54 protein-coding genes (2 of these 54 running past the window's edge) are annotated in these 56957 nt (G+C 69.6%); 31 read left to right on the top strand and 23 right to left on the bottom strand.

Annotated features, from left to right (window positions below; translation table 11 throughout):
• The 3 genes from ABS78_RS08005 to radC all read left to right on the top strand — a co-directional run.
• A protein-coding gene (locus ABS78_RS08005; RefSeq protein ID WP_293376840.1) for an ABC transporter ATP-binding protein crosses the window boundary here: on the top strand, positions 1-133 show its 3' end. The gene continues 746 nt to the left of window position 1, outside the view; the window shows 133 of its 879 coding nt (coding positions 747-879); its start codon lies off the left edge, out of view; it ends in the stop codon at positions 131-133.
• Position 134: 1 nt separating this feature from the next.
• The gene (locus ABS78_RS08000; protein ID WP_293376839.1) at positions 135-3713 is read left to right on the top strand and encodes a M1 family aminopeptidase; all 3579 of its coding nucleotides are present in this window, start codon (positions 135-137) and stop codon (positions 3711-3713) included.
• A 182-nt stretch (positions 3714-3895) separates the two neighbouring features.
• Entirely contained in the window at positions 3896-4657 is a 762-nt protein-coding gene (gene radC / locus ABS78_RS07995) for a DNA repair protein RadC (RefSeq protein WP_293376838.1), read from the top strand.
• Between the two features lie 13 nt (positions 4658-4670).
• On the opposite strand, the gene ABS78_RS07990 is transcribed toward radC, so the two are convergent.
• Positions 4671-5819 (bottom strand): saccharopine dehydrogenase NADP-binding domain-containing protein, encoded by a 1149-nt coding sequence (locus tag ABS78_RS07990; RefSeq protein WP_293376836.1) that lies wholly within the window; start codon positions 5817-5819, stop codon positions 4671-4673.
• A gap of 74 nt (positions 5820-5893) precedes the next feature.
• On the opposite strand from ABS78_RS07990, the gene ABS78_RS07985 reads away from it, so the two are divergent.
• The 3 genes from ABS78_RS07985 to ABS78_RS07975 all read left to right on the top strand — a co-directional run bounded on the left by ABS78_RS07985 (position 5894) and on the right by ABS78_RS07975 (position 9264).
• The gene (locus ABS78_RS07985; protein WP_293376834.1) at positions 5894-6961 is read left to right on the top strand and encodes a beta-N-acetylglucosaminidase domain-containing protein; all 1068 of its coding nucleotides are present in this window, start codon (positions 5894-5896) and stop codon (positions 6959-6961) included.
• On the top strand, positions 6961-7920 hold the full coding sequence (locus ABS78_RS07980; protein WP_293376832.1) for an aspartyl protease family protein: 960 nt from the start codon (positions 6961-6963) through the stop codon (positions 7918-7920). The genes ABS78_RS07985 and ABS78_RS07980 overlap by 1 nt, the downstream gene beginning before the upstream one ends.
• A 120-nt stretch (positions 7921-8040) precedes the next feature.
• Positions 8041-9264 (top strand): MFS transporter, encoded by a 1224-nt coding sequence (locus ABS78_RS07975; protein WP_293376830.1) that lies wholly within the window; start codon positions 8041-8043, stop codon positions 9262-9264.
• Between the two features lie 14 nt (positions 9265-9278).
• On the opposite strand, the gene ABS78_RS07970 is transcribed toward ABS78_RS07975, so the two are convergent.
• Positions 9279-11636: a heavy metal translocating P-type ATPase gene (locus tag ABS78_RS07970; protein WP_293376828.1), complete on the bottom strand. Its 2358-nt coding sequence runs from the start codon at positions 11634-11636 to the stop codon at positions 9279-9281.
• 117 nt (positions 11637-11753) lie between these two features.
• Here ABS78_RS07970 and ABS78_RS07965 point away from each other — a divergent pair, with 117 nt between their 5' ends.
• From ABS78_RS07965 to ABS78_RS07955, 3 genes are read left to right on the top strand one after another with little or no spacing between them, the layout of a single operon-like run.
• Complete coding sequence (locus tag ABS78_RS07965; protein ID WP_293376826.1) at positions 11754-12029, top strand: metal-sensitive transcriptional regulator; 276 nt, start codon at positions 11754-11756, stop codon at positions 12027-12029.
• On the top strand, positions 12026-13795 hold the full coding sequence (locus ABS78_RS07960; RefSeq protein WP_293376824.1) for a copper resistance system multicopper oxidase: 1770 nt from the start codon (positions 12026-12028) through the stop codon (positions 13793-13795). Before ABS78_RS07965 ends, ABS78_RS07960 begins: the two co-directional genes overlap by 4 nt.
• A complete protein-coding gene (locus ABS78_RS07955) occupies positions 13792-14790 on the top strand; it encodes a copper resistance protein B (protein ID WP_293376822.1) in 999 nt (332 codons plus the stop codon). The genes ABS78_RS07960 and ABS78_RS07955 overlap by 4 nt, the downstream gene beginning before the upstream one ends.
• A 23-nt stretch (positions 14791-14813) precedes the next feature.
• On the opposite strand, the gene ABS78_RS07950 is transcribed toward ABS78_RS07955, so the two are convergent.
• From ABS78_RS07950 to ABS78_RS07935, 4 genes are all read right to left on the bottom strand, one after another.
• Positions 14814-15575 (bottom strand): DUF3618 domain-containing protein, encoded by a 762-nt coding sequence (locus ABS78_RS07950; RefSeq protein ID WP_293376821.1) that lies wholly within the window; start codon positions 15573-15575, stop codon positions 14814-14816.
• Positions 15572-15982: a phage holin family protein gene (locus ABS78_RS07945; protein WP_293376819.1), complete on the bottom strand. Its 411-nt coding sequence runs from the start codon at positions 15980-15982 to the stop codon at positions 15572-15574. Before ABS78_RS07945 ends, ABS78_RS07950 begins: the two co-directional genes overlap by 4 nt.
• The gene (locus ABS78_RS07940) at positions 15983-16636 is read right to left on the bottom strand and encodes a hypothetical protein (protein WP_293376817.1); all 654 of its coding nucleotides are present in this window, start codon (positions 16634-16636) and stop codon (positions 15983-15985) included.
• A 184-nt stretch (positions 16637-16820) separates the two neighbouring features.
• Positions 16821-17081, bottom strand: coding sequence for a hypothetical protein (locus ABS78_RS07935; RefSeq protein ID WP_293376815.1), 261 nt, complete (start codon positions 17079-17081; stop codon positions 16821-16823).
• Between the two features lie 254 nt (positions 17082-17335).
• Between ABS78_RS07935 and ABS78_RS07930 the strand changes: the two genes are divergently transcribed.
• Together ABS78_RS07930 and ABS78_RS07925 are read left to right on the top strand one after the other, a co-directional pair.
• Positions 17336-17710, top strand: coding sequence for a hypothetical protein (locus ABS78_RS07930; protein WP_293376813.1), 375 nt, complete (start codon positions 17336-17338; stop codon positions 17708-17710).
• A 107-nt stretch (positions 17711-17817) separates the two neighbouring features.
• Complete coding sequence (locus ABS78_RS07925; protein ID WP_293376811.1) at positions 17818-19275, top strand: HWE histidine kinase domain-containing protein; 1458 nt, start codon at positions 17818-17820, stop codon at positions 19273-19275.
• Here ABS78_RS07925 and ABS78_RS07920 read toward each other — a convergent pair.
• Entirely contained in the window at positions 19268-19885 is a 618-nt protein-coding gene (locus ABS78_RS07920; RefSeq protein WP_293376809.1) for a PEPxxWA-CTERM sorting domain-containing protein, read from the bottom strand. The two genes, ABS78_RS07925 and ABS78_RS07920, sit on opposite strands and share 8 nt — an antisense overlap.
• Before the next feature lie 224 nt (positions 19886-20109).
• On the opposite strand from ABS78_RS07920, the gene ABS78_RS07915 reads away from it, so the two are divergent.
• Positions 20110-21246, top strand: coding sequence for a helix-turn-helix transcriptional regulator (locus ABS78_RS07915; protein ID WP_293376807.1), 1137 nt, complete (start codon positions 20110-20112; stop codon positions 21244-21246).
• Between the two features lie 484 nt (positions 21247-21730).
• Complete coding sequence (locus ABS78_RS07910) at positions 21731-22219, top strand: response regulator (RefSeq protein WP_363082877.1); 489 nt, start codon at positions 21731-21733, stop codon at positions 22217-22219.
• Here the strand turns inward: ABS78_RS07910 and ABS78_RS07905 are convergent, their stop codons facing one another.
• Complete coding sequence (locus ABS78_RS07905) at positions 22220-23548, bottom strand: dicarboxylate/amino acid:cation symporter (protein WP_293376803.1); 1329 nt, start codon at positions 23546-23548, stop codon at positions 22220-22222.
• 260 nt (positions 23549-23808) lie between these two features.
• On the opposite strand from ABS78_RS07905, the gene ABS78_RS07900 reads away from it, so the two are divergent.
• Complete coding sequence (locus ABS78_RS07900; RefSeq protein WP_293376801.1) at positions 23809-25056, top strand: serine hydrolase domain-containing protein; 1248 nt, start codon at positions 23809-23811, stop codon at positions 25054-25056.
• A 34-nt stretch (positions 25057-25090) separates the two neighbouring features.
• Here the strand turns inward: ABS78_RS07900 and ABS78_RS07895 are convergent, their stop codons facing one another.
• Positions 25091-25708 (bottom strand): GDYXXLXY domain-containing protein, encoded by a 618-nt coding sequence (locus ABS78_RS07895; protein ID WP_293376799.1) that lies wholly within the window; start codon positions 25706-25708, stop codon positions 25091-25093.
• Positions 25705-26766 (bottom strand): DUF2157 domain-containing protein, encoded by a 1062-nt coding sequence (locus ABS78_RS07890; RefSeq protein WP_293376797.1) that lies wholly within the window; start codon positions 26764-26766, stop codon positions 25705-25707. Before ABS78_RS07890 ends, ABS78_RS07895 begins: the two co-directional genes overlap by 4 nt.
• Before the next feature lie 174 nt (positions 26767-26940).
• Here ABS78_RS07890 and ABS78_RS07885 point away from each other — a divergent pair, with 174 nt between their 5' ends.
• Entirely contained in the window at positions 26941-27804 is an 864-nt protein-coding gene (locus ABS78_RS07885; protein ID WP_293376795.1) for an intradiol ring-cleavage dioxygenase, read from the top strand.
• On the opposite strand, the gene ABS78_RS07880 is transcribed toward ABS78_RS07885, so the two are convergent.
• From ABS78_RS07880 to ABS78_RS07870, 3 genes are all read right to left on the bottom strand, one after another.
• Entirely contained in the window at positions 27801-28139 is a 339-nt protein-coding gene (locus ABS78_RS07880) for a hypothetical protein (RefSeq protein ID WP_293376793.1), read from the bottom strand. The two genes, ABS78_RS07885 and ABS78_RS07880, sit on opposite strands and share 4 nt — an antisense overlap.
• Entirely contained in the window at positions 28139-28510 is a 372-nt protein-coding gene (locus ABS78_RS07875; RefSeq protein WP_293376791.1) for a hypothetical protein, read from the bottom strand. Before ABS78_RS07875 ends, ABS78_RS07880 begins: the two co-directional genes overlap by 1 nt.
• Positions 28511-28767: 257 nt before the next feature.
• Positions 28768-29661, bottom strand: a complete 894-nt coding sequence (locus ABS78_RS07870; RefSeq protein WP_293376789.1) for an SPOR domain-containing protein — start codon at positions 29659-29661, stop codon at positions 28768-28770.
• Between the two features lie 328 nt (positions 29662-29989).
• Here ABS78_RS07870 and ABS78_RS07865 point away from each other — a divergent pair, with 328 nt between their 5' ends.
• Positions 29990-31081: a hypothetical protein gene (locus ABS78_RS07865; protein WP_293376787.1), complete on the top strand. Its 1092-nt coding sequence runs from the start codon at positions 29990-29992 to the stop codon at positions 31079-31081.
• 34 nt (positions 31082-31115) lie between these two features.
• Here ABS78_RS07865 and ABS78_RS07860 read toward each other — a convergent pair whose 3' ends face one another.
• The 8 genes from ABS78_RS07860 to ABS78_RS07825 form a co-directional block, all read right to left on the bottom strand.
• A complete protein-coding gene (locus ABS78_RS07860) occupies positions 31116-32465 on the bottom strand; it encodes an HWE histidine kinase domain-containing protein (RefSeq protein WP_293376785.1) in 1350 nt (449 codons plus the stop codon).
• A gap of 306 nt (positions 32466-32771) precedes the next feature.
• The gene (locus ABS78_RS07855; RefSeq protein WP_293376783.1) at positions 32772-36257 is read right to left on the bottom strand and encodes a PAS domain S-box protein; all 3486 of its coding nucleotides are present in this window, start codon (positions 36255-36257) and stop codon (positions 32772-32774) included.
• Positions 36258-36395: 138 nt separating this feature from the next.
• Positions 36396-38012, bottom strand: a complete 1617-nt coding sequence (locus ABS78_RS07850) for a GMC family oxidoreductase (RefSeq protein WP_293376781.1) — start codon at positions 38010-38012, stop codon at positions 36396-36398.
• 52 nt (positions 38013-38064) lie between these two features.
• Positions 38065-38814, bottom strand: a complete 750-nt coding sequence (locus ABS78_RS07845) for a hypothetical protein (RefSeq protein WP_293376779.1) — start codon at positions 38812-38814, stop codon at positions 38065-38067.
• 115 nt (positions 38815-38929) lie between these two features.
• Positions 38930-39766, bottom strand: a complete 837-nt coding sequence (locus tag ABS78_RS23905; RefSeq protein WP_363082872.1) for a metalloregulator ArsR/SmtB family transcription factor — start codon at positions 39764-39766, stop codon at positions 38930-38932.
• 97 nt (positions 39767-39863) lie between these two features.
• Positions 39864-40454 carry a gamma carbonic anhydrase family protein gene (locus ABS78_RS07835; RefSeq protein ID WP_293376777.1) on the bottom strand — a complete coding sequence of 197 codons (591 nt, stop codon included), beginning with the start codon at positions 40452-40454 and terminating at the stop codon, positions 39864-39866.
• 77 nt (positions 40455-40531) lie between these two features.
• On the bottom strand, positions 40532-41143 hold the full coding sequence (locus ABS78_RS07830) for a 2-hydroxychromene-2-carboxylate isomerase (RefSeq protein ID WP_293376775.1): 612 nt from the start codon (positions 41141-41143) through the stop codon (positions 40532-40534).
• 10 nt (positions 41144-41153) lie between these two features.
• Positions 41154-41921, bottom strand: a complete 768-nt coding sequence (locus ABS78_RS07825; RefSeq protein WP_293376773.1) for an SDR family oxidoreductase — start codon at positions 41919-41921, stop codon at positions 41154-41156.
• 89 nt (positions 41922-42010) lie between these two features.
• Here ABS78_RS07825 and ABS78_RS07820 point away from each other — a divergent pair, with 89 nt between their 5' ends.
• Positions 42011-42457, top strand: coding sequence for a helix-turn-helix domain-containing protein (locus ABS78_RS07820; RefSeq protein ID WP_293376771.1), 447 nt, complete (start codon positions 42011-42013; stop codon positions 42455-42457).
• Positions 42458-42536: 79 nt separating this feature from the next.
• On the opposite strand, the gene ABS78_RS07815 is transcribed toward ABS78_RS07820, so the two are convergent.
• Entirely contained in the window at positions 42537-43160 is a 624-nt protein-coding gene (locus tag ABS78_RS07815; RefSeq protein WP_293376769.1) for a glutathione S-transferase family protein, read from the bottom strand.
• A 111-nt stretch (positions 43161-43271) separates the two neighbouring features.
• Between ABS78_RS07815 and ABS78_RS07810 the strand changes: the two genes are divergently transcribed.
• The 9 genes from ABS78_RS07810 to ABS78_RS07770 all read left to right on the top strand — a co-directional run bounded on the left by ABS78_RS07810 (position 43272) and on the right by ABS78_RS07770 (position 53893).
• Complete coding sequence (locus ABS78_RS07810) at positions 43272-44639, top strand: MFS transporter (protein WP_293376767.1); 1368 nt, start codon at positions 43272-43274, stop codon at positions 44637-44639.
• A 73-nt stretch (positions 44640-44712) separates the two neighbouring features.
• Positions 44713-46146, top strand: a complete 1434-nt coding sequence (locus ABS78_RS07805) for a class I adenylate-forming enzyme family protein (protein ID WP_293376765.1) — start codon at positions 44713-44715, stop codon at positions 46144-46146.
• A complete protein-coding gene (locus ABS78_RS07800; protein WP_293376763.1) occupies positions 46146-47564 on the top strand; it encodes a class I adenylate-forming enzyme family protein in 1419 nt (472 codons plus the stop codon). The genes ABS78_RS07805 and ABS78_RS07800 overlap by 1 nt, the downstream gene beginning before the upstream one ends.
• 110 nt (positions 47565-47674) lie before the next feature.
• On the top strand, positions 47675-49156 hold the full coding sequence (locus ABS78_RS07795; RefSeq protein ID WP_293376761.1) for an MFS transporter: 1482 nt from the start codon (positions 47675-47677) through the stop codon (positions 49154-49156).
• Positions 49157-49257: 101 nt separating this feature from the next.
• Positions 49258-49905 (top strand): PEP-CTERM sorting domain-containing protein, encoded by a 648-nt coding sequence (locus ABS78_RS07790; protein WP_293376759.1) that lies wholly within the window; start codon positions 49258-49260, stop codon positions 49903-49905.
• 102 nt (positions 49906-50007) lie between these two features.
• Positions 50008-50637, top strand: coding sequence for a PEPxxWA-CTERM sorting domain-containing protein (locus ABS78_RS07785; RefSeq protein WP_293376757.1), 630 nt, complete (start codon positions 50008-50010; stop codon positions 50635-50637).
• 55 nt (positions 50638-50692) lie between these two features.
• Positions 50693-52021, top strand: a complete 1329-nt coding sequence (gene purB, locus ABS78_RS07780) for an adenylosuccinate lyase (RefSeq protein ID WP_293376755.1) — start codon at positions 50693-50695, stop codon at positions 52019-52021.
• The gene (locus ABS78_RS07775; RefSeq protein WP_293376858.1) at positions 52018-52383 is read left to right on the top strand and encodes an MmcQ/YjbR family DNA-binding protein; all 366 of its coding nucleotides are present in this window, start codon (positions 52018-52020) and stop codon (positions 52381-52383) included. The genes purB and ABS78_RS07775 overlap by 4 nt, the downstream gene beginning before the upstream one ends.
• A gap of 91 nt (positions 52384-52474) precedes the next feature.
• On the top strand, positions 52475-53893 hold the full coding sequence (locus ABS78_RS07770; protein ID WP_293376753.1) for a coniferyl aldehyde dehydrogenase: 1419 nt from the start codon (positions 52475-52477) through the stop codon (positions 53891-53893).
• A gap of 63 nt (positions 53894-53956) precedes the next feature.
• Here the strand turns inward: ABS78_RS07770 and ABS78_RS07765 are convergent, their stop codons facing one another.
• Positions 53957-54280 carry a DUF1476 domain-containing protein gene (locus tag ABS78_RS07765; RefSeq protein ID WP_293376751.1) on the bottom strand — a complete coding sequence of 108 codons (324 nt, stop codon included), beginning with the start codon at positions 54278-54280 and terminating at the stop codon, positions 53957-53959.
• A gap of 273 nt (positions 54281-54553) precedes the next feature.
• Here ABS78_RS07765 and purC point away from each other — a divergent pair, with 273 nt between their 5' ends.
• The 5 genes from purC to ABS78_RS07740 form a co-directional block, all read left to right on the top strand.
• Positions 54554-55309 carry a phosphoribosylaminoimidazolesuccinocarboxamide synthase gene (purC, locus tag ABS78_RS07760; RefSeq protein WP_293376749.1) on the top strand — a complete coding sequence of 252 codons (756 nt, stop codon included), beginning with the start codon at positions 54554-54556 and terminating at the stop codon, positions 55307-55309.
• Positions 55309-55548 (top strand): phosphoribosylformylglycinamidine synthase subunit PurS, encoded by a 240-nt coding sequence (purS, locus tag ABS78_RS07755; RefSeq protein WP_293376747.1) that lies wholly within the window; start codon positions 55309-55311, stop codon positions 55546-55548. The genes purC and purS overlap by 1 nt, the downstream gene beginning before the upstream one ends.
• Positions 55545-55964, top strand: coding sequence for a hypothetical protein (locus ABS78_RS07750; protein ID WP_293376745.1), 420 nt, complete (start codon positions 55545-55547; stop codon positions 55962-55964). The genes purS and ABS78_RS07750 overlap by 4 nt, the downstream gene beginning before the upstream one ends.
• 48 nt (positions 55965-56012) lie before the next feature.
• Entirely contained in the window at positions 56013-56675 is a 663-nt protein-coding gene (gene purQ / locus ABS78_RS07745; protein ID WP_293376743.1) for a phosphoribosylformylglycinamidine synthase subunit PurQ, read from the top strand.
• A gap of 103 nt (positions 56676-56778) precedes the next feature.
• A protein-coding gene (locus ABS78_RS07740) for a flagellin (RefSeq protein WP_293376741.1) crosses the window boundary here: on the top strand, positions 56779-56957 show its 5' portion. The gene runs 655 nt beyond the window's last position; 179 of the gene's 834 nt are visible here — the first part of the coding sequence; its start codon is at positions 56779-56781; its stop codon lies off the right edge, out of view.

Here is a 56957-nt window from a genome sequence, read left to right as displayed (position 1 = left end):
TCGCCTGGCCGGCGGCCGCACCGTGATCCACGTCCTGGCCGACACCGCGCCCGATCCGGGCTTCCAGACGACCGCGCCGAGCCTGGAGGACGTCTACTTCTCCACCCTCGACGCCTCGCGCCGGGCCGCCTGACGTGTTCGGCAAGGTCGCCGCGTTCGAGCTGCGCTACCAACTTCGCCAGCCGATCTTCTGGATCACCGGCGCCGTCTTCTTCCTGCTGGTCTTCGCCGCCATTGCGGTGGACGTCGTTCAGATCGGCTCGGGCGGCAACGTCCACAAGAACGCGCCGCGGGCCATCGGCGAGATCATGCTCATCATGACCGTCTTCTTCATGTTCGCCTCTACGGCGTTCGTGGCGAACGTGGTCGTGCGCGACGACGAGACGGGATTCGGGCCGATCATCCGCTCCACCCGCATCAGCAGGTTCGACTATCTCTACGGCCGCTTCACCGGCGCCTTCGCTGCAGTGGCGCTCGCCTTCCTGTTCGTCCCGCTGGCGATCGCCGTGGGCTCGGTCATGCCCTGGGTCGATCCCGAGACGATGGGCCCCAACCGGCTGAGCTACTACCTCGTCCCCTACATCTGGCTGGCGCTGCCGGGCCTGTTCCTGGTCTCGGCGATCTTCTTCGCCCTGGCCACGGCGACGCGCTCGATGATGGCGACCTATCTGGGCGTCGCGGCCTTTCTCGTCCTCTATCTCGTCGCCAACGCCCTCCTGGGCGACGCGGAACGGCTTCAGTTCGCCGCCTATGTGGAACCCTTCGGGCTCGCGGCCTGGGAGCTTTCCACGCGCTATTTCACGGCCGCCGAGGCCAACAGCCGCCTGCCGCCGCTCGAAGGCCCGCTGCTCTGGAACCGCCTGATCTGGACACCGGTCGCGCTGGCGATCCTGGCGGTCGCCTACTTCGCCTACGGCTTCGCGCCGAAGGGCCGCCGCGGCAAGGCCAAGGGCGCCGACGCAGCAATCACGCCGCCGCCCACGCCGCGCCCTCTGGCCCGTCCCCGCGCCGACGCAGCCGCCGCCTGGGCGCAACTGGCCCAGCGCACGCGCTTCGAGATGGCCCAGGTCTTCAAGAGCCCGGCCTTCCTGGTGCTGATCCTGCTCGGCCTGTTCAATTCGGTCGGAGGCCTGATCCTGGGCGCCGAGTTGCAGGGCGCGGCCCTCTACCCCGTCACCCGCTGGGTGATCACCACGCTCCAGGGCGCCTTCCCCCTCGTGGTGATCGTGATCGCCATCTACTACGCCGGCGAACTCGTCTGGCGCGACCGCGACCGCAAGACCCACGAGATCATCGACGCCACCCCGGCGCCCGACTGGACCTTCATCGTCCCCAAGACCCTGGCTCTGGCCCTGGTGCTGCTGGCCACCCTGCTGGTCAGCGCCCTTGCCGGCGTTCTGGTCCAGCTCTCCAAGGGCTACCTCGACATCCAGCCCGAAAAATACCTGTTCTGGTATCTTCTTCCGACCACGGTGGACTGGGTCCTGGTGGCCGTGCTCGCCATCTTCTTCCAGGCGATCTCACCCCACAAGTTCGTGGGCTGGGGCCTGATGGCGCTCTATCTCATCGCCACCCAGACCCTGTTCCAGATGGGGTTCGAGCACCGGCTCTACCTGTATGGCGCGACACCGCCAGAGCCGCTGTCCGACATGAACGGCCAGGGCGACTACGCCGGCTTCGCGGCCTGGTTCCGGGCCTACTGGACGGCCTTCGCCGCGATCCTGCTGGTGCTGGCCTACGGCCTGTGGCGTCGCGGGACCGAGGTCCGCCTGGCGCCCCGGCTCAGGCGTCTGCCCCGCCGGCTGGTGAGCCCGGCGGGCGTGATCGGCGGCGTGGCGCTGGGCGCCTTCGCCGGCCTGGGCGCCTACATCTATACGAACACCAACGTCTGGAACGCGTACCGCACCACCCAGGACCAGGAGCGTTGGCTGGCCGACTACGAGAAGCAGTTCCTGCCGTTCGAGACGCTGGTCCAGCCGTCGGTGACCGACGTCTTCCTCGAGGTCGACCTCCACCCCCGCGCGCCGCGCGTCCAGGTCCAGGGGGTCTATCAGATCGTCAACGACCAGAGCGTCCCGATCCGCGACCTTCACGTGCGGCTGGATCGCGACACCAAGGCGCTCCAGATGACCGTCAACGGCGCGACGTCGGTCCGTACGTTCGACCGCTTCAACTACCGCATCTTCACCTTCGACCGCCCGCTCATGCCCGGCGAGCGCACCGCGCTGTCGTTCGAGACGGTGATGAGCCAGCGTGGGTTCAAGAACAGCGGCAACACCACCCGCATCGTCGACAACGGGACCTTCGTGAACAACTTCGAGTTCGGTCCCGTGGTGGGGATGGACCGGAGCCGGCTCCTCCAGGACCGCACCAAGCGCCGCAAGTACGGCCTGCCGGCCGAGCTGCGGCCGCCGAAGCTCGAGGATCTGGGCGCCCGCGCGCGCAACTACTTGGCCAACGCCGACTGGGTGAACGCCGACATCCGCATCACGACCGACGCCGACCAGACCCCCGTGGCGCCAGGTTACCGCATCTCGGACACCACCCGCGACGGGCGCCGGACGATCCGCTACCGGACCGACGCGCCGGTGCTCAACTTCTTCTCCGTCCAGTCGGCCCGCTACGCCATCGCGGTCGAGAACCACAACGGGGTCGAGCTGGCGATCTACTACGATCCCCAGCATCCCTGGAACGTCCAGCGGATGATCGCCGCGCTGAAGACCGGGCTGGACTACTTCCAGGCCAACTTCAGCCCCTATCAGTTCCGCCAGGCGCGCATTCTGGAATTCCCGGCCTACGAGACCTTCGCCCAGGCCTTCGCGAACACCATGCCCTATTCCGAAGCCATCGGCTTCGTCACCGACAACACCAAGCCCGACAAGATCGACTACGTCACCTACGTCACGGCCCACGAACTGGCGCACCAGTGGTGGGCGCACCAAGTGATCGGCGCCGACATGCAGGGCGGCACCGTCCTCTCCGAGACGCTGGCGCAATACTCGGCCCTGATCGTGATGGAGAAGACCTACGGCCCCGACGCCATCCGCAAGTTCCTGAAGTACGAACTGGACAGCTACCTGCGCAGCCGCAGCGGCGAACTGGTCGAGGAGCTGCCCCTGGCCCGCGTCGAGAACCAGCCCTACATCCACTACCGCAAGGGCTCGCTGGTCATGTACCTGCTGCGCGACCGCATCGGCGAGGACAAGGTCAACGCCGCGCTCCGCCGCCTGATCGCGCAATACGCCTTCAAGGGCGCGCCCTATCCGCGCTCCCAGGACCTGATCGACGCCCTGCGCGCCGAGGCCGGGGCCGATCGTGCGGCCCAGCAGCTCATCACCGATCTTTTCGAGAAGATCACCCTCTACGACCTCAAGACCAAGACCGCGGCTGTCCGTCAGCGGGCGGACGGCAGATGGGACGTCGTACTGACCCTGGAGGTCGGCAAGGCCTACGCCGACGGTCAGGGCGCCGAGACGCCCGCGCCGGTGGGCCAGGGTGAACTGTTCGACGTGGGCGTGTTCGACGCCGAACCCGGGAAGCCCGGCTTCAAGGCCGCCAACGTGCTGGCGTTCCGCCGGGTCCCGCTGGAGGCCGGCGTCCAGAGCCTGACCCTCACCGTCGACAAGGCGCCGACGTTCGCGGGGATCGACCCCTACAACAAGCAGATCGACCGCAATTCCGACGACAACGCGATCCGGGTGAGCGGCGGTTGAGACCACGCGCCTCGACGGCGGCTCAACCCGGCGCGACGATCAGCATCAGCACCGTGACGATCGCCACGCCGAAGACGCCCAGCAAGGTTCCGACCCGCATACCCCACCTCCATGGTGAAGCTGCCAGACGCAGGCCCGCTCGCCCTCCCCCGTTTGGGGGCCTTGCAAGATTCGAACAATTCATGAACATTGACATCATGCCGCCGCCGCACACCGCCGTGGAAGACGCCGCGCCCCAGCCCGACCTGTGGCGGGCGGCGTCGCAGCCCGCCCCGCCGCACCATCTCGGCCACCGCGACCGGCTGCGCGAACGGGCGGGCGCCGGCGGGCTCGCCGCACTGCCCGACTACGAGGTGCTGGAGCTGATTCTGTTCCGGTCCATCCGCCGCGGCGACATGAAGCCCCTGGCCAAACAGCTCCTGGCCCGCTTCGGCTCGTTGGGCGCGGTCCTGGGCGCCACGGCCGAGGACCTGCGCACCGTGAAGGGCGTCGGCCCCGAGGTCGCGCTCGACCTCAAGCTGCTGCACGAAGCCGGGCTGCGCACGGCCCGGGAACAGGTGAAGCGCCGGCCGGTGATCTCCTCCTGGACCGCGCTGCTGGCCTACGTGAAGACCGCCCTGGCGCATGAGCCGCGCGAGCAGTTCCGCGTGCTGTTCCTCGACAAGAAGAACCAGCTCATCGCCGACGAGACCATGAACCACGGCACGGTCGACCATGCGCCCGTCTACCCGCGCGAAGTGGTGCGCCGGGCGCTGGAGCTGTCGGCCAGCAACCTGATCCTGGTGCATAACCACCCGTCGGGCGATCCGACGCCGTCCCCCGCCGACGTGGATATGACGCGTCAGATCGTCGACGCCGCGCGGCCGCTGAGGATCACCATCCACGACCACCTCGTCGCCGGCCGCGACGGCGTGGCCAGCTTCAAGGCGCTGGGCCTGATGTGAAGGCGGGAAGGGCCTACTCCACCTCGAAGCTGAGGCCCGCGTTGGCCGTCAATCGGTCCACCAGCCGCCCCTGAAGCGCGGCCGCCGGCGTCCAGATCCCGCCCGGCACGTCGGGCGCCCGGACGAGCGCGATGGCCGCCTCGGCCAGCATCTTGGAGGTGGAGCCGTAGCCGGGGTCCTTGTCGCCCTTCACCGAGACGCGCACCTGCCGGCCGTCGGCGGCGATCCCGATGAACAGCACGTCGTAGAAACCCGCCTCGCGCTCTTCCTTCGTCGGCCCCTCGCCCGGCTTCGGCCCACCGCCCGGCAGGCTGCCCAGGTCGGTGAACGCCGGCGCGCCGGGGCCGCCCACCGCCATCTCGTCGTAGACGAAGTCCTGGCCCCAGGGATGGCCCATCAGCAGGTTTGAACGATGGACGTTCTTGACGTTGATCATCGCCATCATGAACGGCGCCACCGGCCCGACGTCGGGGTCGTCGCCGGGCGCATTGCCGGGCGGCTGGGGCGGCCCCTCGAAGCCCGGCGTCAGGCCGAAGGGGCTCATGATGACGGCGAGCTGCGCCGGGTCCTTCTGGATCGCCGCCATGGTGGCCGCGCCGCTGGCCGCCGTGCCGCCCGACAGGCCGCCGTTGATGGCGCGCACCCGACCCTTCACCCGCGGGACCGGCCCGCCCAGCCTGGCCTTCGCCGTCTCCTGGCAGAACCAGACGCCGGCCTCGAACGGGATCGAAACGAAGCCGCAGGAATGGAGAATGCGCGCGCCCGCCTTCTGCGCCTCGGCATGGTGGGCGTCGATCATCCGCCGCATCCAGTTCGGCTCGCCCGACAGGTCCAGATAGTCGGTCCCCGCCGCTGCGCACGCCGCGACGAGGTCGGAGCCATAGAGCTGATAGGGCCCCACCGTGGTGATGATCGCCCTGGCCCGCGCCACCATGGCCTTCAGATCTGCCGGATCGGCCGCATCGGCCACGACCAGCGGCGTCTCGGCCAGCGCTCCGATTTCGTCCCGCACCGCCGCCAGCTTCGACGCCGAACGACCGGCCATCGCCCATTTGACCTCGCCGCCCACGCCGTAGCGTCGCGCCAGATGCTCGGCCACGAGACGGCCGGTGTAGCCGGTGGCGCCATAGACGATGATGTCGAACTCGGCGTTGGGGTTCATGGGGTTCCTCCCGTTGTGGCTGGGACCTTACGAATTTACGGCGTTATCGCAACCGCTCGGGTATGCAGAACGGCATGACACCGGAACTGGGCATCATCGAGGGCTTCTTCGGCCGACCCTACGCCTGGGACGAGCGAACGGACATGGTCCGCGCCCTGGGCCCCGCCGGCTACGGCTTCTACCTCTACGCGCCCAAGGCCGACGGCCATCTGCGCCGCCGCTGGCGCGAGCCCTACCCCGACGCCGAGATGGCGGCGCTGGCGGATTTCGCCCAGGTCTGTCGGGACGAAGGCGTCCGCTTCGGCGTGGGCCTCAGCCCCTACGAACTGTTCCTCGACTTCGACGGCCCCTCCCGCGAGGCCCTGTCGGTCAAGCTGGCGCAACTGGAGAGCCTGGGGCTCGACGACCTTGGCGTCTTCTTCGACGACATGAAGGGCGACCTGCCCGACCTCGCCCGGCGCCAGGTGGATATCGTGGACTGGATCGCCGGGCGCACCGCCGCCGAGCGGCTGATCGTCTGCCCCAGTTACTATACCGACGACCCGGTGCTGGACCGCGTGTTCGGCCAGCGGCCCGAGGGCTATCTGGAGGATCTGGGCGCGGGGCTGGATCCCGCCATCCACCTGATGTGGACGGGCGAGGAGGTGTGCGCCAAGGAATTCTCTCCCGGCCATCTCGCGCGCGTGGCCGATCAGATGCGACGCAAGCCGTTCCTGTGGGACAACTATCCGGTCAATGACGGCCCGCGGATGAGCCGTCACCTGCATCTCCGCGCCTTCACCGGGCGCCCCGCGGCCATGGGCGCCGAGATCGCCGCGCACGGGATCAACACGGCGTCCCAGGCGGTGCTCTCGCGCATCCCGGCCCTGACCCTGGCCGAGAGCTATGCGAACGGCCCCGGCTACGAGTACCTGGCAGCGTTCCGGCGCGCCGCGCAAACGGTGCTGGGCGCCGACCTCGCCGACGCGGTGGAGCGCGCGCTGCTGCTCCTGGAGGACACCGGGCTGGACGGGCTGGACGCGGAACGCGTCGGCCGCCTGCGCGCGCGCTTCGGCGCCTTCGACCATCCCGCCGCGCGCGAGATCCTGGCCTGGCTGGACGGCGCCTTCGCCATCGGCGCCGAGGAGCTTCAGACGCAATAGTGACCTCGCGCCGCGCGTTCCTGTCCCGCGCACTGCTGGTCGCCGCAGCCGGCGGCGGGCTGTTCCTGGTCCGCGACCGGCTGCCCTGGCCGCCACAGGAGGTGCGGTTCGCCAACGGCCGCGCCACCCCCTGGCTGCCGGTGCGCGACGGCTCGGGCCTGATCGAGATCGAGGCCGTGATCCGGGGACGCGCGCTCTCGGCCGTCATCGACTCCGGCGCGGAGTTCACCGCCATCGACCGTCAGACCGCCGAGGCGCTGGGCCTGCCGCGTCCGGTCGCCGCGCCGCTGATCGTCTATGGCGTGAGCGGCGGCCCCACGATGGCCCACACCGTCCGTCTGGACCTGGAACTGCCGGGCCTCACCGCGCCCGGCCTGCGGGCCGCGGCCCTGGACCTGGCTCAGGTGGCGCAACTGGCCGGGCGCGAATTCCGCCTGCTGATCGGACGCGATCTCCTGCGCCGGGTGGTGCTGGAGGCCGACCTGCCGGCCCGGCGGACGCGGCTGGTGGCCCCCGAGGCGTTCCGGGTCCCGTACGACGCCCACAGCCTGCCGGTCACCTGGCGGCGCGGCGCGCCCCTGGCGTCCGTCCGGATCGGCGACGCCGGATCGGTGGAGGCGCTGATCGACACCGGATCTTCGAACGTGCTGGCGGTGTCGGAAGACGCAGCGCTCCGCCTGGGGCTTCTCCGCGCCGACGCCCAGGTGCGCGAGGGCCGCTCGGTCAGCCTCGGCGGTCTCGGCCTCAACCGGGTGGTCACGGTCGCCCGGATCGGCGTCGGGCCGCTGGCGTTGCGCGACGTGGACGTGTTCATCTTCCGGCCGGGGGCCGGCGCGCCAGCGCCCGACGGGTTGCTGGGCGCGGGCCTGTTCCGCCGCCACCGGATGGCGCTGGATCTTCCCGGCGACCGTCTGCACCTCTCGCCGCCCGGCGTGATCCTGGCTCCCACGCCTGGGTAGGAACCCTGCGCACGCCGCCCGTCACGCGCGGAGAAGGCGACGGCCACGACCCCAGCCGGAGACCCTTCACGGGGGCTTTTGGACCTCGCGAGGGCGGACGGAGCCCTGTATGCCGACAGGGTGAGCGAGCCCTCAACCACAACTCCAGGCGCCAGTCCGTCGCCGGCCGCGGTGCCGGTGCTGCTGTTGCTCGTCTTCCTGAGCCTCGTGGGCTGGGGCGTGGTGATCCCCCTGCTCCCCTTCTTCGCAACCGCGTTCCAGGCCGAGGCCTGGCAGGTGACCCTGATGTTCTCGGCCTATTCCGCCGGCCAGTTCATGGGCGAACTCTACTGGGGCCGGCTGTCCGACCGGATCGGGCGCAAGCCCGTGCTGCTGATCACGGTCGTGGCGTCGGGCCTGGGCTATCTGGCGTTGGCGTTCTCGCCGGCGATCTGGGTGGCGATCGCCGTCCGGCTGGCGTCCGGCTTCTTCGCCGGCAACATCTCGGTGATCCAGGGCTACATCGTCGATGTCACCCCGCCCGATAAGCTGGCGGGACGCCTGGGCCTGATCGGATCGGTGTTCGGTGTGGGCTTCGTCGTCGGACCAGCCATCGGGGGGATGATGGCGGACCCGAGCCAGGGCGCCGCGGGATTCCGGCCTCCCCTTATCCTCGCGTCAGCCCTCTGTGCGCTCGCGGTCGCAGGGCTCCTCGGCTTCGTGCGGGAAAGCCGCACGGGCGGGCGCGACACAGCCCGGGGACGCAATCCCCTGGCTGCGCTGGGGGAGGCCCTCCGTCACCCCATCCTGGCCCGCGCGTTCGGGGTCACCGCCCTGGGCTTCTTCGCATCGTCCGCCATGTGGTCGGTGCTGGGCCTCTGGGCCCTGGCGAGATTCGGGTGGGGCCCGCGCGACATGGGCCTCGTCATGGCCGCCACGGGCGTCGCGTCCGCCAGCGCACAGGGCCTGCTGTCGGGCATCGCCGTACGTCGCCTGGGCCTTGGTCCGACCATCGTGACCGGGCTGGTCTCGGCCTCGCTCTGCCTGTTCGTCATGGCGGCCGCGCCCTGGGGCTGGATGGCCGTGCTGTTCCTGACCGCCTCGGTCGTCGGCCATGCCGTCTGGCAGCCGGCGGCGACCACCATCGTCTCCCGAGCCACCGCCCTGGACCGTCAGGGCGCCATGCTTGGCGCGGCCGGCGCCGCGGGGGCCTTGTCGCGGGTCGCCGGACCGGTGGCGGGCGGGATCCTGTTTTCGGCCATAGGCCCCTGGGCGCCGATCGCTTTCGCCGGGCTCTTCATGCTGCCCGCCGCCTGGCTGGGATGGCGGGCGGTGGAAGCCCTGCGGCGCGAAGCCGGCGGCTGACCACCCCGGATCGGCTACAGACGCAACACCCGGAGCCTCAGCGCATTGCCCACGACGCTGACCGAAGAGAGCGCCATGGCGGCGGCGGCCACGGCGGGCGACAGCAGCAGGCCGAACACCGGGTACAGAACGCCCGCCGCCAGCGGCACGCCCGCGGCGTTGTAGACGAAGGCGAAGGTCAGGTTCTGGCGGATGTTGCGCATGGTCGCGCGCGACAGCGTGCGGGCCTTCAAGAGGCCTTGGAGATCGCCGTTCAACAGGGTGACGCCCGCACTTTCGATGGCCACGTCGGCGCCCGCCCCCATGGCCACGCCCACCTCGGCGGCGGCCAGAGCCGGGGCGTCGTTGACGCCATCGCCCGCCATGCCCACCCGCCGGCCCTCGGCGCGCAGGCGCTGGACCACCGCGGCCTTGTCCTGGGGCAGTACGTCGGCCTCGACCTCGTCGATCCCCAGGCGGCGGGCGACGGCCTCGGCCGTGGCCCGGTTGTCGCCCGTCATCATCACCACGCGCACGCCATCGGCGCGCAGAGCCCGGAGCGCCGCTTCCGTCGTCGCCTTCACCGGATCGGAGATGGCCAGCGCCGCGGCGGGTCGACCGTCGAGCGCCATGAGCACGACCGTAGCGCCCTCGCGCCGAAGCGTGTCGGCCCAGGAGGCCAGGGCGGAGTCGAGAACCGTCGCCTCCACGCCGCGCTCGACCAAGAAGCGCCGCGACCCGAGAAGCACCGTCCGGCCCTCCACCCGGCCTTGGACGCCCCTGCCGACCGGGGAATCGAAGGCCTCCGGCTCGGCCAGCACCACACCCCGCTCGGACGCCGCGCGCAGGACGGCCGTGGCGATGGGGTGCTCGCTGCCCCGCTCCAGACTGGCGGCCAGACGCAGGGCCTCGGCCGGCTCCAGGCCGTTCACGGCGCGGATGTCGGACAGGACCGGCCGCCCCTCGGTCAGGGTGCCGGTCTTGTCGACCACGAGCGTGTCGAGCGCGCCGAAGCGCTCCAGCGCCTCGGCGTCGCGGATCAGCACGCCGGCCTGGGCGCCACGACCCACGCCCACCATCACCGAGATCGGCGTCGCCAGGCCCAGGGCGCAGGGACAGGCGATGATCATCACCGACACGGCCGCCACCAGGGCGTAAGCCAGCCTCGGGTCGGGTCCCAGGACGGCCCAGGCGGCGAAGGCGGCGACGGCGATCAGCAGCACCACCGGCACGAACCAGCCCGCGACCCGGTCGGCCAGTCGCTGAATCGGCGCGCGGCTGCGCTGCGCCTGGGCCACCATCTGGACGATCTGCGACAGCAGGGTCTCGGCGCCCACCTTCTCGGCGCGCATGATGAACGAGCCGGTCGTGTTCAGCGCGCCCCCGACCACCTTGTCGCCCGGCCCCTTGTCCACCGGCATGGATTCACCCGTGACCATCGACTCGTCGATCGCCACCCGGCCGTCCAGGATCACGCCGTCGACGGGAACCTTCTCGCCGGGACGGACCCGGAGGCGGTCCCCCACGCGCACTTCGTCGAGGGTCGTCTCCTCGTCGCCGCCGTCGTCGCGGACACGCCGGGCCGTCCGCGGCGCGAGGTCCATCAGGGCGCGGATCGCCCCCGAGGTCTGTTCGCGCGCCCGCAGCTCCAGGATCTGGCCCAGGAGAACCAGGACGGTGATCACCGCCGCCGCCTCGAAATAGACCGCCACCGCCCCGTCGTGCTGCCGGAAGTCGGCCGGGAAGACCTGCGGCGCCAGCGTCGCCACGACGCTGTACAGCCACGCGACCCCTACCCCCATGCCGATCAGGGTGAACATGTTGAGATTGCGCGTGACGAGCGACCGCCAGCCTCGCTCCAGGAACGGCCATCCGGCCCAGAGCACCACCGGGGTCGCCAGCGCGAGCTGGACCCAGTTCGACGTCGCAGGGGCCAGAAGATGCAGGCCCAGCAGATGGCCGCCCATTTCCAGAATGAAGACCGGGAGCGTCAGGGCGAGGCCGATCCAGAATCGACGGGTGAAATCCACCAGTTCGGGATTGGGGCCGGCGTCGGCCGTCGCCACTTCGGTCTCCAGCGCCATGCCGCAGATCGGACAGCTTCCCGGGCCGACCTGGCGCACTTCGGGATGCATGGGACAGGTGTAGATTGCGCCGGGCCGGGCTTCCGCCCCCGTCGGCGCGGGCGGGCCGTCGGCGTAACGGGCCGGGTCCGCTTCGAACTTCGCTCGACAGCCGGCGCTGCAGAAGAAGACATCCCGTCCCTCGTGACGGGTCCGGTGCGGCGTCGTGGCCGGATCGACCGTCATGCCGCAGACCGGATCGAGGACCTTCCCACCACCGCAGCACGCGCCGTCGCCCGCCTCGGCCTGATGATGATCCGGATGCGACATGAGGCCTCCTGGGCGCACCGATCGAGCCCGCGCCTTCGAGTCCCAAATATACCCCCCATGGGCATGTTGCAATTACCCTATGGGGGTATATGTTCCGATGCCACATGGGAGGCGCCGTTGAAGCGTGAGAACAAGCCCCGCCTGCTCAACAGGCTGAACCGTATCGAGGGCCAGGTCCGGGGCGTCGTCCGCATGGTCGAGGACGACCGCTACTGCATCGACGTGCTGACCCAGATCCAGGCGGTGCGCGCCGCCCTGGCCAAGGTCGAGACGGAAATGCTGCGCGACCACCTGGGCCACTGCGTCGAGGGCGCCATCGTCTCGGGCGACAAGGACGAGCAGCGCCGCAAGGCCGCCGAGCTGATCCAGCTCCTGGAGCGCACGGCCCGATGAGCGCCTCCGACGGGCGACCGGATCGCCGCCGCATGCTGACCGGCGCGGCCGCCCTGGCCGCGGCCGGCCTCCTTCCCGCGTGGGCCCGCAGCCAGACCCCGGGGCTCGCGTCCGGCCACGGGTCAGGCCACGGGCCGCAACACACTCCGACGTCCCCGCCGGAGCTCGCCTCGGGCGGGACGCTTTCCGGCGAGCGGATCGAGCTTTCCATCGGCCATGTGCCGATCCGCATCGGCGGGCGCACCGGCCACGGAATCGGGGTCAACGGGACCATCCCCGCCCCCCTCATCCGTCTGCGCGAGGGGCAGACCGTCCAACTCGCCGTACACAACGGCCTGTCGGACGAGGACACCTCGATCCACTGGCACGGCCTGCTCGTGCCGTTCCACATGGACGGCGTGCCAGGCGTCAGCTTCCCGGGGATCCGGCCGGGCGAGACCTTCGTCTACGAGTTTCCGATCCGGCACGCCGGCACCTACTGGTACCACTCCCACTCGGGTCTTCAGGAGCTGCTGGGGCACTATGGGCCGCTGGTCATCGACCCGGCGAGCCCCGAACCCGCGCCCTACGACCGCGAGCATGTGCTGGTGCTCTCGGACTACAGCTTCATGCACCCGCACCGGATGATGATGAAGCTCAAGCAGAAGGCGGGCTACTTCAACCGGCGCAAGCAGACGGTGGCGGGGCTGCTGGCCGGCAAGGACCAGCGGATGGCCGACCGCGTCGCCTGGGCCGGGATGCGGATGGATCCCACCGACATCTCCGACGTCACCGGGGCCAGCTACACCTTCCTCGTGAACGGCCACGGCCCGCAAGAGAACTGGACCGGACTGTTCCAGCCGGGTGAGCGGGTGCGGCTGCGCATCATCAACGCCGCGGCCATGACTATCTTCAACATCCGCATCCCCGGCCTGGCCATGAGCGTCGTCCAGGCCGACGGTCTGGACGTGCGGCCGGTGGAGGTGGACGAACTCCAGATCGCCAACGCCGAGACCTACGACGTCACCGTCACCCCCAGGGAAGACCGGGCCTACACGTTCGTGGCCGAGGCGATCGACCGCTCGGGGATGGCGCGCGCCACCCTGGCGCCCCGGCCCGGCATGACCGCCGAGGTCCCGCCCCTCCGCGACCGCCCCCTGCTGGGCATGAAGGACATGGGCATGTCCGGTCATGCTGGCCACGGGGGCGGTCATGGCGCCGATCACAGCATGTCGATGCTCGATCCCAACAACGCGCCGCAGGTGAAGACAGGGCCGGGCGTGCAGATGATCTCGCCCATGCCCGTCGACCGGACGGGCGAGCGTGGCACGGGCCTGGCCGACGTTCCGGGGCGGGTGCTGGTCTACACCGACCTGGTCGCGCTGGAGCCCAATCCGGATACACGACCGCCGTCGCGGACCCTGGAGTTGCACCTGACCGGCAACATGGAGCGGTTCATGTGGGCGTTCGACGGCGAGGCGTTCCACGAGGTCACGCGGCCGATCCCCTTCCGCCGCGACGAGCGTGTGCGCGTCACGCTGGTCAACGACAGCATGATGAACCACCCCATCCATCTGCACGGCCACTTCATGGAACTGGTGAACGGCCATGCCGGCCGCCATCCCCGCAAGCACACGATCAACGTCCAGCCGGGCGGAAAGGCGAGCTTCGACCTGACCGCGGACGCGCCGGGCGACTGGGCGTTCCACTGTCACATGCTGCTGCACATGCACGCCGGCATGTTCAAGGTCGTGACGGTTCGTCCGCTGGACGGAGAGCCGTCGTGAGGCGCCTGTCGCTCGTGATCGCCGGCCTGGCCGCGCCAGCCCTTGTGCAATCCGCGTTCGCATCCCCGGCGCTCGCTCAGCCTGCGGACCCGCACGCCCACCACCGACCCGCGCCGCAGACGCCCGCAGCGACGGCGCCTCCCGCGGTCGATCCGCACGCGCATCACCAGCCGGCGGCGCCAGGGGCGGTCGCCGATCCTCACGCCGCCCACGGGCCCGCCGCGCCCGACCCGCACGCCGGCCACGGCGCCCCCGCGGCGTCTCAGGGAACGCCGCCCCCCGTCCCGGCCGACCATGCCGCCGACCGCATCTTTCCTGCCGACCGGATGGCGGCGGCGCGGGAGCTTCTTCGGCATGAACATGGCGGCATGCGCTGGACCACCGTCAGGGTGGAGACGGCCGAATTGCGCCCAACGTCCGGCGCCGACGGCTATGCCTGGGAGGGCGAGGTGTCCTGGGGCGGCGACGTCGATCGGCTCGTCGTCAAGACCGAGGGCGAAGGCGACGCGGGCCATCTCGAAAGCGCCGAGGTCCACGCCCTGTGGCGGCGCGCCATCGGCCCCTACTTCAACCTGCAGACCGGCGTCCGCCAGGACGTCCGGCCCCGACCGCAGCGGACCTACGCCGCGGTGGGGATCGAAGGCGTCGCGCCCTACTGGTTCGAGGTGAGCGCAACGGCTTTCCTCTCGAACAAGGGCAACGTCTCCGCGCGAATCGAGGCCGCCTACGACCTGCGGCTGACACAGAAGCTCATCCTGGAGCCTCTCGCCGAAGCCAGTCTGGCCGCCAGCTCGGACCGGTCGATGGGCCTGGGCTCGGGTCTCTCCGAGATCGAAGCCGGGCTCCGCCTACGCTACGACATCCAGCCGGAACTCTCGCCTTACGTGGGCGTCCATTGGGCGCGGAAGTTCGGCCGGACCGCCGACTTCGCCCGGGCCGCCGGCGAACATGTGCAAGACACCCGCGCTGTTGTGGGCCTGAAGGCCTGGTTCTGACCGCCCGAGAGTCTGCGAGACGTTCAGGGCGCGTCGCCCGTCGCGCCCGCCTGGCGGCGCAGTTCGTCCTTCACCTGGGCATATGTGCGTTCGGCCACGTGACGGACGCCGTCCAGCGACTCCTTGGCCCGTTCGGCGGCCTTGGCGCGGGCGGGGCCGATATAGCGCCGCTCGGCCTCGGTGGCGGGTAGCGAGGCGCCGATCGCCGCACCCACGGCCACGCCGATGGCGCCGATGACCAATGGCTCATGATCGAGCGTTTCGTCGAAACGGGTCTTCGCCGCCCGGCCGTACGCGTCCGCCTTGGCCTGTGCGGCGTGGACGTAGTCGGCCGCCTTGTGGCGCGCCGCAGAGACCCCCTCTTCCGCCTGAGACTGGGCATCGGCCAGACGGGCCTTGGCCTTCTCCGCCGCCTTCGACAGCTTCGCCTTCGCCATTTCGGCTCCCGCCTTCGCCCGCGCCGCGACGCCGTCGTCCTCGCCGACGTCATAGCCCTCGTGGGTGGCGTAGCGCACATCGAGCCCGTCCGCGCGACGCGCCCGACGCCCGCTCTCGAGCGCGAGCCAGGCCACGCCCAGTCCGATCAGCGCGATCGGAATCGGGTTCTCACGCAGGTGGTCCGCCGCCGTGCTCAACATCTTCTCTCCGGTCTGGCCCATCATCGTCGTCGCCTCGTCCAACAGGTCCCTGGGTTGCATCTTCTCCTTGAGCGCCTCGGCGGTCTGGCTCAGCCGCCCGCGGGCGTCTTCCACCTCGCGCTCGAGTTCGGCGGATGTGCGGGTCATGGCTGCGAATCCTTCCTGAGCCCGGACGTCATCAGGCCGGCGGTCTTCCCGAACTGTCGCGCGCTGCGATCGGGCGACAGGTTACGGGGCGAGATCGCCCGCATCCCCGACCGCACCAGGAGATAGCCGACGGCTGCAACACCGAGCCCCACGGACAGGGCGGCCCAGATGGGATCCATCACCTTCGACAGCGCCAACACCAGCGCCTGCAGCAGGATCAGGAGCGCGGCGACCAGAAGCAGCCCGCCCGCGGCGATGTCGGTCACGGCCCGACCGGCGCTCCGCACCTTCTCGGCAACCTCGGTTCTGATCAGTTGGGCCTCCTTCCGCAGCAGGCCCGAAACGTCGTCGATGAGCTGGGTGAAGAGATCCACGATACCCGCGCGCGGCGGTTGACCCCCGTCCATCTAGCGGCTCCCGGATGAAGATGCCGCCGGGTCCGCGGTGGACACCGAGCCCGCCGCAGACTCAGGGGCGGGTTCAGGGATCGGCCCGGATGCCGCCACATCCGCCGGCGCGGCGAGATCGGCCTCGCTCGAAGGAACCAGCGTAGGATCGCAGGGGCTTTCGGCCAGATGCATGGGTTCGACCGTGATTTCGTCGTCGTCCACAAAACGCCGTGTTTCGCCACGGCGCTCAGACGCCCGGGCGAAGCGACCCACGGCCAATCCCACCAGAACGGCGCCGCCTATGAACGCCATCGGATTGCGGCGGCCGAAGTCGCGCACCGCATTCAACAGGTCGCCGGGATCCTTATCGGCCAGCGAACGCGAGAAGGTCTCCAGGCCGTCGGCCGCCTTCATGACCAGCCGCGAGGCCGGGCTGTGGTCGGATTGGCCCAGATCGTCGCCCGCGCGGCGCACGGCGTTGGCGAAGTCACCCAGAGTCCGGCCCGCCGCGCGGGTCCCGCGGTGGGCCTCGGTGCGCATCCGATCCTGCGCCGCGTTGGCGAAGCTCCTGGCCTCGTGCTTCAGCGTGGCGCCCGCCTGATCGATCAGGTCACGGGCCTCCCCGCCGCGTGAGGCGCCGGGTTGATGGGTCGTGGTTCCGAAGTCGCTCATCTTCCTCTCCGCGTCCGGGTTGGACGCGCAGCGCGAGCGGCAGACCCTCACGCCGGCGTCCGGACTTAAACGCCGAAGAGCGCGGAAGGTCGCGTCGGGCCGACGAGGAATCTCGATTTTTTCGGGAGTTGCGTCGGGCGCCCGACACCCACGGAGACGCCTTGAAGCCTCCGGATCGCCGCCGCTAACGCCGTCGACGGTTGAACATGGCCGCGCCGATGGCGAGGCCGATCGCCAACCCCAGGGCGCCCATCGCCAGGGCCTCCCGGTCCATCGCCGCCTGAAGGCTGCGGCGGGCCGAGCGCGAGATTCGACGGACCCGGCTCAGCGGATTTTCGTCGTAGCCTTCATAGATCTCGTAGTGGCCGGCCAGGCGTTCCGGCTTCACGTGCCGGCCCCAGGCGTCGTCGCCGAGCTTGCGGGTGGTGTCGTCGAACAGTCCCATCGGTCGCATCCTATCCCCTTGGACCCGCCCGCGTCTCTCCTGGCGTGTCGGCTCCATCACCGGTCCCTTTGATGGCGATCACAAGGCGCCGGCCAACCGACACTCTACAGCAGATTTATGATGCGTCTCTTTACCGCTCCAGTCTTCGGGCGGGGGATTTTTCAGGGACACCCCCGCCACGACCGGCTGACAGGGGCGTTCAGGCGCGGTTCATGGGCCCTCGCGCCAACTCACCGGACAGTGAGGAGATCTGCATGCGCAAAGTCATGACCTCGGCCCTGGCCGCCGTCGTCGCCGCGGGCGCCGTGCTGGCGACCGCAGGCCCCGCAAACGCCGACCGCCGCTATCATCACCGCCACCACGATCGCGGAAACGACGAGGTGGCCGCCGCGATCATCGGCGGCGTCGCCGGCCTCGCCCTCGGCGCGGCCCTGGCCGGCAACGGACGCAGGGATCGCGGTTACGACTACAACGGCTATGCCTACGACCCTCGCTACGATCGCTATTCGGGCGGCTACTACCGCGGCTACGATCGGGCGCCGCGCTACAGGACGTGCGTGGTCCGCGACCGCGTGTACGATCCGTATATCGGCCGCCGCGTGACGGTTGAGCGTCGCTACGCGTGCTGAGTCGCAGGCCGGCGCGGGTCGCGCAGGCGACCCCGGCGGTCGTCCCGCTCGCCAGCGTCTGAGCCCCGGGTTATGCATCCGGCGCATCTTATGCGGCGCAGGAGCGGATGAAGCCTTCCGATACGTCGGGCCTCGAAGCCGAGAACGCTCGCCTTAGGGCGCGCGTGGCGGAGCTCGAAGCGGCGATGGGCCGGCCGCCGGCGGATCGCAGCAGCCTCTATCGCCTGACCGACGCTGCGCCATGGGGCGTTCTGGTGACCGATCTGGAGGGACGAATCCAATATGCGAACCCGGCGCTGAAGCGCTGGCTGCATATGGCCGGCCCCGCGACCGGCGCTCACTTCGAGACCGCCCTTCACCGACCGCTGGCGACGCAGTTGCTGCCGGCCCTGGCCGAGGCCCGGGCCGGTCATCAGACGTTCCTGGAGGCCAAGGTCGCCGACGTTGCGGGCGACCTCCGCCACGTGCGGCTCCAGGTGACGCCGCGAGCCGCCGGCGCGATGGGGATCACGGGCTTCGTCGTCACCGTCTACGACGTCACGGAATGGACGCGCGCCCTCGAGGCCGTGCAGGAGAAGGAGGCGTGGTTCGACCGGGTGAACGCGGTCGCGCCCAGCGCCTATCATGTCTTCGACTTCGTCACGGGCCGGGCGTTCTGGGTCTCGGGGCGGATCGACGCCGTCTACGACATCTCCCCCGAAGACATGATGGCCCTACGCCCGGCTGAGGTCCGCGACCTCATCCACCCCGACGACCGCCACCGGATCGACACCCACATGAAGGCGCTGGGCGCGCTGCCCGACGGCACGGTGGCGGAATTCGAGATCCGGGCGCGGCGCCGGGACGGGACCTATCGCTGGCTCCTGGTCCGGGCTGTCGCGTTCGAGCGCGACGCCGGCGGACGGATCGTCAAGGCGCTGAGTTCCGCCAGCGACATCGACGAACGCCGGCGCGCGGACGAACGTCAGGCCCTGCTGATCAACGAACTGAACCATCGCGTGAAGAACACTCTGGCCGCGGTCCAGTCCATCGCCCGGCAGAGCCTGCGCCGCGATCGCGACCCGCAGGAGATGGGCGAGATCTTCACCGCCCGACTGATCTCTCTTTCGGCCGCCCACAACGTGCTGACGCGCGAGAGCTGGGAGGGGGCCGGCCTGCGCGAGATCATCGAGGTGGCGATGGCGCCCTTCGATGCGTCACGGATCGCCGTGAAGGGGCCGGATGTCCGGCTGGGCGCACGCGCGGCGCTCGCCATGGCGATGGCCCTCCACGAACTGGCCACCAACGCCGCGAAGTACGGAGCCCTGTCCAACGAAGCCGGCCATGTGTCCCTGACATGGCGCGCCCGTCGCGAGACGGGCCAGGCTCTCCTGGAGCTGGAATGGCGCGAGACGGGCGGACCCGTCGTCACGCCCCCGACCCGGCAGGGATTCGGGTCACGCCTGCTGACCCAGGGGGTGCGCGGCGACCTGAACGGCGTGGCCGACCTCAGCTTCGAGCCCGGTGGCCTCGTCTGCCGGATCACGGCGCCGCTGGAGGCGACGCCGCCGCTCCATCTCAGCTGACGGCCGGGATGCGTCGGCGCGACCGGATCGCCGACCCGGCCGCGCCGAAGCCCAGGATCATCATCGCCCATATCGAGGGTTCGGGAACGCCGCCGGCCGCCGGCGGCGCGTCGAAGGTCGCCACGCCCGGCGCGGTGACGCGCGAGTCGAGTTGACCCGACGCCAGCAGAACATTCCGTGCATCATATATGGCGTAGTTGAAGAAGTTCCGCGGCGCGCCGCCGTCCATAACCCCATAGACCTTCAGGCTGGCGAGATCGGCAGCGTGCGCGAAGGTGATGGTCAGCGTCTCGCCCGCACCATGTGTGGCCGAATGATATACGTACGCTCCGACGTAGCCCCCGGGGATCACACCGTCGATCGCGCCGGGCGGAAAGCCGCCATAGCCCGTGCTGATCGCCGTGGCGACGCCGCCGTTGGCGGCGGCCGCGACGTTGACCAGCGTTCCCCACTCGTAGGCCTCGACTTCGGCGATCTGCAGCCAGTCTGGGATCGCGCTCGAGATCTCCACGCGGGTTGCATTCACCACCGAGACCGCCAGCGCCGGGGCCGCGGTGAACACGGCTGCCGCGCCGGCCAGGGCGCCCAGGAATTTTTGAGAGGTCTTCATCGGATAGCTCCAGCGAACGTTTTCGCCGAAACCATCCCCCAGCCCCCCATCCGCCGCATCTTCCATTCGGATGACACCTGAAGGGCGACCGCCGACCGCCCCTTCGCGCCCCAGGGGAAATCGCATCATCCAAATGGATGATGCTGGATGATCCGCGTTCGGCGAGATTAGGATTCCGCGGGCGCGCGCGGCCGGCGTGACGGCCGCACAGGAACGGATCGGACGTGAGCCTCGACCCCGAAGAAGCGCTGATCCAGGACATCTACGCCACCGCCTGCGATCCCACCCTGTGGGTCCACGTGATGGAGCGCCTGTCGGACGCCGTCGGCGGCCTGCGCGGATGCCTCACTCGCATCGACATGACCAGCGGCGCGGGCGTCGACGCCATCCTTTTCCGCTCCGACCCGGTCTGGGTCGACGCCTACGCCCAGCACTTCGGCGACTGCAACGTCTTCAGGTCGGCCGAGGATCCGCCCGCCCGCGGCCGCAACTGGCAGACCACGGTCCTGACGGACGAGGCGTGCCTGACGCGCGAGGCCTATCACGCCTCGGAGTACTACAACGACTTCATGCGCCCTCAGGACGTGGATCGGGCCCTGTTCATCCGCCTCGGCCTCTCGGGTACGGTGGCCAGCACCATAAACATCGGTCGCCGCACCGGAGAGGTCTTCGACGCAGCGGACCTCGAGTTCGCCGCACGCCTCCAGCCGCACATGATCCGCGCCTATGAGATCGGGCGCCGGGTCGCCGCCGGAGTCGACGTGGCGCGCAGCCTCTCGACCCGGCTCGAACACTCCCCCCACGCGCTGTTTCTCGTGGATGGCGACTGTGTCCTGCAATTCGCCAACCTCGCCGCCGAACGCCTGTTGCGGCGCGACTGCGGCCTGACGGTCGTCAACCGCCGGCTGACCCCTCGTCGGCCCGATTCGGCCCGGCGCTTTCAACGTCTGGTCGGCCTCGCGGCCCATCGCGGCGCCGGACGCACCGGGGGAACCATGAGTCTGGAACGGTCTGGGGCCGGATCCGCCATGGCGCTACGGACGGCTCCGCTCCCGCTGGACCAGGGCCCGATCTACCGCGCCTCGGCGCCGGTTCTCGTGAGCGTGACCGATCTGGAGGTCGACGTCGCTGCGCCGACCGCGGAAATGCGCGACCTTTTCGGCCTCACACCGGCCGAAGTGCGGCTGGCGGCGGCCATGTTCGAAGGCCAGACATTGAACGAGGCCGCCCAGGCCTTCGGCGTCAGCGTCAACACCGTCCGCTACCAGCTGGCCCGGATCTTCGACAAGACCGGGGTCTCGCACCAGGCCGAACTGGTGAAACTCATGATGAGATTGAGCGAAGGCGCCATCGGGGACTGAAGCCGCCCACAGTCCTGCCGCAACGGCTTGACACCGAAGTATACAGTAAATACTAAACACGCATAAACTGAATATCGAGACCTCGTCACCCGGACCGACGGACAGCGGCCGCCCCAGCCGTGAAACGTCCGGCCCGCAAACACTCCCTCCCCCCGGACCGTGGGGGTCCGGGTGGCGAGCCCTTGGCCCCGACGGGAGGTCCCATGATGCGCCAACGCTACGCCATCCGCTGGTCTCGCATGCCCGAAACCCTCGCGCTGCTGGCCTCGGCCGCCGCCCTGGTCTGCGTGGCCGCCGGCGTCGTTTGAAACGGCCCCAAAGAATATCTGGGATTTAACTTTCATAAAATACAACCATGACGGCGGATTCAGTCTTCGCTCGGCCGCCGCGACATGACGACTGCCATCGCCCAAGTCGAGCCGACAGAAACCGCCACGGTTAATACGGATTCAGCACGTCCGTCAGTCTTACCTTAAACCGCAAGGTGCAGCTTCCGGGAGCAAGTTGGGCGCGTACTGTCACGCCGCCCCTTCGGAGCCGAACCGTGCGAAACAGCCCGGCGGACGTCGGCAGGCCGCTCAAGGTCCTGCACGTCGACGATGATCCGATGAACCTGCGCGTTGTGCAGGAAATCCTGGGCGCCTTCGGCCACCAGGCGGTGATGGCGTGCTCGGGAGCCGAGGCGCTGGAGCGGCTCTCGGTCGAATCCTTCGACATCATGCTGCTCGACATCCACATGCCCGGCATGACCGGGATCGAGGTGATCGAGCGCCTTCGCGCCCTGCCCGGTCCCGAGGGCAAGACCCCGGTGATCGCGCTGACGGCCGACATCTATTCGCGTCGGCCCGCAGAATATGTGGCTCTGGGTTTCAACGACTTCGTCTCGAAGCCCATCCTGGTGGCGGGCCTGATGGCCAGTATCCGGCGATGCGTGTCGCCGACGTCCGCGGCGGCCCTCAGCCGCGCGAGCTGATCAGTCGGCGTCGGCCTCCACGGGCGGCGCCGCCACAGGCGCGGGCCTTCCAGCCAGCACCTCTGCCAGACGCTCTCGATCGAGTTGGCCTTCCCAGCGCGAGACCACCAGCGTCGCCACCGCATTGCCGATGAAGTTGGTCAACGCCCGGCATTCGCTCATGAACCGGTCCACGCCCAGGATGAGCGCCATGCCGGCCACCGGCACGCTCGGAACGACCTGAAGCGTGGCGGCCAGCGTAATGAACCCCGCGCCCGTGACGCCCGCCGCTCCCTTCGAACTCAGCATCGCCACGGCCAGCAGCAGAAGCTGTTCCTGGAGCGACAGGTCGATTCCCACGGCCTGTGCGATGAACAACGCCGCCAACGTCATGTAGATGTTGGTGCCGTCCAGGTTGAACGAATAGCCGGTCGGCACCACCAGGCCCACCACAGGCTTGGCCGCGCCGGCCCGCTCCATCTTCTCCATCAGCGAGGGCAGCGCCGCCTCGGAAGAACTGGTGCCCAGGACCAGCAGCAACTCCTCCTTGAGGTAGCGGATCAGCTTCAGGATCGAAAAGCCGTTGGCCGCCGCGATCGCCCCCAGCACCACCAGCACGAAGATCAGCGACGTGGCATAGAAGGTCCCGACGAGGGCGGCGAGGCTCAGGATGCTCTCGATGCCATACTTGCCGACCGTGAAGGCGAAGGCCCCGAAAGCGCCCACGGGCGCGGCGCGCATGAAGATCGCCACCAGGCGGAAGAAGGCCTCGCCCACCGAATTCAGGACGTCCAGGGCCGGCTGGCCACGGTCGCCGATCATCGCCAGGGCCAGCCCGAACGGGATCGAGAAGAACAGGACCTGAAGAATGTTGCCGTCCACGAAAGCGCCGGCGACCGTGGACGGGATGATGTCCATCAGAAAGCCCACGATCGTCATGTCGTGGGATTTGCTCGCGTAGCCCGCCACCACGGCCGGATCGAGACTGGCCGGATCGATGTTCATGCCCGCGCCAGGCCGGACCACATTGGCCACCACCAGCCCCACCAGCAGTGCGAAACTGGACACCACGATGAAATATGCGAAGGCCTTGCCCGCCACGCCGCCGACCTTGCTCAGGTCCCGCATGCCGGCGATCCCGGTGACGACGGTCAGGAAGATCACCGGGGCGATGATCATCTTCACCAGCTTGATGAAAGCGTCGCCCAGCGGCTTCAGCGCCTCGCCCGTAGCGGGCCAGACGTGCCCGATCAGGGCGCCCAGGGTGATCGCGACGAGCACCTGGACATAGAGCTGCGTCCACCACGGCCGCCGGCCGACCGGCGCGTCCACCTGCCTGATGCCTGCCAATCGACTCTCCCCTCGCCGCAGCGACCGTATCAACGCCGTGGCTGCGGCTCCACTGCGCCGACAGCCTTTTCGCCGTCCGTCGCGGAACGACCCGTCTCGTTCCCGCGACAGGCAGCTTGCGCACGATGGTCCCCGGCGTTGACGGAAACGGCCGGCGTCCTGAAACATGCCCGCAAAACAGGCTGGCGAGTTTTCCGGCGCCGAGCCGCCATCTCGGACGAGAGCCTGCGCGCCGGGCCAAGGCTTTGGGGAGAGACGCCATGCGGATGCTTGATCGACGGGGATTGCTTCTGGGCGCTGTGGGCGGCGTCGGTCTGGCCGCTGCGCCGGCCTGGGCGAAGATCGGCCTGCAACCTCCGGCCTCGGCGGGCTTTTCGGCGAGCGGCGTGGCCGCCCTCAACACCGAGATGCGCGCCCTGGTCGACCAGCAGAAGCTGGCGGGCGTCGTCACTCTGCTCGCGCGCCGGGGTAAGGTGGTGAACCTGGACGCGTACGGACGCCTGGACGCTGGCGCGGACGCCCCGGTCGCAGCCGACTCGATCTTCCGCATCGCCTCCATGACCAAGCCCGTGACCGGCGTCGCCATGATGCAGCTCTGGGAGCAAGGCCGGTGGAAACTGGATGACCCCGTGGCCCGGCACATACCGGAATTCGCGGGCCTGAGGGTGAAGACGGCCGGCGGCGACCTCGTGGATCAGACCTCGCCCATGACCATGGCCCAGCTCATGAGCCATACGGCGGGCTTCGGCGTCAGCGCGGCCTACGCCTCTCAGAACCTGGCCGAGAGCGATCTGGACGGCATGATCGCCAAGCTGGCCGCCCTGCCACTGGCCAGCCAGCCCGGGACCGACTGGGCTTACGGGCCCGTCGTCAACATTCAGGGCTATCTCGTTGAGAAGATGTCCGGAATGGATCTTGCGGACTATTTCCAGAAGCACATCTTCGATCCGCTGAAGATGCCCGACACCCAGTTCTGGGTCGATCCTCGCCGCGCGGGCCGCGTGGCGCGCATACACACCTATGACGCCGGCAGGATCGCGCCCGCGCCCCAGAGCCCGATCCTGACCGCCAAGCCCCGCTTCCTCTCGGGATCGGGCGGCCTCTACTCCACGACCCCGGACTACTACCGCTTCTGCCAGGCGTTGCTGAACGGCGGCGACCTGGACGGCGCACGCATCCTGAAGCCCGACACCGTGAAGCTGATGCGCAAAAGCGTGCTTCGGCCGGGCGTGGGCGTCGATCTCTATGGCCCGGTCCAGAAGGGCGTCGGCTTCGGCATGGATGTCGCCGTCCACGAGGACCCGGCGATCAGCGGCCTGCCTCAGGGCAGGGACACCTATTGGTGGGGCGGCGCCTTCGGCACCTGGTTCTGGATCGACCCCACCCACGACATCGTCTTCGTGGGCATGATCCAGAACCTGAACGGCTCGATCCCCGGAGCCGGAACGCCGGCCGTCCGCGATATTTCGCCAAAGGCGGTCTATGCGGCTCTGACCGACCGGTCCTGATCGAATCCCTACCCGATCGGAGAGGCTTGGCGCGTCACCACCAGTCGAGGTCGTAACGCCGCCCCTCGACGATCAGGCCCTTGAGCCGCGCCTTGCCGCCGTCGTCGACCGAGAACACGGCGAAGGCGCGCGCCGCAGCCTCTTCACGGCCCTGAAGCCGGCGTTCCAGCACCTGGGCCTGCGCCTGATCGAGGTGGATGCGATCGACGCCCAGGTCGATCGACGCCAGGCGACTCACCGACTCTCGACGGACGGCCCCATCCGGAAGGACCGTCTCATCCATGGCGCTCATGCAGTTCAAGCTTCCGCGGACAACGACCTCGCCCATCGCCGCAGCCTCGGCCCGGCTGTCGGCGGCGCCGGACACCACATGCGCTTCGCCCTGGCGACGCAGCGCCACCCACCGCTTCGGCGCGACCGCGATCCGCTCCGAGCCGGGGGCGCAGGCCGCTCCGGTGGGATCGTCGCCGCGGATCTGGAAGCGAACATGGTGGCCGCTCAGGAGGCTGCGCGGATCGTAGCCCGTGATCGCCAACCGGATTTCCTCTCCGCCGGCCCGCGCGACACCCTCCCGGATCACGAGTCCGCACAGCATCGCCGCCAGGAGGATCGCCACGGCCAGGATACGCGCCGGAGGCGCCGGGAGCATCATGACGTCCGCCTCCGGCGCAACGCGAACGCCACCGCCAGCGCCACGAGCGAACCCAGGCCGAAGACCCCGGCGGCCAGCATCAGGTCCACGCCCAGGTCGTGCAAGAGACTGGCTCCCGCCGCGATCAGGCCGACGACACCGGCGGCGGTGACCGGCGCATGTCGGTCATGGCGGCCCAGGACGATGACCGCGACGGACAGCGCCATCCACGCGGCGCTGTGGCCCACCCCGGACAGGCCGTCGCCGAAGCGGGCCAGACCGAAACACGCCAGCCCGCCCCAGGCCAGCCAGCCGTAGAGGACGCCCGCAGGCGCCTGGCCGCGTGGCCGCAGGGCACGAGCGACGGCCGCCCCCGCCCCGAGGACGGCGGCGGCGGACAGAAAGACGACCTCCGTCCGGCCGGCGACGAATCCCTGCAAGGTGAAGACGGCCACGAACGCGCCGATCCCGGCGGCGTGAGCCAGCGCGGACGACCGGCCCGCCAGGGCGGTCGCCGCGGCCAGCGGGGCCGCCACGACGAGCCATCCCGGCCAGATCTGGCCGTCGTCCCCGCGGCCCGACCCGCTCAGGTCTCCCAGTCCGGTAAACACCAGGGCCACCACCCCGACCCAGGGAGCACCGCCGGCCAGCGCCAGCAGCGCGGCCGCCAAGCCCGCGCCCCGCAAGGCGGCCTTCGCGTCCCCGGCGATGTCGAAGATCTGGCCCGTCAGCCCGATCGCGGCTGCGAAGACCATCGCCGCCACGCAGAGCAACACCTGCGACAGCACCGGCCGTCCCCGGCCGGACGCCCACGCCGCACCGCCCGCGGCGCCCAGAAACGCCGCCAGAACCAGCGTGAAACGCGCCAGCCGGGGAATCTCGGACCAGTTGGCGGCCACGAAGGCGATCACCGCCGCCCCGGCCAGCAGCCCGCCCACGATCGCCAAGGCGGTCGCCGCATCCAGCCGCCGCGGCTCGGCGACGCTCTCCAGAATCGCGGCGCGATTCTCGGCCGGCACCAGTCGCGCGGCGATCCACCGGTCCAGATCGCGCGCCAGCCTTTCGCGATAGTCGGCCATGACGCCTCCTCCGGCGAACAGTCTGACGGGCGCGCACCGCCGCCGCAACGGCCGCCGCCGCGTCCCCGTCGCTCGTGACAACGTGAAATGCGTCGGCAATGCGCGGGACATTCGCCAGTCCCAACCGCGCCCGCATCGTCCGGCTCCCGACACACGCCGAAGGACGCCACACACATGCGCCATATGGACGACCACGACCGGGGTCTGCCATTCGATCTCGCCGTCCTGGGCCGACGCCGGATGCTGGTCCTCCTGGCGGCCGGAGGCGGAGGCCTGCTGCTCCAGGGCTGTGGCGGCTCGGGATCCGAAGGCGCAAACTCCACCTCGACCACGACGACGACGACCGGCGGAACCGGCGCGGGAACCACCGGAACGGCGTCGGCCGCCTGCTCCACCACCCCCACCGAGACGAACGGCCCCTACCCCGCCGATGGCTCCAACCTGGCGAACGGGGTGCTGTCCAACATCGTGACCACGAGCGGCGTCGTTCGCAGCGACATCCGCTCAAGCATCGCAGGCCAATCTGGAACCGCGCCGGGCGTGCCGCTGACCCTCACGATCAATCTGACGAACGTGAACGCCGGCTGCGCCGCTCTCGCCGAGTACGCCATCTATATCTGGCAGGCCGACGCCGACGGTCGCTACTCGATCTACGACCTGCCCCAGCAGAACTACCTGCGTGGGGTCCAGGCCACGAACGCCGCCGGCCAGGCGACCTTCACCACCATCGTCCCCGGCTGCTACGAGGGTCGTTACCCCCACATCCATTTCGAGGTCTATCGCAGCCTGGCCACCGCGACGGCCTATGCGAACCGCCTGCTGGTGTCCCAGTTCGCGCTGCCCGCCGACGTCTGCAACGCGGTCTACGCCACCAGCGGCTATCCCACGAGCGCCGCGCGGTTCGCCCGCACGAGCCTGTCGAGCGACGGAATCTTCGGAGACAACACCGCCGCCCAGAACGCGGCCATGACGCCGACGCTCAGCGGCTCGGTCGGCGTCGGCTACACCGGCTCGGTCACCGTGGGCCTCGCCCTCTAGCGACAGTTCTGGACGACGCGCTCCAGGTCCTCCAGCCGCTTCTGGCGCAGCAGGCGACCCGCGGCCATCAACTGGTAGCGGTCGGCCGCGCCGGCCGCCGCCCGCAGCGCTGCATCGGTGTCGGGGTAGCGGGGCGCCGGCGGCAGGTTCCGCGGCACACAGCTCCTGGCCGCCGCCGGCGGCGGCGGCGGACGCGGCGGGGGCGGGACGGGCAGGACGACCGGAGGCGCCTCGACAATGGGCGACGGCGCAGGCTCGGCGCGCTTCAAGTTCTGGCACCCGGCGGCGGCCAGCAGCACGCCGGACAGGAGGGCGATACGGACGGGTTCGCGCATCACTTCTTCAGGTTCGACAACACGGCGCGGTCGGCGCTTTCCATGCGCGCGCAGGCGTCGATCCCTTCGGGCTGTTGCGCCAGGAGGCGCCGCGCCTCGTCGGCGACGGTGGTTCCGCGCGCGGCGAACTCGGCCTCGAGCGCGTCCCGCGCGACCTGCTTGGCGTGACAGGCCGCAAGTTCGCTCCGCAGGCCCGCCTCGGCCCGGTCGGCCGCGCGGGTGAGTTCGGCGATGCGCTGACGATAGCCCGCCCGCTCCGACTGCCATGCCCCGGACGAGATCCCGAGCGCCGTGGCGAGCGCCACCGCCAGGGCGATGGAGATCGAACTCGTGATCGGGCTCACCAGAACCTGCTTCAGCCCCGCCGACATGGCTCCTCCAGGGTCCCATCGACCCGATGGCGCCCATGAATGGCGCCGCTGTGACCATTTCGAGGCCCGGCCGTCGGTCCGGCCTCGACCGCTACGGTTCAGATTTGCGCCACTCGCCTTTCGCGCGCATCGTAATTCAACTCACCAGGGAAAGTCGACGCTGCGGTCACCAGGCGCGAGGGATCGCTGCTCCAGGGTGGAACGCCCTGAACGAGACAGCCCGCGATATGGAAAATCCGTCAGCCGTTCGCGACGGCTCAGCGCGCGGGGCGCACGAAGCAGTCGCGGCCCGCCGCCTTCAGGCCGCCGCAGAAGGCGCCGGCCTCTTCCGCATCGCCGAAACCTGCCACCACGGCTCGACGCCAGGTGCGCCCTCCGACCACGGCGCTTTCGATGCGGGTCTCCCGGCCGCCCGCACGGTCACGGACGGCGTCCAGCAGGCCCCGCGCCTCGGCTTCGGACGGCGAGGCGCCCACCTGCACGACATACCCACCCGCGCGGACCTGGCGGGGCGGAGGGGATGCGTGTTGGATTGACGGAACGACGGCCGGGTCTGTGGCGACCGGCTCCCTGGCGACAGGTTGCCTGGCCGCCGGCGCGGGAGCGGACGGCGCCGGCGAAGGCTCGTCGGGACGGGCGACGCTGACGGCGGAGGTCTGGAACGGGCCCTTGAAGCTCGGGTCGCAGGCGGCCCGCCATGCGCTCTCCAGCGCCGTCCCCGGTTCGGGGACCCGCCACTCCGTCTCGGCGACCCGAAGGAGCAGGCGCTCGCCCAGGAGGTTTCGCTGCGGATAGCCCGTCGTCTCGCCCAGCCGCAGTCGGCGGCCCTGGCAATCGGCCTGCAGCGACACGTGCCACGACAGCGCGCCCGTCCGCATATGGGTTTCCGCCGAGAGCGCCTCGGCCCGGATGACGACGCGCGGCCCCTGCCCGCCTCCCGCCGGAAACGTCGAGACGACCGAAGTGATGGCCTGGGGCGTCACCGCCAACACCCGTTCGGGCATGATGTCGGTCTCGCGCTGCAGCCAGCGCAGCAGGGGTTCGCGACTGAGCGTCTCGGGAAAGGCCGGCGCATCCTGTCCGGACGCCACACCCCCGGCGGCCAGGCCCCAAGCGGCTGCAACCACCGCCAATCCCGCACGGACCGTCATGCACACCCCCGACAAAGCCGCCGGCAAACTGTTCGCGATGCCGCCGAAGCGCAAGGGGCTGGAGACGTGAATTCCCCATCTGCGCGACCCGGCGTCCAGGATGGCTGGAAATCGCGCGCGCCCTGCCGGAACCCCCATAATGGGTAGAGAACACGCCCCCAGGCGGCCGGCGCGGAGGCGGAGATTTCGAATCCCCGGCCTCCTGGCAACATTTCGGTAGCGCGGACTTGAGAATTTTGCGCACGGACGCCGCAGCCCGCCGAGGTTGGCGGCGCCGTCTTTCAAGGTGCGTGACGTGGGCAGGGGATCCGACAGGACATTTCGCAGCTTGCGCGGTCTGGAAAAGACCGCCTCGACCAGCCGTGTCTTGAATCTGGCCGCCCTCGCGGCGCGCAACGACGGCAATCCCGAGCACGAGAAGAACCCCTTCTTCATCGGCCAGAGTCTCAACGGCGCGGTGATCGTCCGCCATCGCCTGCGCGAGCAGGAGCGCGAGGCCTTCGACCGCCTCCGCTTCTCGGCCACCAAGCTCATCATCCCCTTCGAACGCTCGGACCTGGGCCTGGGCGGCCGGTCGCTGTTCGTGGGTGAGGTCGGCTGGCTCGATATCTTCGAGGAACTGCGCGGCGACTTCCCCGATTTCGCCCGCGACGTGGCGGTGCTGGAGGCGGTGGACGAACTGCCGTCGCTCGATCCCTTCCTCCTGCGTGAACACCTGAAGCGCCGCGGCTTCGACATCAGCACCACCTACTTCGAGATCTCGGCGCCCGATCTCGCGCGGATGCAGCGCTTCGTGGGCTCCGAGATCGCAAAGCTGATCGAGCTGGCCTACCGCGACAGCGACGGCCAGGAAGGCAACATCACGCGCCTCGTGGAGGCCCTGCTGTCGGCCCGAACCGACGATCGCCTCGAACCGCTGCGCCTGACGTTGCGCCTGGAGAAGGAGCACTACAAGGAAGGCATCTTCGCCTGGAAGGGCTTCCTCTACTACAAGTGGGTGCTGAACACCCTGTGGGCCAATCTCCGGGACGTGTTCGCCGAACTCGGCAAGGTCCGGGTGATCGGCCCCATCGACTCCGAGACGGCCGTCGAGCTCGAACAGCTCAAGCAGCGCCTGCGGCAGAAGATGGAGCGGCAGGTGAAGTCGGTCATGAACCACCTCAACACCTACGACGAAGTGTTCGGCCAGCTCACCCAGGATGGAAACGCCCTGGCCTTCCGCGACTTCCTGCTGAAGTCGCCCGACATGTTTCTGTCGCTGGGCGAAGGCTGCGGCCTCGTCAGCCACATCGCCACCTACTGGCGCTATCAGTTTCCGCGCGGGCGGCCGCTGGCGGCCAACATCATCCAGCTCATGGACACCTTGCAGGACTTCGAGCTGAGTCTCGGCTCCGACACATCGGAGGCCGCTGCGGCCTGACGATCCTCGCCCTGCGCATCCGGCCGCGGACGTCTCAGACTACGGGAGACGTCTCGCCCAGGTCCGCCTCCACCGTGCAGACGAGGCCTTCGGGCAGGAATTCCAGATTGACCCGACCGCCCAGGTCGGCCGCCAACCCCTGCTCGAGCAGCCGCGTCCCGAACCCCCGGCGCACCGGAGCCCGCACGGGGGGACCGCCCGTCTCGCGCCAGGTCAGGCGCAGGACGCCGCCGCCCGCGGCCCAGGTGATCCGCACCCGCCCTTCCCGATCCGACAGCGCGCCATGCTTCACGGCGTTTGTCGCGAGTTCGTGCATGGCCAGGCCGAGGGCCACAGCCGTCTTCGGCTCCAGGTCGAGGGCGGGGCCCGACAGGATGAGCCGGCCATCCCCGGCGTGATGCGGCGCTGTGGCCTCCTCGATGATATGGGTGATCGTCCCCGCCTCCCAACTCTGACGCGTCAGTACGTTGTGAGCGGCGGAGAGCGCCGCCAGCCGCCCCTCGAAGGCGTCGCGCACCTCGACCGGGACGCCGCCCATGCGAAGGGACTGCCAGGCGATCCCCTGAACGATGGCCAGCGTGTTCTTCACCCGGTGGTTCAGTTCGTTGATGAGCAGTCGCTGATGCGCTTCGGCCACCTTGCGGTCGGTGATGTCGACGTGGGTCCCCACCATGCGGACGGGGCTCCCGTCGTCGCCCAGGACGAACTGGGCCGCGCCCCCGAGCCAGCGGATCGCCCCATCGGCGCGGAGGATGCGGAATTCGAACGTGACCTGCCGATCGCCTGCGGCCAGGGCCGCTTCGATCTCGGCCTCGATCCGCGCCAGGTCCTCGGGCGCGAGCCGGCGGCGAAAGTCCTCGGCGCGGCCTTCGAAGCCGCCACGGGGGAGGCCGAAGATATCCTCCATCTCCGGGCTCCAGACCATCGACCCGCTCTGAATGTGCCAGTCGAAGATGCCGATCCGGTTGGCCCCCACGGCCAGACTGAGCCGCCGCTCGCTGCGACGCAGCTCGCGCTCGGCTCGGGCGCGCTCGGTCACGTCGTTGATGGAGACGCCTACGCCTTCGTCCCCGATCGGAGCGATCCGCACCTCCAGGCTGCGTCCTGCCTGAAGGATGGAGCGCGCGTTCAGCGTGCGCGGCTGGCCGTCGCTCATGGCGTCGCGGATCATCTGCGCGAAGGCCGGTCCCTGCTCCACGGGATAGAGGTTCCAGAGGACCTGCCCCAGGATCTGGTCCCTGGGACGGCCGAAGAACTCCTCGGCGCGTCGGTTGAACAGGATGATGCGGAACGACCGGTCCAGCGCGTAGAAGACGTCGCTCACGCTGTCGAGCACGGCGATCAGCCGCTCATCGGGATCGAACGTCGGAGCAGACTTCGTCAAATCGCCGGACCTGCACAGCCGAGGCCATCCCGGCGATCAAGCCACAAGCACACGGGACCGTCATCCGCGAACATGCCGCCGCCGCTTGTGAAACGCCCTGCTGGCCGGCCATAGCCCTTCGGGCTTGCATCGTACGGGAGACCTTCGCCATCGGCGGCGGGGCCGACGGTGTCGCGGCCGCGACCCAGGGCTTCGGGTCACGTCTGCTGAGACGTCTCGGCGCAGAGCTGGGGGCCGCCGCCGAGGTCGAGTACGATGCGGCCGGGCTCGTCTGCCGCCTGCGGGCGCCGGTGGCCTGAGCCGCCGTCAGCCCGCCGCCCGGGCGCCGACTCCGGAATCCCGGGACTGCAACGAAGCTTCGGCGATGGCGGCGTACATCTCCATCGGCTGGATCGGCTTGCGCACCAGGCCGTCGAAGCCCTCCAGGTCGCCGTCCGTCCGGACATCCGCATCGGCGGTGAACGCCAGAACCGGCGTCCATTGGTTCGGACCGACAGCCGCCCGCAGGCGCGCCAGCGCGCCTCGGCCGTCCAGCCCCGGCATGCGCAGATCCATCAGCACCACGTCGACGGGAAGCAAGGCGAGTCGGGCGACCGCCTCGGCGCCGTCCTGGGCCTCGTCCACGACCGCGCCGGCGGCCTCCAGGATGCGACGCCCCAGTTCGCGGTTCGTCGCGTTGTCGTCGACCACGAACACGCGCAGCCCCTCGACGGACAGCACCCGCGCCTCGTCGTCTCCGGCCTCGTGGTCGCCCGCCGGGGGCGCCGGCAGAGTCAACCGGAAGGTCGCTCCCCGGCCGGGCGCGCTTTCCACGGCGATCTCGCCGCCCATGGCCTCTGCGATGCCACGGCAGATCGCCAGGCCCAGCCCCGTGCCGCCGTGCCGCCGGGTCATCGAACCGTCGATCTGCGTGAACCGCTGGAACAGCACCGCCTGGGCCCCGACGTCCAGGCCCGGGCCCGTATCCGAGACGGCGACCGACACCACACCCGGACGGAGCATGCCGACCGACACCGTCACCCCGCCGGTCTCGGTGAACTTCACCGCGTTGCCCACGAGGTTGATGAGCGTCTGGCGCAGGCGGTCGCCGTCCAGCATGACCGCGTGAGGCAGGTCCGGCGTCGCCTCGAAGGCGAGCGTGAGCCCCTTCGCGTCAGCCTGTCCCGAGAAGAGCATCAGGCTTTCCCGGCAGACAGCGGCGAGGTCGGTCGACGCAGGCCGGATCTCGAACTTCCCGGCCTCCAGCTTCGAGAAGTCGAGGATGTCGTTGACGATCGCCAGCAGTCCCTTGCCGGCCGCGGCGATCCGGTCGACGTGGCCGGCGGCGGCCGGAGGCAGGTCCGCCATGCCGTCCAGCAGACCGGTGAAGCCCAGGACCGCCGTCAGCGGCGTGCGGATTTCGTGGCTCATGTTGGCCAGGAACTGCGACTTGGCCGCCGCGGCGGCCTCGGCCGCCGCGCGGGCGGCGGCCAATTCCTGCTCCTGCTTCACCTGCTGGGTGACGTTGCGGACCACGTCGAGGAAACCCGCCGCGGCGCCCGTTTCCGGATGGCGGAGCATGGTGGGTTGCGACTCCACCCAGATCCATTCGCCGGTCGACTTGTGCTGCGCGCGCCAGCGCATGCGCGTCGAGGTCGCGCCCGCCGGCAGGTCCTTGAGCTCACCCCACACCCGGGGGAGGTCGTCCGGATGCATCTGCTTCGCGAACGCCGTCCCGACCAGTTCCTCGGGGGTGTATCCCAGGCTGGCGATCGAGGGGCTGATGAACGAGATCCGGCCCGTGGGTTCGGCCATCACGATGATGTCCGAGGTGTTGTGGCTGATCAGGCGGTATCTCGCCTCGCTCTCCTGCAACGCCCGGGCGGCGGCCTGGGCCTCGGCATGGGCCCGCGCCAGCGCCTCCTCCTGCTCGACCTGATGCTGGACGTTGCGGATGACGTCGAGAAACCCGGTCGGCTCGTTCGTGCGTGGGTCGCGGACCAGGCTGGGATTGGATTCCAGCCACATCCAGCCATCGCCCCGCACGTTGCGGCCGCGCCATCGCACCTGCTGGATGTCCTCGTCCGACAGCAGCCTGAGGAAGGCCTTCGACAGGACGTCGACGTCGTCGGGATGCACGTTGTCGCGGAAACTGCGCCCCTGCACCTCGCCCAGTTGACGGCCTGCGGCGCGCACCGACGGGCTGGCGTAGGTGGCCACCCCGTTCAGGTCGGACATCACGATCATGTCCGAGGTGTTCTCGGCGATCAGGCGGTAGAGTTCCTCGCTGCGGCTCAGCGCCGCCTGGGCCGCATGGCGTTCCGTCAGGTCCTCCACCTCGGCCAGGAAGTACTTCGGCCGACCGTCGGCGTGACGGGCCAGGGACACGGTCTGGCGTACCCAGACATATCCTCCGTCGCTCCGGCGGAACCGCCGCTCGGACTCGTAGCTGGAGATTCTGCCCCGTCGAAGCGCCTCGATCTTCGGCCCGTCCATGCCCGCCTCATCGGGATGGACCATGTCGGCGAACGCGGCGCCGATCAGCTCTTCGCGTCCGAAACCCGTCAGCCGGCAGGCCGCCTCGTTCGCCCACAACAGCCGCCCATCCAGCCCCACCATGCTCTTGGCGATGGCGGCGTGCTCGAACGCCGCCTTGAACAGGGCCTCCTGCTCGAGCCGCTCGGTCACGTCGCGCAGGGTTGTGACGAAACCCTCCGGCGCGCCGCTGGCGTCACGGAGCGGGCGCGCGTTGCCCTCCATGCAGACCCAGTCGCCGCCGCCGGTGCGGAACCGGAGCTGCCTGAGGTGGTTGGGCGAGGGCTGGCCCCCGAGCGCCGCCGCCAGGTTGGCCCGCGCCTGCTCCAGGTCGTCGGGATGGATGAGGTCGCGGATCGACCGGCCTTCGAGCGCCTCGGGCGCATAGCCGTAGGCCCGCACCGCCGGCGACACGTACCGGATCTCGCCGGTCAGCGAGAGCTGGACCGTGATGTCCTCGCTGTTCTCCGCCAACAGCCGGTAGCGCGCCTCGCTGTCCCGCAGCGCCTGCTGGGCCTCATGCCGCTCGGTCAGGTCCTCGACCTGGGCCACATAGTGCCGCGGCGTCCCGTCGTCGCCGCGCACGATCGACACCGTCAGGTGACCCCAGACCGCGGCGCCGCCCTTGCGGACGTAGCGCTTTTCCATGCGGTAGCTGTCGATCGCCCCCGCGGTCAGCGCCGCGAGCTGTTCCAGGTCCGCGTCCAGATCGGCGGGATGGGTCAGGCTCTGGAAGTCGAGCGCCAGGGTTTCCGCCTCGGTGTAGCCCACGATCCGGCAGAAGGCCTCGTTCACCCGCAGGAAGCCGCCGTCCAGGCCCACCAGCGCCTTCCCGATCGCGGCATAGCGGAAGGCCGCCTCGAACTGGCGCGCCTCCTCCGATGCGGCCTCGGCCTGGGCCACGCGTGCGGTGACGTCCCGGAAGATATTGATGATCTCGACGACCTCGCCGTCGTCGTCGAACACCACATGCGGCGCGCCCTCGGCCCAGGCCCAGCGACCGTCGCCGGCGCGGAAGCGGTGCAGGCGGCTGGCCGCCGGGTCCTTCACCCCGGCCAGAAGCGCTTCGGAGTTGGCCGCAAGGACAGGCAGGTCGTCCGGGTGCGCGAACGCCAGGTACGTCTTGCCGATCATGTCGGCGGGCTCATAGCCATACCGCCGGATCGAGGGCGACACATAGGTGAGGACGCCCGCGCGGTTCGTCCGCACGATCACGTCGCTCGCGTGCTCCGCGATGAAGGCGAGCGCCTCCGCATCGGCGTCTTGGCGGTCCACCATGTCTCCCTGCGCGCTCCCGGCGCGGCGCAGCCTAGGCGTGCAACCGGTTTCGACACCGTGAACGCCGGGGGCATGGGGACGGCGCGCGCGCCGCGACGTCTCGCCGCAGGCCCGGATCGGGCCCTAATCCAGCCCGGATCAGGCGGCGCGGAAGGCGGTCGCTCGACCTTCGATCCGGTCGGCCGTCCTCAGGGCGAGCGCCGCGATCGTCAGGGTGGGGTTGGCCCAGCCCGAGGTGGGGAACACCGAACTGCCCACCACGAAGAGGTTTTCGACACCGTGCACCTGACCGTGCGGGTCCACCACGCCCGAGCGCGGGTCGGCGGACATGCGGGTCGTGCCCATATGGTGATATCCGCCGATAGGGTGGGCGCTGATCAACGGATCGGTCCGCCAGCCGCCGGCCGGATCCGCCAGCCAGTCCGGCACGTCGATCCGTCCCAGGCCCAGGCGGCGCAGCTCGGCGTCAAGCGTCTCCACCAGAACGGCCACGCTGCGCACGTCCAGTTCGGTCATCCGCCAGTCCAGGGCCACGCGCGGCACACCCAGCGGGTCGGTGCGGTCGGTCAGCAGCACGCGGCTCTCGGGATTGGGCGCCTGCTCGGCGCGGACCACCAGGGCCACGTCGCGCAGGCCCAGCTGGTGCAGAAGCCACGGCCGCGCCGGATCGATTCGCTGTTGCGCCCAGCGCGCGGCGGTCTTCGTCACCATCCACATCGCGCGGCCGCCCCGCGTGGGCGCGACGTTGTGCTTGATACGGTTGTAGGTCGCCATGCCCCAGGCTTCGGCCGAACCCGCCGGTTGTCGCGCGGCGATGGTCAGAGAGCTGTTGAGAATCCCCTTCTCGGCCTGGAGGGCGGCGCTGGGTTTGATGAGCCCCGCCACTTCCTGCACGCCCAGGCGATGGGTGCGGCCGAAGGCCCTCAGCAGGCTCCACACGCCGCGTCCCAGGACGCGGCCGCCGCGCGCATGCGGATGCTCCATGAAGTAGCGCCCGACCTGGTCGTGGCCGTTGCCGATCCCCGCCTCCGCCACCGACCTGGAGGCCAGCAGCAGCCGCGGATTCTCCATGCCGCCGGCCGCCAGGACATAGGCGCGTGCGCGCACCGTCAGCCGGCGCCCCGACAGCGAGGCGACCTTCAGCCCGGCCACCTGCCGGCCACCGCCATCGAGTTCGATCTCGGTCACCGTCGCGTGGGTCACGATCCGGCACCTTGGATGCGCGATCAGGTCGCGGCACTCGGCGAAGACGAAGCGGTTGAACTTCCGGTCGAAGCTCCAGACGCCCAGTTCCAGTCGCGAAGGGTCCAGTGCGGGCGGCGCGGCGCCGGCGGCCAACAGATCGGCGGCCGCGGCGGCCTCTTCCGCCACGCCGAACATCCGACGCGCGGGGCGATAGTAGGATTCCAGGTCGCGCCAGGCGATCGGCCAGCCCGTATGAGGAGCCCAGTCCCGACGCTCCAGATCGATGGGGTCCAACTCGGCGACGCGACCGCCCCAGATGGCCGTCGTACCGCCGAAGAACCTCAGGCGCGCGTCCTCGAGGTCGTAATAGGTCTCACCGATGTTCTCGCCGGCGTTCAGCGCCGCCGTCGCCGGCTCGTAGTCCAGCCCCCCGCTCTCCAACAGCACGACCGACCAGCCCAGTTCCAGCAGTCGGCGCGCCGTGGTGATTCCGGCGACCCCGCCGCCGACGACGCAGGCTTCGGCGGTCAGTTCGGCCGCGCTCTCGCCAGCATGAAGATCCAGGTGCATGCGCCTTAGCTAGGCGGCCCCGAGGCCGGGGCCAACCCCGCCCCGCCGCCCGTCAGCCCGATCGGGCCAGGGTGCGCGCTTCCTGCAACAGGTCCACGCCCGGCGAGTCGGCCAGGAGCACATAGGCCGACGCTCCCCGTTCCCAGTAGGCCACGGCGTCGCGCCCATTGCGGGCGAGCACGGGCGACGCCGAGACCGACGCGTTGGCCTTGACCACAAAGAGATGCAGGCGCCCCCCGAGCGCTGTCGTGACGATCACGTTCAGCGCCGGTCCGTCGTCGGAGGGGTAGATCTGGGCGTCCACCACCCGCCAACCCTCCGGCAGCCGTGGAATCCGCACCTTGAGCGCGCGCTCCACCTCGGCAGCGTCCAACACCGGCGTATCGGTCTGCGACACCATCACGGCGCGGACGCGAGCGGCCAGCCGCGATTCCAGCGCGTCCTCCACATAGCGCGGCGCGGCGTCTCCATCGGCTTCTCGCCAGTGCGCCGTCACCGGGGGCTGGGCCGCGGCGTGCCAGCCCACTGCGGCCGACATCACACAGGCGGCGACCCCCGCCGCGGCCACACGGCCCCACGACGGCCGCAGAAGCCCCGCTTGAAACCCTCCCTGGCGACGGCCGCGCCTGTGCCTCTCGGTCATCACCCGGGCGGCGAGATCGGGGTTGCAGGCCAGGAAGCCCTCGACCTCCAGCCGCCGTCCGGCCCCCAGGCGGTCGGCGACATAGGCCTCCAGATCCTGGTCCGAGATGTTCACCCGACCCTTCGGTCGTGCGTCGTCGTTTGCGGGCGTCGTCGACATCCGGCTTGTCTCCGTCCCTGTCCCCGGAACTATGGCGAGGGCTTTCCGTCGGTCTGTCCAGAAGAATCCGACACGCCCCCCTGGGACAGGCCGTCGCGCCGGGCGGGGAGGCGCCTCAGGTCTCACCGTCGGCGATCTCGGTTCCGCGACCGATCTCGTACGTCCGGGCGTGCAACGCCAGGCGGTCCAGCTTGTCCATCGGCAGAGCGAGCAACAACTCGATCCGGTTTCGCAGACGTCGGGCGGCTTCGCGGAATGCGGCCGCCATCTCGACCGGCGTCCCCGTCGCCGCGGCCGGATCGGGAATATCCCATTGGGCCGTGATCGGCTGGCCGGGCCACACCGGCCTGGGAGCCCGGACGGCCTCGGCGCAGACGGTGATGGCGAAGGCGACGGGCGGCGCATCGGGACCGGTCAGGCTCGCCAGCGGGACGGCGGCCACCTCATTTTCCTCCACGCCCAGCGCCCGGAGCAGCGGCTTGACGTGCGGATCCGCCGGCGTCTGATCGGCGAGCGTCGCGGCCCGCGCGTGGAAGCGACCGTCGGACAGGGTGTTCATCAGGGCCGCCGCCAGCATCGCCCGCGCCGGGTCGCCGGCGCAGACGAACACGGTCTCGATCGCCCGTTGAACGGCGGCTTGGGACGGCGCGGGAGGCGGCAGCGCGGCGCAGATCTCGGGGCGCCCGCCGCAGCAGTCGTCCACCAGGTATTCGAGCAGCCGCCGCGCCTCTCCGTAGACGGCGGCGTAGATGACCGAGCGCCCCTCCCGCCGGGACGTCACGAGCCCCGCGGCGACCAGGATTCCCAGATTGCTCGACAGGGTGTTCGCCAGCATGCCGGCGGCGCGCGCGATCTCGCCCGCGGGCATACCCCCGGGGCCCGCCCGCACCAGCAGGCGGAAGACCGCCATCCGCCCCTCGTGCGCCAGCGCCGACAGCGCCGCGATCGCCACCCGCGTTTCCACGCTTCCGGAGTAGCCGAAGTTTGCGACGGTGAGACGACGGCGCGCCGTCTCCGGCCTGGCGCTTCAGCCCGGCCGACACACCCGCTCAGGGATGATGCAGGGCCTCCAGCCGCGCCCTCTCGACACGCGCCCGCTCTCCGAACGCGGCCGTGCTCCACAGACGATGCTCGCCGGCCGCATAGGCCTCGGCGTTCTCGCGGTACATCCAGGCGTTGAAGGCGTTGGCGGCCGCGCTGTCGCGCTCTCGCACCACCCTTGCGGGCGCGCCCATGACGATCGAGTTCGGCGGGATCACCGTGCCTTCCTTCAGGAACGCATGTCCGGCGATAATCGAATTGTCGCCGATCTCGCAGCCGTCCATCACCGTCGCTCCGATGCCCACCAGCACCCGGTCGCCGATCCGACAGCCGTGCAGGGTCACATGATGGGTGATGGAGCAGTCCTCGCCCACGATGGTGCCCGTCCCCGCGCCCACATGGATCATCACGAAGTCCTGGATGTTGGTCCGCGCGCCGATCACCACCTCCTGCGACTCGGCGCGGACGACCACGTTGGGCCAGATCGACGCCCCGGCGGCGACCCTCACCCGGCCATAGACCTGGGCCGTGGGGTGTATGAAGGCCCCCACGTCCACGGCCACCTCCGGCCCGAAAGCCCGCGCCGATCCCCGCTCCATTCCCGTCTCCGTGTCGCCAGTCGCGGACATCTCAGCGCGCCATGGAGCAATTGGCCAGCCTGACGCCGCGGCGCCGATCAGGCAGCCGCCCGCCGTCGCGCCTCGTCTTCCACCTGTTCGAGCCGGTCCTTGCCGAAGAACATCTCGTCGCCGACGAAGAAGGTCGGAATGCCGAAGACGCCACGCGCCACCGCCGCCTCTGTGTTGGCCACCAGTTCGGCCTTCACCTCGGGGTCCTGGGTCGCGGCCAGCAGGGCCCGGGCGTCCAGGCCGGCGGCCGAGAGCACCCCGGCCACGACCTGCGGGTCGTCCATCTTCTCGCCGTCCTCCCACATCGCCTTGAGGACGGCTTCCAGATAGGCGTCGCCCATCCCCGCCCTCCGGGCGGCGATCAGGCCACGCATGATCAGCAGCGTGTTCACCGGGAAGTGCGGGTTCGGCCTGTAGGACGTGAGGCCGTGCTTCTCCACGAAACGCCGGGTCTCCAGCGCCTCGTAGGCCAGCTTGCCCCTCACCTCTCCGAACGCCTCCATCGGCGAGCGGTTGTTGGTGGCCTTGAAGATACCGCCCAGCAGGCAGGGGATCAGGTTGATCTCCGCCCCGGCCCGACGCGCCGCCGCGGGCAGGACCTTCCAGGACAGGTATCCGTTCGGGCTGCCGAAGTCGAAGATGAAGTCGATGGTCGCCACGGGCGTCTCCTCACCAGGTCTCTTTCCAGGGGCGCAGGTCCAGTTCGTGCGTCCAGGCCGAACGGCCCTGGCGGTGCACCGCCACGAAGCTGGCGGCGATCTCCTCGGGTTTCAGGATCTCGTCGCGGGCCAGTGCGTCGTCCACGTCGCCGCCGCGCAGGCCGCGGATGAAGACGCCGTCGATCGGGCCGTCCACCACCACATGCGCCACGTGAATCCCCTGCGGCCCCAGTTCGCGCGCCATGCTCTGGGCCACCGCCCGCAGGCCGTGCTTGGCCGAGGCGAACGCCGCGAAGCCGTCCCGGCCCCGGACGCTGGCCGTCGCGCCCGTGAACAGGATCGTGCCTCGTCCGCGCGGAACCATCACCCGCGCCGCCTCCCGTCCCGCCAGGAACCCGCCGAAACACGCCATCTCCCAGACCTTGGTGAACACCCGCGCCGTCGTCTCGCGGATGCCGAACCGCACGTTCGCGCCGATGTTGAAGATCACCACCTCCAACGGACCGATCTCCCGCTCGATCGTGTCGAACAGCGCGGTCATCTCCTCTTCCGACCGTGCGTCCACGCCGAACGGGTGGGCCGCGCCGCCCGCCGCCCGAATCTCGTCGGCCAGCGGCTGGAGCGCCTCGAGGTTGCGCGGCCGGCGCGTCATCGCCACGGCGTAGCCCTCGGCGGCGAAGGCCCGGACCAGGGCCGAGCCCAGCCCCTCGCCCACCCCGACCACGAGGCAGACGCCCGGCTTCTCGCCGCCTCGCTTCTCCTCTGGCCGCTCGCTCATCGCCACCTCCGTTCGAAAATCGAACTCATGTTCGTCTTGAATCCGAACCCAGTCAATGGGACCATCCGTGTCGAGATGGAGCCCGCACGATGAAGTGGAACGAACTCGGGTCCGAGCCCTGTTCGGTGGCGCGCTCGGTGGCCGCGATCGGCGACCGCTGGACGCTGATGATCCTGCGCGACTGTTTCCTGGGCGTGCGCCGCTTCGACGACTTCCAAGCGCGGCTGGGCATCTCGCGCAGCATCATCGCCGATCGCCTCAAGCGGCTCGTGGACGAAGGGGTTCTGCGCCGCGACGCCTATCAGGACCGGCCCGTCCGCCATGAGTACCGCCTGACCGACAAGGGCCTGGCCCTGCACCCCGTGATCATGGCCATCGTCCACTGGGGCGACGTCCACTACGCCGACGAAACCGGCCCGCCGCTCCTGCACCGCCACAAGGCCTGCGGCTGCGACTTCGTTCCGGTCATGACCTGCTCGGCCTGCAACGATCCGCTGACCGCCCGGGACGTTGAGGTCCGCCCGGCCGGGGCCTAGCTCGGCTTGGCCAGCCGGCAAAAAGGGTCTCGGGCCGATCGGGACCGCACTCGTCGGGCATCGTACGCCACGACACGTCTCATGTCCGGGCCGCCGCCTCCCATTCCAAGAACTCCGGCGCCGAAAGCAGGCGCTGCATGTACTCGCCGGCCCGGCCGTCGTCGCCATAGTCGCTGGGGTGGACGCCATAGGTCCGGAACCGCGTCGCCACGGGCGTGTAGAAGGCGTCGGCGACCGACCAGTCACCCGCCAGATAGGGTCCGCCGAAACGCGTCAGCATCCCGCGCCAGATTTCGACGATCCTGCGCACATTCTTTTGCGTAGCGGGCGAGATCTCGACCACCTTGGGCTCGACCTCCAGCGCCATGGGGCACTCGCCCCGCAGCGACGCGAAGCCGGCGTGCATCTCGGCCGACGCCGAGCGGGCCAGGGCCCTGGCGATCGGATCGCTCGGCCAGAGTCCGGGAACCTTCTCGGCCAGATACTCGCAGATGGCGAGGGAATCGACGACCGTCAGTTCCCCGTCCTTCAGGCAGGGCACGAGCCCTGACGGCGAATGCGGGCGAATAGCCGCCTCGGTCCGGTTGTCCTCCTGCCGGAGCGCGATCAGCGTCTCCTCGAAGGGCAGGCCCGAGCGCTTGAGGACGAGCCAGGGCCGCAACGACCACGTCGACCACTTTTTCGTCCCGATCACCAGTTCCATGCCCTCGCCTCCATGCTGCGATCCTGAAACACTTCAACGGTTGCAGCGGGCCGCCGGGCGCCATCTAGTCGCGCCAGCCCACAAGAAAAAGCTCCGAGGAACGCGCCCCAGATGACCGAAGCCGTCTCCCCCGAGGTGACTCCCGCCGCCAAGCCGACGGTTCCCGCCGAAGGGACGGCGCCCTTCTCGAAGGGTTACACGCGCTATGCCATGTGGCTGCTGCTGGGCATCTACGTCATCAACTTCCTCGACCGTCAGGTCATCAACATCCTGGCCGAACCGATCAAGCGCGATCTGGGACTAACCGACACCCAGCTCGGCCTCATGAGCGGTCTGGCCTTCGCCGTGTTCTACACCTTCCTCGGCATCCCGATCGCGCGGATGGCCGAACGCAAGAACCGCGCGCTCATCATCGGCACGGCGGTCGGCGTCTGGAGCGGCTTCACGGCGCTGTGCGCCACCGCGGGCAACTTCTGGCAGCTCATCATCTACCGGATCGGCGTGGGCGTCGGCGAAGCCGGCTGCACCCCGCCGGCCCACTCGCTGATCGCCGACTACGTCCCGAAGGAGAAGCGCGCCTCGGCCCTGGCCTTCTATTCCATGGGCACGCCCATCGGCAGCCTTCTGGGCCTCGTGATGGGCGGGCTGATCGCCGACGCCTATGGCTGGCGGGCCGCCTTCCTGGTGGCGGGCGCCCCGGGCCTGATCTTCGCCGTCCTGGCGATCTTCACCCTGAAGGAGCCGCGCAAGATCATGGCGCAGCACGCCCAGCAGGTGGCGTCCGCGTCGGCGACCTTCGGCCAGACCATGGCGTACCTGGCCAAGCGTCGCACGTTCTGGTTCATCGCCTTCGCCGCCGCCGTGAAGGCGTTCATCGGCTATGGCCACGCGCCGTTCACGGCCTCGTTCTTCCTGCGGAACCACGCCGAAGAGATCGGCCGCCTCGCGGACGGCTTCGGCCTGGGCCCGGTGGGCTTCCTCGGGCTGGCTCTCGGCGTCATCAGCGGGACGGCGGGGGCCATCGGCGCCTGGGTGGGCGGCGTGATCGCCGACCGCTTCGGCCGGAACGACCTGCGCGCCTACATGGTCACCCCGGCCCTGGCCAGCCTGATCACGATCCCCATCTACATCCTGGCGGTGACCATAGATTCGGCGACGACCGCCCTCTTCATCCTGGGGATCAACGCCTTCCTGGGAACTCTGTGGTACGGACCGGTCTACGGCACGGGCCAGTCGGTGGTGCCGCCGCACATGCGCGCCACCGCCTCGGCCATCCTGCTCTTCGTCATCAACCTCGTCGGCCTGGGCCTCGGGCCGCTGGCGGTCGGCATGTTGTCCGACTACCTCAACACGGGCCTGGGCATGGGCCCGGCCGAGGGCGTCCGCTGGGCGCTGATCATCTCGACCCTCTTCGGGCTGGCCGCCTTCGCCTGTTTCTGGCTGGCCCGGCGCACCATCCGCGAAGACACCGTGAGCTGACGATCGTCACGGCGCCGGTCCTCGCGGCCGGCGCCCCTTTCCCCGGTGGGCGTCGATTGGCTAGCTTGGCCACATGTTCGACGGCCCGATCCGCGACCACGCCGGCTGGACGCCCCGCGCCCCGGCCATCGTCACGCCCGGCGGGGCGTTCGCCTACGCTCAGGTGGACGCCGATGTGAACCGGTGCGCCGGGGTCCTGGACGAACTCGGGATTCTCCCGGGTCAGGTGGTCTCGGTCGCCCTCAGCGCCCCCTACATTCAACTGGTGGCGACCGCAGCGCTCGCCCGACTGGGAGTCGCCTCGTCACCGGCCGGGGACTGGGGCGCCGACTTGCGGCTGAGCGACGCCGCCACGCCGCCGGCCGATCTACCCGCATGCCGGATCGACGAGGCCTGGCTGCGCGCCATGTACGCCCGCGACCCGCGCCCCATGCCGCCTCGAAGCCTCGACCCGCTCGCGCTGGGGCGGGTGATGCTGTCGTCGGGCACGACGGGACGGCCGCGCCGCGTCGGCTACACCTGGCGACGGATCGAGCACGGCAACCACCTCAGCCTCCGCTCGTACGGCGGCGGCCGTCTCGGCGCCTGGGTCCCGCTGGTCGGCGTCGACGCCATGATGGGGCTGACGATGGCGATGTGCGGCTGGGCCGTCGGCGCAGCGGTGACCGCCTCGTTCGAGGCCGACGACCTGCCCCACTGGCTCGAGCGCCTGGGGTCCGGGATCGTCGCCATGACCCCGATCCAGCTCCGCCGGGTGCTGGACGCCCTGCCGCCCGGCTTTCGCCCCCTGCCCGGCTGGCGCCTGATGGTGGGGGGCTCGCTCCTCCCGCCCGAGACCGCGCAGGAAGCCCGCGCCCGCATCACGCCCGACATCCGGACCCTCTATGGCTCCACCGAAGGGGGAAACGGAGGCCTTGGGCTCGCCTCCGGTCTGGACGATGCGCCGGGCCAGGTGGGGATCACGCCCTCCGGCGCCATTGCGGCTATCGTCGACGAGGAGGGGCGTCCCGTGCCCGAAGGCGAGTCGGGCGAGGTGCGCATCCGCGGCCCGCGGGTGATCCAGGGCTATCTCGGGGATCCCCAGGCGACCGCCGAGCGGTTTCAGGACGGCTGGTACCTCACCGGGGACATCGGCCACCGCCTGCCCGACGGCCGCCTCGTCCTGGAGGGCCGGCGCGACGACCGCATGAACCTGGGCGGCCTGAAGATCATGCCCGCCGTACTGGAGGCCGCGGCCCTGTCCTGTCCCGGCGTGCAGGACTGCGCCGCCTTCGCCGTCCCCGACGACACCGGTCTCGACACCTGCTGGCTGGCCGTCACCGCCGCACCGGATTTCGACGGCGAGGCTCTCAGTCGCCACCTCGCGCGCCAGGGCGGTCTGCCCGCGCCGCGCTACGCCTGGATTCAGCAGATCCCCCGCAACGCGATGGGAAAGGTCGAGCGCAACGTCCTGCGCGACGCGGTTCTTGCAGCCACGTGCGCGCTTCCGGCGGGGAAAGCGCGCTGATGTTCGACGGCTTCATTCGCGACAACGCCTCGTGGACGCCCCGGGCGCCGGCCGTCATCACCCCATGGGGACGATACAGCTACACGACCTTCGACGCCGACATCGATCGCGTCGCGCGCGCGCTGGCCGACCGCGGGATCGGACCCGGCGCCGGCGTCGTGGCGGTGGCGATCGCGCAACCCTACCTCCAGCTCGTCGCGATCGCCGCGCTCGCCCGCCTGGGCGTTTGCGGCGCGCCCGGTCGGGACTACGGCGCAGACCTCCGGCTCACCGACCTGGACGATCTGGATGCAGGGCCGCCCGTCCTGCGCCTATTCCCCGACGAGGCGGCGGCGATCCTGGCCGCCGAACCTCGGCGCCTGCCCCAACTCGAACTCGACCCTGAAGACCTGGGACAGGTGATTCCGTCGTCCGGCACGACCCGCACGCCCCGCCGCGTGGGTCTCTCCTGGCGTCGCATCGAGGTCGGCAACTACGCCAATCTCCGCAGCTACGCCGCCGGGAAGGCGGGGACGTGGGCGCCGGTCACAGGTGTCGAATCCATGCTCGGCTTCAGCATGACCGTCGGCGCCTGGAGCGTCGGCGCAGCCGTCGCCTGGGGATTCCGTATCGGCGACATCCCGCTCCTCATGGAGCAGCTCGAACCCGGTATCATAGGGATGACCCCGCGCCAGCTCCGGGAGTTGCTCTCCATCCTCCCCGCCGGTTTCCAGCCCCGGCCCGACTGGCGGGTCTGTGCGGCGGGATCGCTCCTGCCGGCCGCGTCGGCGCGCGAAGCCCGGCTGCGCCTGACGCCGGATGTCCGCATCGTCTATGGCTCGACCGAGGCCAGCCTGCTGGCCGTGGGGCATGCCGCCGATCTCGAAGAGCATCCCGGCATCGTCGGGCGAACCCCGTCCGGATCGATCCTGGAGATCGTGGGCGAAGATGGCCGACCCGTGCGGGACGGTGAACCCGGCGAGTTCCGGATCACGGGCGAGCGAATGAGCCAGGGCTACCTGGGCGACCCCGAGGCGTCCGCCGAGCGATTCCGCGATGGCTGGTTCCATACGCGCGACGTTGGCCGCCGCCTGCCCGACGGGCGGCTGATCCTGGAAGGTCGGATGGACGAGCGCCTCGACCTGGGCGGCTTCAAGTTCATGCCCCAGGAACTGGAACAGGCCGCCTTCGCATGCGCCGGCGTGGTGGATTGCGCCGCCTTCGCCGCCGAGGACGCCGAGGGAATTACTCGCTGCTGGCTGGCGACGGTGTCCGAACCGGGCTTCGACCGCGGCCGGCTCGCCCAGCATCTCGCGGCGTGGCCGGACCTGCCCGAGATCCATCTGGCCTGGATCGACGCGATCCCGCGCAACGCCATGGGCAAGATCGAACGCGACGTCCTGCGGGAGCGCCTCCTGGCCGCGCTGCGTGGCGGCTGACCCCTTCGAGAGCCTGCCCCAAGGTCCCTCTGTTCGGCGCGCCGGGTTCGGCCTAACGTCCGCGGCGACGGAGCGATCCGGCGTAGGCCGGGCCGGGGGAAGATCGGCACATGACCACCAATGCTCAGCCGGCGCAGCCGAGCTTCACGACAGGCTACAGGAACACGGTTCTGTGGCTTCTGGTTCTGGCCTACACCTTCAATTTCATCGACCGCACGATCATCTCGACCATCGGCCAGGCCATAAAGGTCGATCTCGAACTGACCGACCAGCAACTCGGCTGGCTGGGCGGCCTGTCCTTCGCGCTGCTGTACACGACCCTCGGCATTCCGATCGCGCGGCTCGCGGAGCGGATCAACCGCGTCAACATCATCTCGATCGCCATCGTGATCTGGTCGGCGTTCACCGTGCTCTGCGGCACCGCGACCAGCTACCTGCAGCTCCTGCTGTACCGCGTCGGGGTCGGCGTCGGCGAAGCCGGGCTGTCCCCGCCGGCGCACAGCCTGATCAGCGACTACTTCGAGCCGAAGAAGCGGGCTTCCGCGCTTTCCGTCTATGCGTTCGGCATCCCCCTGGGCACCATGTTCGGCGCCATGGCGGGCGGATGGATCGCCGAGAACCTGTCCTGGCAGGCGGCCTTCATGATGGTCGGCTTCCCGGGCGTCATGGTGGCGATCGCGATCAAGCTGATCGTCAAGGAGCCGCCACGCGGGTGGGCCGACCGAAAGGCGCTCGCCGACGAGCGGGCGACGGCCCAGGCCGCAGGTCTGCCCGTAGCTCCGGAGGCGTCGATCGCGGTCGCGCCCGCTGAAGCCGCCGCCGAACCCCCTCCGTCGATCCTGGCCGTCTCGAAACGCCTCTTCGGAAGCTGGGGCATGTTCCACATGGCCGCGGGCATCACCGTCGCCAGCTTCGCCGGCTACGGCACGGGCCATTACGTCCCCGCCTACTTCATCCGCGAGTTCGGCCTGGGCCTGGCCGTGGTGGGCATGGCGGTCGGCCTGATCTCCGGGATCTCGAACGGCGCCGGGACGCTGCTGGGCGGCTTCCTCACCGACATCGCCTCTAAGCGCAGCGCCCGCTGGTACGCCCTGGTGCCGGCCATCGGGCTCATCCTGGCGACGCCGATCTACATCCTGGCCTTCACGCGCGACAGCTACCAGCTCGCATGGGCGATCCTGCTGATCCCCGGCATCCTGCACTACACCTATCTCGGCCCGACGTTCGGCGTGGTGCAGAACGTCATGGACGCGCGGATGCGCGCCACGGCGGTCGCGGTGCTGTTCTTCGTCCTGAACCTGATCGCCCTGGGTTTCGGCCCGCCCTTCTGCGGCTGGTGCATCGACCAGTTCGCCCGGGCCGCCTTCACCGCCAAGGGCATGGCCGGCGACTTCCTGGAGGTCTGCAAGGGGGGTGTCGCGCCGACAGGCGCGTCGCCGGAACTCGTCGCCGCCTGCCCGGCCGCCATGGCCGAAGGCACCCGCATGGGCATCGTCTCGAACCTGCTGATCTACGCCTGGGCGGGCGTCCACTACCTGTTGGCGGCGATCACCCTGCCCCGCGACATGGCCCGCGCCCGGGGCGAGGCCTGACGGAGCGAAAAAACTTCACCGTCGTCGCACCGCGGCGGAAACTTTGCTGCGTCTGCGAAGTTGACAGCATGTCCGGAACCTCAAGACACGGTGGGGCCTACATGCAGAAATTCCGAGCGCTGGCGCTCGCCACGGTCATGACCGTGGCCGCATCCTCCGCAGAGGCGGCGACGTTCCTGTCGGTGGGACCCGACAGCCTGTGCGGTTCGGGCGGATGCCTGTCCGAGACCCGACGCAGCTTCAGTCAGACCTTCTCGGCCGGAGCCGGCGGGCTGAAGGGTATCTCGGCCCTCGCGTTCGACCGCAGCCTCGTCGGCGACATGCAACACCAAGCCGTGCGGATCAGTTTCGAACTGGCCGACGGAACGGTGATCGACTGGGGCAAGTTCGTGGTCGGTGTCCTGGGCGGCGACGTCGTCACCCTGCGCGGGCAGGCGTTCGACTGGGACGCTGCGTTCGGCGAACTGACCGTCAGGATCGAGCTTCTCCTCCCACAGGCGGGGGCGGCCGGCGGCGGATTCGGAGGCTTTGCAGGGTTCGGCGGAGGCCCGGCGGCGCTGACGCCGCCCGCCTTCAGTCCGCTCCCCGATTCCGTGGCGAACTTCCCCGCCGCCTCGCCATCGCTTCCCGGAGGCGGCCTGCTGGCGGCGGCCGTGCCCGAACCGGACGCCTGGGCCGCCATGATTCTCGGCTTCGGCGGCGCTGGCGCTATGCTCAGAACCAGACGCCGCGGCCAGCACCCCGCCTGAAATAACCTCGTTACGCGAACTCGAATCGCTTTGCAGGCGCGGACGATTGCGGCTCTACTGTCCGTTGTACAAGCTCAACTCGATTCGGCACGGGAATCGAACATGCGTGGATATCTGACGGCAGCTGCGGCTGGCGTAGTTCTGGTTCTAGGCGGCCTTCCCGCTCAGGCAGCGACCATTCTCGGCGCAGGCTGGGACAAGAACTGCAGCAAGGCGACCTGCTTCGACGACAAGGGCGTCGTCACGCGGACCTTTTCGGCCTCCGACTTCGGCGGACCCGTGACAATCGGCCAGCTCCTCCTGGACCGCAGCGTTCTGGGCGCGCTCGATTCCAAGATGTTCCGCCTGTCGTTCGCGCTGAACGGAGAGGAGCTCGGGACCTGGGGCCAGTTCCTTATGGGCGGCATCGGAGGCGACGTGCTGTCGTTCACGGGCCAGACCTTCGTCTGGAATCCCGAGGATGGCGATCTGGTCCTCGTGCTGGCGCTCATCCCACCCCCGGCGGCCGGAGGCGGTTTCGGCGGCTTCAGCTCGGCACGGACCGAAGACGAACCCTTCGGCCAGACGTTCGTGTCCGGGTCCGACGACCCAGGCGTCGCCCAGCGCGACGCTGCGGCGCAGGATGCGCCGACTGTGACCGCCGTGCCCGAACCCGCGACCTGGGCGCTGCTGATCGGCGGTTTCGGCATGGCCGGGTCGGCCCTGCGCCGTCATCGCACGGCCACGGCCTGACGGAACCACCTGGGCGGCGTTGACTCCGGCTCCCGCGAGCCGGATACCCCGCGCCATGATCCCCCGCTACACCCGCAAGGACGCCGCCGACGTCTGGTCGCCCCAGACGCGTTTCAAGATCATGTTCGAGATCGAGGCCCACGCCGCCGACGCCATGGCGGACCTGGGCGTCATCCCGAAGGAGGCCGCGCGCGTCATCTGGGAGAAGGGCCGCGACGCGATCTGGAACGCCGACCGCATCGACGAGATCGAGCGCGAGGTGAAGCACGACGTCATCGCCTTCCTCACCCACGTCACGGAAATTGTCGGCCCGGAAGCCCGCTTCCTGCACCAGGGGATGACGTCGTCGGACGTGAACGACACCACCCTCGCCGTCCAGCTCGTGCGCGCGACCGACCTTCTGATCGAGGATGTCGACCTCGTGCTGGCCGCCCTGAAGCGCCGGGCCTACGAGCACCGGCTGACGCCGACGGTGGGCCGCAGCCACGCCATCCACGCCGAGCCCACCACCTTCGGCCTCAAGCTCGCCGGCCACTACGCCGAGTTCCAGCGCGCCAAGGAGCGGCTGGCGATGGCGAAGTTCGAGATCGCCACCTGCGCCGTCTCGGGCGCGGTCGGCACGTTCGCCAATGTGGCGCCCGAGGTGGAAGCCTATGTGGCCGAAAAGATGGGGCTCGCCGTCGAGCCGGTCTCGACCCAGGTGATTCCGCGCGACCGCCACGCCGCCTATTTCGCCGCCTTGGCGGTGGTGGCCAGCTCGATCGAACGTCTCGCGGTCGAGATCCGTCATCTGCAGCGCACCGAGGTGCTGGAGGCCGAGGAGCCGTTCGACGTCGGCCAGAAGGGCAGCTCGGCCATGCCCCACAAGCGCAACCCGATCCTGACCGAAAACCTGACGGGGCTGGCCCGTCTGGTCCGCTCGGCGGTGACGCCCGCGATGGAGAACGTCGCCCTCTGGCACGAGCGCGACATCAGCCACTCCTCGGTCGAGCGCGGCATCTGCCCCGACGCCTGCGTCCACCTCGACTTCGCGCTTCGCCGGCTGGCCGGCGTGGTCGAGCGCCTGGTGGTCTACCCCGAGAACATGGCGAAGAATCTCGACCGCCTGGGCGGCCTCGTCCACTCGCAGCGCGTGCTTCTCGGCCTGACCCAGAAGGGTCTCTCGCGCGAGGCCAGCTACGCGGCGGTCCAGCGCAACGCCATGAAGGTATGGCGCGGCGAGGGCAATTTCCTCGACTTCCTCAAGGCCGATCCCGAGATCACGCTCTCGGACGCCGAACTCGGCGAGCTCTTCGATCTGGGCTACCATTTCAAGAACGTGGACGTGATCTTCGCTCGCGTGTTCGGAGAAGAGGTTCACGCCAAGGCGCTCGCAGCCGAATAGCCGGCGTCCGGGGAGGCGGCGTCATCTCGACCTTCGAAGAACTCCGCCGCCTCGCGCTTTCCCTGCCCGGAGCCCACGAGGTGATCTACCGGGACGAACCCTGGTTCAACGTGGGCAGGAAGACCTTCGCCCTGGGCTGGAAGGGCCAGGTCGTCCTGAAGCTCGACAAGGGCCACCAGGAGCTCCTGTTCGAGATCCGCCCCGAAACATTCCGGAAGTTCCCGGTGGCCACCGTCCACTGGGCCGCCGTGGAGCTGGCGCGGATCGACGATGCGGAACTCGCCGACCTCGTCCGCGAGGCGTGGTCGCAGGTCGTTCCGAAGAAGATGAGCCGGCCGGTGCTGGAGGCGGCGCGCCGCTGAGCCCATGTCTGCGTGGCCCGCGCCAGGCCGCCCCATCTTGACGGAGGCGTCATCTTTGCGCCTGTTCTGGCCAACGAGGGAGGACGACCCGATGGACATGCCGACGATCCTGGAGCGTCAGAAGGCGGCGCATCTGCGTGATGGCGAAGCCAGCGCCGAGTTGCGAATCGAACGGATCGAGCGCTGCATCCGCCTGCTGCGCGAGAATCGCACCGCCATCGAGGACGCGGTGAACGCCGACTTCGGGTCCCGCTCGCGCGAGGCCACGGCCTTCACCGACATCGCCGGCTCCATCGGCCCCCTCAAGCACGCGCGCGAACACCTGCGGAAATGGATGCGGCCCGAGAAGCGCCGGACCACGCCGGCCATCCTGGGCCTGTTCGGGGCGCGGGCCGAGGTGCGCTACCAGCCCAAGGGCGTGGTGGGCGTCATCAGCCCCTGGAACTTCCCCGTGAACCTCACCTTCGGTCCCCTCGCCGGCATCCTCGCGGCGGGCAACCGGGCGATGATCAAGCCGTCGGAATACACCCCGGCCACCTCCGAGCTCATGAAGACGATGTTCGCCTCGTCGTTCTCCGAGGAGGAGATCGCCGTGATCACCGGGGGTCCGGAAGTGGGCGAAGCGTTCTCCCGCCTGGCCTTCGACCACCTGATCTTCACCGGCGCCACCTCGGTCGCCCGCCACGTCATGCGCGCCGCGGCCGAGAACCTCGTTCCACTCACCCTGGAGCTGGGCGGCAAGAGTCCGGTGATCCTGGGCCGCTCCGCCGATCTGGACACCGCCGCCGCTCGGGTGATGAACGGCAAGACGCTGAACGCCGGCCAGATCTGCCTGGCCCCTGACTATGTCCTGGCGCCCGAAGAGAGTGTCGCCGGCTTCGTGGAGGCGGCGCGCGCCTCGGTGACGCGGATGTTCCCCACGATCAAGGACAACCCCGACTACACCTCGGTGATCGCCCAGCGGCACTACGACCGCATCACCGGCTATATCGAGGACGCCCGCGCCAAGGGCGCGCAGGTGGTCGAGTTGAAGCCCGAAGGGGAGGATTTGAGCCAGCAGGAGCACCGCAAGATCGCGCCGACCCTGATTCTCGATCCCACCGACGACATGAAGGTGATGCAGGAGGAGATCTTCGGCCCGGTCCTGCCGGTGAAGAGCTACCGCAGCGTGGACGAGGCCATCGCCTATGTGAACGGGCGCGAGCGGCCGCTGGGCCTCTACTACTTCGGCGCCGACGAGGGCGAACGCGAGAAGGTGCTGAATTCAACCACCTCGGGGGGCGTGACCATCAACGACGTGGTGATGCACGTGGCCCAGGAGGAACTCCCGTTCGGTGGCGTGGGCCCCTCGGGGATGGGGAGCTACCACGGCGCCGACGGCTTCCGCGAGTTCAGCCACCGCAAGGCGATCTACACTCAGCTCAGGAAGGACATCGGGCCGCTGAAGATGCTGCGCCCGCCCTACGGCGCCGGCATCCGCAGGTACCTGGACAGTCAGTTCAAGGCTTAGGCTGAAGACGACAAAGCCTCCGCGACGGGGCGGAGGCTTTCGACTCGCGTCTTCCAGACCGGGTCAGGCGCCGTTGCGGACGCCTTCGCGGGCCTGGGCGAGGAGTTCCGCCATCTTCATGCGGACCTCGCCTTCGGAGACCGCGACTCCCGACCCCTTGAGGTCCTCGAACACCTTGCGGAAGACATCGTCGTCGCCCGGCAGCTCGAAGTCGGATTTCACGACCGCCTTGGCGTATTCGTCCACATGCGAGCCTTCCAGACCCATCAGGCCAGCGGCCCACTGGCCCAGCGCCCGGTTGCGGCGGGCGTGCGCCTTGAACTCCTGTTCCTGATCGAGGGCGAACTTCTTCTCGAAGCCTTGTTCGCGATCGTCGAAGGTCGTCATCGGGTCCCAGGGTCAAACTTCGTAAGCGGGCGATCCCATATCGCGCGCCGGAACGGCCTGCAACGGAAAGCGGCGTCCCCTCGTGTTCGCCGGCGTCACATTGTCGGCCTCGCGCAGTCGGGCCGCGTTTGCGCCCCAGCGCCGCTTTCGCTATTTTCGCCCGGCCTGGAATTTGGCGAGAGGCCGACGTCGGACCCGCGCGCGAGGATCAAGTCGCGCGCGTTTTTCGTTTCCCGACACCGGACAAGTCCTCGCCGTGGAGAAGGCCCACCCATGACCCGCCGTAAGAAGATCTACGAGGGCAAGGCCAAGATTCTGTACGAGGGGCCCGAACCGGGCACCCTGATCCAGTACTTCAAGGACGACACCACCGCCTTCGACGCCACCAAGAAGGCCGTGCTCGAAGGCAAGGGCGTCATCAACAACCGCATCAGCGAGTACATCATGACGAAGCTGAACGCGATCGGCGTTCAGAACCACTTCATCAAGCGGCTTAACCTGCGCGAGCAGCTCATCCGGGAGGTCGAGATCATCCCGCTCGAGGTGGTGTGCCGCAACGTCGCAGCCGGCTCGCTCAGCACCCGGTACGGCCTGCCCGAAGGCCAGGCCCTGCCACGCTCGATCATCGAGTTCTATCTGAAGGACGACAAGCTCCACGACCCGATGGTGTCGGAGGAACACATCACCGCGTTCAACTGGGCCTCGACCCAGGAGATCGACGACATGATGGCGCTGACCCTGCGGGTGAACGACTTCCTGAGCGGCCTGTTCCTGGGCGTCGGCATCACCCTTGTGGACTTCAAGATCGAGTTCGGGCGCATCTGGGAGAATGACTTCAGCCGGGTGATCCTGGCCGACGAGATCAGTCCCGATTCGTGCCGTCTCTGGGACACCCAGACGAACGAGAAGCTCGACAAGGACCGCTTCCGCCGCGACCTGGGCAATGTCATCGAGAGCTACACCGAGGTTGCACGCCGCCTCGGGATCATGAAGGAGATGCCGACCGTGATTCAGGGAGGGCTCCACTGATGCGCGCCAAGGTTCATGTGTTCCTGAAGCCGGGCGTCCTCGACGTGCAGGGCAAGGCCGTCGAACAGGCGCTACATAGCCTGGGCTGGGGCGACGTCGGACACGTCCGCGTGGGCAAGACCATTGAGTTCGACCTGGCGGCCAACGACGAGGCCGCCGCCGAGGCCGAGGTCAAGGCGATGTGCGAGAAGCTCCTCGCCAATACGGTGATCGAAAGCTACCGGGTGGAGCTGGCGTGAGGTCGGCGCTCCCCGTTCGGGGGAGCCGACGCGCGTCCAGCGCCCTGTCCGTCGCCGGGGGCTCATTCCTGCTCGCAGCCCTCTGCGCCTGCGCACCCGAGCCGGAGGCGCGGGCCGCGTACCTGGACCTGGATTGCAGCCAGCCTTTCGACGCTCACTCCGCCGCCCTGATCTCCCAGTCGAAGCTCACCCCCGCTCCGGTCGAACCCGCCGAGCCCTATCGCTTCTACTCCAGCGCCGACGGCCGCACGTCCTACCTCATCACCCAGGCGACGGCGCCCGCCCACCCCGCGATCATGATGCAGAAGGCCCGCGGGACCGACGTTATCACCACCGGCTGCGCCTATGGCGACGAAGCGGCCTACGATCAGCTTCTGGCCTATCTCGACAGCCTGAAGGCGTGGACGCGGAAGTGACGGCCCGTCGCCTCGCGCGACGGCGAAAACAGTGCTAGGGGCCGCGCCATGAAAGCCGCCGTCATCGTCTTCCCCGGCTCCAACTGCGACCGCGACTGCAAGGTCGCCATCGAGCGATCCACCGGCGCATCGGTCGACATGGTCTGGCACAAGGACACCGCCCTGCCCGCCGGTCTGGACCTCATCGTGCTGCCGGGAGGCTTCTCGTACGGCGACTATCTGCGCTGCGGGGCGATGGCGGCGCTGTCGCCTGTCATGTCCGAAGTGAAGGCGGCCGCCGACCGCGGCGTCGCCACCGTCGGCATCTGCAACGGCTTCCAGATCCTGTGCGAGATGGGCCTGCTGCCCGGCGCCCTGCTGCGTAACGAAAAGCTGAAGTACGTCTGCAAGCCTGTCGCCCTCGACGTGGTCAACAGCCAGACCCGCTTCACCGCCGGCTACTCCGACCGGCGCGAGGTGACCATGACCGTGGGCAACGGCGAGGGGAATTTCTTCGCCGACGACGCCACCCTGGACCGGCTCGAGGGCGAGGGCCAGGTGGTCTTCCGCTATCGTGAAAACCCCAACGGCTCGGCCCGCGGCATCGCCGGCGTCGTCAATGCGAAGGGAAACGTCCTGGGGATGATGCCGCACCCCGACCGGGCCTTCGAAGCCGAGCTGGGTTCGGCCGACGGCGCCATCCTCTTCCAGAGCGCGCTCGCAAGCGCCTGAGGACAGCGTCGTAACCTCCGGGTAAGGCCCTCGGAAGCAGGGTGCGCCCCGGGGCAGAATGTCCCGCGGCCCCGGCCGCTCCCGTGAAGCGTTGGGTCGCGTGATGCCTCTGAACAGCATCAACACGAATGTCGCGGCCATGCAGGCGGTCGCCGCCTTCAACGCGATCAACGCCGAGATGGCCCAGGTGCAGATGCGCATCACCACGGGCCGGAAGATCAACAGCCCCAAGGACAATCCGGCCATCTGGGCCATCGCCCAGAACCAGCGCGGCGAACTGCG

This window comes from Phenylobacterium sp. SCN 70-31, assembly GCF_001724605.1.
In the GTDB taxonomy this organism is placed as follows: Bacteria; Pseudomonadota; Alphaproteobacteria; order Caulobacterales; family Caulobacteraceae; genus Phenylobacterium.
The sequence above is the reverse complement of the archived record's forward strand: the minus strand, read 5'-3'. Positions and strand labels throughout refer to the sequence as shown.

Bases quoted from the DNA above. Each gene is read 5' to 3' on its own strand.
- ABS78_RS07895 (WP_293376799.1), bottom strand. From the start codon at position 25,708: ATGATGCTCCCGGCGCCTCCGGCGCGTATCCTGGCCGTGGCGATCCTC.
- ABS78_RS07900 (WP_293376801.1), top strand. From the start codon at position 23,809: ATGCGGATGCTTGATCGACGGGGATTGCTTCTGGGCGCTGTGGGCGGC.
- ABS78_RS07920 (WP_293376809.1), bottom strand. From the start codon at position 19,885: ATGAAGACCTCTCAAAAATTCCTGGGCGCCCTGGCCGGCGCGGCAGCC.
- ABS78_RS07810 (WP_293376767.1), top strand. From the start codon at position 43,272: ATGACCGAAGCCGTCTCCCCCGAGGTGACTCCCGCCGCCAAGCCGACG.
- ABS78_RS07815 (WP_293376769.1), bottom strand. From the start codon at position 43,160: ATGGAACTGGTGATCGGGACGAAAAAGTGGTCGACGTGGTCGTTGCGG.
- ABS78_RS07845 (WP_293376779.1), bottom strand. From the start codon at position 38,814: ATGTCGACGACGCCCGCAAACGACGACGCACGACCGAAGGGTCGGGTG.
- ABS78_RS07925 (WP_293376811.1), top strand. From the start codon at position 17,818: ATGAAGCCTTCCGATACGTCGGGCCTCGAAGCCGAGAACGCTCGCCTT.
- ABS78_RS07950 (WP_293376821.1), bottom strand. From the start codon at position 15,575: ATGACCCGCACATCCGCCGAACTCGAGCGCGAGGTGGAAGACGCCCGC.
- ABS78_RS07990 (WP_293376836.1), bottom strand. From the start codon at position 5,819: ATGAACCCCAACGCCGAGTTCGACATCATCGTCTATGGCGCCACCGGC.
- purS (WP_293376747.1), top strand. From the start codon at position 55,309: ATGCGCGCCAAGGTTCATGTGTTCCTGAAGCCGGGCGTCCTCGACGTG.
- ABS78_RS07795 (WP_293376761.1), top strand. From the start codon at position 47,675: ATGACCACCAATGCTCAGCCGGCGCAGCCGAGCTTCACGACAGGCTAC.
- ABS78_RS07825 (WP_293376773.1), bottom strand. From the start codon at position 41,921: ATGAGCGAGCGGCCAGAGGAGAAGCGAGGCGGCGAGAAGCCGGGCGTC.
- ABS78_RS07945 (WP_293376819.1), bottom strand. From the start codon at position 15,982: ATGGACGGGGGTCAACCGCCGCGCGCGGGTATCGTGGATCTCTTCACC.
- ABS78_RS07870 (WP_293376789.1), bottom strand. From the start codon at position 29,661: ATGACGGTCCGTGCGGGATTGGCGGTGGTTGCAGCCGCTTGGGGCCTG.
- ABS78_RS07880 (WP_293376793.1), bottom strand. From the start codon at position 28,139: ATGCGCGAACCCGTCCGTATCGCCCTCCTGTCCGGCGTGCTGCTGGCC.
- radC (WP_293376838.1), top strand. From the start codon at position 3,896: ATGAACATTGACATCATGCCGCCGCCGCACACCGCCGTGGAAGACGCC.
- ABS78_RS07940 (WP_293376817.1), bottom strand. From the start codon at position 16,636: ATGAGCGACTTCGGAACCACGACCCATCAACCCGGCGCCTCACGCGGC.
- purB (WP_293376755.1), top strand. From the start codon at position 50,693: ATGATCCCCCGCTACACCCGCAAGGACGCCGCCGACGTCTGGTCGCCC.
- ABS78_RS07770 (WP_293376753.1), top strand. From the start codon at position 52,475: ATGGACATGCCGACGATCCTGGAGCGTCAGAAGGCGGCGCATCTGCGT.
- ABS78_RS07805 (WP_293376765.1), top strand. From the start codon at position 44,713: ATGTTCGACGGCCCGATCCGCGACCACGCCGGCTGGACGCCCCGCGCC.
- ABS78_RS07850 (WP_293376781.1), bottom strand. From the start codon at position 38,012: ATGCACCTGGATCTTCATGCTGGCGAGAGCGCGGCCGAACTGACCGCC.
- ABS78_RS07820 (WP_293376771.1), top strand. From the start codon at position 42,011: ATGAAGTGGAACGAACTCGGGTCCGAGCCCTGTTCGGTGGCGCGCTCG.
- purQ (WP_293376743.1), top strand. From the start codon at position 56,013: ATGAAAGCCGCCGTCATCGTCTTCCCCGGCTCCAACTGCGACCGCGAC.
- ABS78_RS07875 (WP_293376791.1), bottom strand. From the start codon at position 28,510: ATGTCGGCGGGGCTGAAGCAGGTTCTGGTGAGCCCGATCACGAGTTCG.
- ABS78_RS07885 (WP_293376795.1), top strand. From the start codon at position 26,941: ATGCGCCATATGGACGACCACGACCGGGGTCTGCCATTCGATCTCGCC.
- ABS78_RS07855 (WP_293376783.1), bottom strand. From the start codon at position 36,257: ATGGTGGACCGCCAAGACGCCGATGCGGAGGCGCTCGCCTTCATCGCG.
- ABS78_RS07785 (WP_293376757.1), top strand. From the start codon at position 50,008: ATGCGTGGATATCTGACGGCAGCTGCGGCTGGCGTAGTTCTGGTTCTA.
- ABS78_RS07960 (WP_293376824.1), top strand. From the start codon at position 12,026: ATGAGCGCCTCCGACGGGCGACCGGATCGCCGCCGCATGCTGACCGGC.
- ABS78_RS07800 (WP_293376763.1), top strand. From the start codon at position 46,146: ATGTTCGACGGCTTCATTCGCGACAACGCCTCGTGGACGCCCCGGGCG.
- ABS78_RS07935 (WP_293376815.1), bottom strand. From the start codon at position 17,081: ATGGGACTGTTCGACGACACCACCCGCAAGCTCGGCGACGACGCCTGG.
- ABS78_RS07765 (WP_293376751.1), bottom strand. From the start codon at position 54,280: ATGACGACCTTCGACGATCGCGAACAAGGCTTCGAGAAGAAGTTCGCC.
- purC (WP_293376749.1), top strand. From the start codon at position 54,554: ATGACCCGCCGTAAGAAGATCTACGAGGGCAAGGCCAAGATTCTGTAC.
- ABS78_RS07890 (WP_293376797.1), bottom strand. From the start codon at position 26,766: ATGGCCGACTATCGCGAAAGGCTGGCGCGCGATCTGGACCGGTGGATC.
- ABS78_RS07930 (WP_293376813.1), top strand. From the start codon at position 17,336: ATGCGCAAAGTCATGACCTCGGCCCTGGCCGCCGTCGTCGCCGCGGGC.
- ABS78_RS07970 (WP_293376828.1), bottom strand. From the start codon at position 11,636: ATGTCGCATCCGGATCATCATCAGGCCGAGGCGGGCGACGGCGCGTGC.
- ABS78_RS07790 (WP_293376759.1), top strand. From the start codon at position 49,258: ATGCAGAAATTCCGAGCGCTGGCGCTCGCCACGGTCATGACCGTGGCC.
- ABS78_RS07835 (WP_293376777.1), bottom strand. From the start codon at position 40,454: ATGGAGCGGGGATCGGCGCGGGCTTTCGGGCCGGAGGTGGCCGTGGAC.
- ABS78_RS07985 (WP_293376834.1), top strand. From the start codon at position 5,894: ATGACACCGGAACTGGGCATCATCGAGGGCTTCTTCGGCCGACCCTAC.